The organism is Sphingobacterium sp. InxBP1, assembly GCF_026191775.1.
GTDB classification, from domain to species: Bacteria; Bacteroidota; Bacteroidia; order Sphingobacteriales; family Sphingobacteriaceae; genus Sphingobacterium; species Sphingobacterium thalpophilum.
Genome location: NZ_JAINDX010000047.1, coordinates 461,372 through 519,042, shown reverse-complemented (window position 1 = coordinate 519,042; position 57,671 = coordinate 461,372). Strand labels below are relative to the sequence as shown.

The window sequence follows — 57,671 nt, the reverse complement described above, 5'->3', positions numbered from 1 at the left end:
ATGGAGGGTATGAAAACCGCCCATGGAAAGTCCTGCAATGGCGGTGTAATCTTTCCCCTTTTTCACACGGTAATTACTGTTAATAAAATCCAACACATCTCCAAAACTCTTTTCCATTTGGCCGTCCATAGTGTGTGGCAGGGCCATCGTCGGTTTATAAAATCCTTTATCCGATTGTCCGGGTGCAGCTTGCTGAAAAACATTACCGTTGGTCATGACAACTATCATTGGCTCGGCTTTTCCTTGGGCAATGAGATTGTCCATGATTTGTGATGCTCTCCCTAGATCCATCCATGCTTCTTCATCTCCTCCCATGCCATGCAACAGATAGAGAACAGGGTAATCTTTTCCACTCGTTTCATATCCTGCAGGTGTATAAACCGTCATTCTTCTTTTCATTTTATTGCCGGGAGAGTCATACCAACGCTTGGCGACGGTACCGTGCGGCACGTTGTTTACCGAATAGTTGTCCGCCTTCCCACCGCCCACAATAAAGACGTTGAAAATGGAGCTTACATCCCGAATGAGGTATACGTTGTTGGGATCGGTAGTTTTAACGCCATCGATAATTACATTATAACTATACAACTCCGAAGGCAGCGGAGGGCTGGTCAGCGTCCAGATGCTATCTTTCCCTTTGGTCATCGTTTTGGGGATAATATTCCACCCTTCTCGGGGCATCCAGTCCCCGGAGAGCTCTACCTTTTGGGCATTGGGAGCAAAGACCCTAAATGTCACTGAGTTGTCTTTGTGGATTTCCGGTGAAATGATTTCTTGCGGATTAAAAAGCGCCTGCTGTGCCAAGAGTGGCAACTGAATCAAAAGAAATAAAACGATAAAAAGGTTTTTCATGCGTCGGAAGTTTTATGTGTTGAAATAGTAAACAAGTTCCTTTTTCTAAAATAATCATTTTTGTTCATTCTATTTCTTTTTTCCTCCTATTTAAATGTCCTTGGCTACCCGAACCCTTAGTATACCAAAAACAGCTTATTGATTGGTTGAAGATGAGATAAATCGGAATGAGAAGGTGAAGGTTTGAGTTACACAATAAACAAAAAATCCGCTAAATAATAGCGAATAATAAATGAACCCACGCGAATACTAAACGGCCAAAATCAAATCGTTTCTTGTCCTTATTTTCATACCAAATAATTAAAATATGCCCTCAGCGGTATATATGGTTAAACTAAAAACTTTAAAAAATGAAAAAATTAATGATGAGCTTGGTAGCGGTAGCTGCGCTAACCACTACAGCCTTTGCCGGTACAGAAGCAAAAGACACCAAAGAAAATGCTAATGCAAAAACAGCCACTTACGACCTGGCCAAAACCAAAGCGGAGGTTAAAGTTGCAGAAAAAAAGGAGTCCAAAGACATGCTAACAAAATGTGTTTACGTGCTACATGTTTACAATAGCAGCGGCCAGGTGGTAAACACCTATACATCGGAGACCTATGTAGAAAATTCATGCACAGGATTCTTCGGAACCTGCAAACTGATGTACAGACATATGCTTGCCAATAACGAGCTGTAGTCTGAGCAGTAAATGTTATTCGAATACAATTTTAAAAATTTAAGCGAGGCTCAGGCCTCGCTTTCTTCAATCCAACGATCATGTACAGATATTCTCTATTCTTTGTATTCTTATTGGCCATGACCGTTACGTATGGCCAAAAACTAAAAGCGGTGTACGAATACCTGCCATCACCTATGGCTACTTTTCGGGAGGAGGTTTATTTTCAGGACGGCGTGAAGACTGCTGTTCGCGATTCGCTGCCACTGCCCAAACCTCAAGCTGCCGACAACAGCGACGAGGATGAGCTGAGCGGCAGCATGTCCCTTACGCTGGATATGGGCAAAGTCTACCGGAACATCGTTATCCAAAAAAACAATGTACCTCAATTGCTCGAAACCTGCTCACTCAAAGGCAGCAACTACCTGATCAGCGATGAGTTTCCGCCCCTCGTCTGGAACACCAGCTATAAGGATGTAGATACCTTGGGCAAGCATATATGCCACAAAGCTACAGCCGCCTACCGTGGGACTACACTGGTCGCCTACTATACCAACGATATTCCGGTACCTGCTGGGCCTTACAAATTTGGTGGTCTGCCCGGCCTTATCGTCATGCTATACAACGAAGGGGCCAACCCCAATTATTGGCTACTCAAAGAAATTGAGTACCCCTACACTGGCGATGTGCCTGTCAACGAAAAATACATACAGTCGCTGCCCAAGCTCAGCCTGGAGAGCTACATAAAAAAAGTAGATCTTGAAACCGAAGAGCGAATGCGCATGATGATGAGCAAAATGCCTGTGATGGAAGGTGTAACCGTAGAACGCCAAAAAGTTCGTGGCAGTGTCGAGCAGGTATATGAGTGGGAAAAAAATTAAGCGTATTGCTGGTTGGCTTGGTCTATGCCTACTGCCCTTATTTGCAGGGGCACAGGTCAATATACATGGTAGGGTTACGGTCAAGGGTGAAGCGCTGCGTGGTGTGCGCATCGATCTGCGCCTTGCGGCAGATTCGCAGATGCTGGCCTACACCTTTAGCAACGCCGAGGGAAATTACCATCTGCAAACCGTGCAACGTGGAAAATTCATACTGCAGTTCAAAGCGCTTAGCTATGAGCCGCTTAGCCTGGCCATTGAACCCGTGCGAGCTGATACGCTTATCGATGTGCACATGCAGGCCGGTGGTGTGCAGCGCTTACAGGAAGTGCTTGTACATGCCAAGCAGCCCTACCGAAATGGCCGGGACACTATCGAACTAGCGGTAAAGTCTTTTTTGCAGGGTGATGAGCGCAACGTCGAAGACCTGCTACGCAAAATTCCCGGAATCAACGTGGGCAGCGATGGCAGCATCAAGATCGGCAACAAAGAGGTGGAAAAGGTCATGGTAGAGGGCGATGACTTTTTTGAAAAGGGCTACCGCCTGCTTACGCAAAATATGAGCGTGCAACCGCTGGAGAAAATTCAGGTACTGCAGCGCTATTCCAATAACAAACAACTGAAAGGCATCGAAAACTCCGATAAGGTCGCTCTTAATCTGCAACTGAAAGCGGATAGCAAAAGCCAATGGCTGGGCTCGGTTGGGCTGCAGGGCTCACCAATTGGTGCCAAATATTACCAGGCCAGCGCCAACCTCATGAATTTTGGCAAGCGCAACAAATATTACCTGCTGGCCAGCGCCAACAATAATGGCTACGATGCTGTAAGCAGCATCAACCACCTGATTCAGTCCGGCTCGGCCAACGAACCCGGTCAAATCGGTCAAGACGTAAGTACACCGACACTTATTGACAATACGCCCAACCTGCCAGGTTTCGACTATCGACGCACGAATTTCAACAATGACAAGCTCATCTCATTAAATACCATTTTGAATCCTACGTCGGCAATCAAAATCAAATGGCTGGGCTTTGCCAACCCCACAAAAAAGTCGTTTTATCGCAATACGGTGCAGGAGTACAATCTACCAGACATTCGGTTTACCACCACTGAAGACTATGCTTTTGCCCGTAAAATCGACAATTATTTCACCAAACTGGAACTGCAGTACGAACCCGCCACTCATACCACACTTAGCTACACCGGTACACTGGGCTCGCTGAACACCAATGAGGTGGGCAAGCTGCTTTTTAATAATACCGCCAGCCTAGAAACCACCAAAAACAAAGGCTACCTAACTAATCACAACCTGACGTTCAGCCGTAAACTGTCGCCACGCAAAGCCCTGGTCAGCTCGATACGTTTTATCAGCCAGCAGTCGCCGGTTGATTACAGCATCAATCCATACTATTATGAAGATCTTTTTGGTCCTGACCCAGTGAGTGAGGTGCAACAGCATATTGACAACAACCTGCGTTATCTGGGGGCGACCACACATTATGTAAGACGGCAACAGAATGGCGATTTCTTCGAGCTGGGATTGAGTTCAACCTATCAACAGCAGGAACTCAACAGCCAGTTGCGGCTACTCCCCAGCCCCGAAGCAGAGCAGAAGACGGTGGTGTACCCCCCGAAATTTGCCAACGATATGAGCCTACGTCTGTTTCAGACGAACCTTGTTTCGAAATACACGGTAAAGCGCCGCGCCTGGGAGGTGACGCCACGTTTGCAAGTGGGCGCGTTATACAGCAGGCTGATTAACTTTGAGGTTCAAAAACACAAAAACGACCTATTACTCTCGCCGGGCGTGTCAGGCAAATGGGCCGTGCACCGTAAGGGGCGACTGGAAGCCGATTTGTTTTTTCAGCAGCAGAACGCCAAACTCACCGACCTGATACCCAACTATTACACCACAGGTGTGCGCAATTTTATAAAGGGAATGGATAACTTAGCGACGCTGAGCAGTTCGGGTGGATCGCTCCTCTATACCTATGGCAATATGACCGACCGCTTTTTTGCCAACCTGCAAATCGGGCATCAGATCCTGTTGGACTATATTGGAACGGAAAGCGACCTTAACCCCAATTTTAACCTCGTGCAACAGCTTTTGCTGAAAAATAAAACGATGACTTCTGCGAAAGCGGAGCTGAACTATTTTCTGAAACCTTTCAACGGAAATGTACGCTTGGATATCGGCTTCAACACCGTGGATTATGAAAACTTGGTCGTCGGCCTGGGTCGCAGGCAAATCCGCACAGACCGTTACGACTGTGGGCTTTCGTTCAGAAGCTCCTGGAAATCCAGCTTCAACATATATACAGGGTATAGCTTGCAGACCAGCAGCTACCGCATGGAAGGTGTGACAAACAGCTTGACAAATAGACAGGCTTTTTTGAATCTCTTTTTGCGCTGTAACGACAATCTGCAGATCAGCCTCAAAAACGAATCTTATCGCTTTGGCGCCATGCCCGACCAAAAAAAACAAAGGTACTACTTTTCGGATTTTTCGCTGTTTTATGACCTCAAAAAATACCGGACCCGTTTTGATATAACGGCCAAAAATATCTTGAACACCCGTTCTTTCAGAAACACGCTGCTCACAGACATCTCGCGTTCCACCACGGAGTACAGGCTCCTGCCCCGGTACATAAGCTTTGGCGTAGATTATAATTTCTAAGGGCCTTTTCAACAAAAATAATAGCACATCGAAGGACTTCCAAAAAAAAGCATGCTTTGGTAAGCTAAAATGGGCGTGAGACCAATAAATAAATGTTATTTTTAACCATAGTAATCGCAGTGTTCAGAATGGGAACGAAACTGATAAACGAAAAGAATTACTCCCGCACTGAACACTAAACTTTTGGATAATTATGGATTTATCAAGGAGAGCACAAATCATTTTAGCTAAATTACAGGACCACAATACCAAGCTTGGCGATATACGGATCATTGCAAAAGATTTAAAAAAAGACCATGAGTTAGCCATGGAACTTTGGACGTCCGACTTCTTTTTTGCTCAGCAATTGGCCATCTTAATTATGGACAAGAAACGTCTAAGCGAAGATGTTATTGACAAACTGATCAACGACGTGAATCGACATAACGAGAAGGAGAAGCTCCAACTAATTGATTGGTTAATGGCCAACCAGCTCACCAAAGACAAAAAGACGATCGCTTTGATTGAACTGTGGAAAGACAGCCCCAATTCACTTAAAAGGCGAATTTATTGGTATTATCAGGCGCGCTTACGCTGGATGGGCAAACCACAACCAGGTAGTGAAATGTTGTTATCAACTATTGAAAAACAAATTGAAAATGAAGAGCCTCATGTACAATGGGCAATGAATTTTACAGCAGGCTGGATTGGCGTATACGAAAAAAACTATCGAAATCGCTGCATCGCTCTCGGAGAAAAAACAGGTTTGTATAAAGGTAAAATGGTGTCAAAAGGCTGCACCCCGGAATATTTACCCGAGTTTATCGCGATTGAAAGTAGCAAAAGGAATTTATAACCTTTTGACGTAAAAAGGCCACATCTCACGACGTGGCTTTACACTAAACTTATAAACATATGATTCACTAGTGGCCAGTCTTCGGCTGTGCTGACCGGCCACTAGTCGTTGTGTTCTATCTGTAACCGTTGATCGAACGCGATACCTTCCAACTATCACCTTCACGTACCAAAGTAACTAAGTCAGTCTTGGTGAAATTTTCAAATTTCATAATCACTTTAGCCACCATAAAATCAGTTGACTCTTCAATGATATCCGTACTCACTTTGCAGTTCAGTTTCTCTCCTTTTTGTCTTTTAAAGAATTTCACCATCGCATCACGGTGATGAGTAGTGGCGTTGGCTTTGTGCCTGAAATCTCCGATAAACAGCTGCTCAACACCTGCTGACTCACCTGCGGTAGTGACCGCAATATAGTGCTCAAGGGCAAAGTCTGCTGTGGACAGATTGACGTTTGCTTTAACTGATTTTGTACCGGGACCCTCAGCGGCCATAGCGAATGTGGATACTGCGATCAGGGCTGCTGCTGCGAATGTTTTTACTAGCGTTGTCATAATGTCTTTATTTTATTGTATTAGTACTATTCTTATTTGTTGATTCAAAACTACAACACAAACAGCCCCTGGCCCATGGGCTTTAGACCAACGGGCAGGAAAACTCGGTGAATGGACAGAATTGGTAGGTGAAGTTGAGTAATGTACTTATTTGGAGTTTTCGATGTATTTTGCAAGTAGAATATTTTACCTTTTCAAAGTAAAATCAGGAGCAATTTGGGGTGCTATATTATGCCATGCAGCGTTTAACCTGAGCATGATCTATTGTATATTTTATCTGTTGTGAAATAATTAGTGTATTGCTGACTTAAAAAAATGAAAAAAAATCATTTCGATAAAACTATTTCCAAACTGCAGCTGTTCTTACAATAGAATGAAGCAAATAGCTGCCTTTCGCAAGAAAGGACCGACATAAAAATTGGCGTCGTACAGTAAAAATCCAATAGTTTTTAAAAGCATTGGATGACGAAACATAAAAGAGGAAACGATAGGAAACAAACAAATTACTGTACAGAACAACGCTAAGAGAAAGGGTCTGATAAATATCAGGCCCTTTTGACGTAAAAAAGCCACGCCCTCACGACGTGGCTTTACACTAAACTTATAAACATATGATTCTTTCGCATGTTATTTATAGGAATGGATTGACTTGGACGCCTTCCAGCTTCCGTCTTCATAGACCAGCGTCACAAGGTCTGTCATACTGAAGTGTTCAAATGTCAGTACAATTTTCGCAATCATATAATCCGCCGATTTTTCCACGATCTTGATATTCACTTGGCAGTTCAGGATTTCTCCGTTTCGTTTTTTTAAAGACTTAACCAGGACATTACGTCCATAGGTCTGCACATGGGATGCTTGAATTGTCTGCTTAAAATCCACGGCAAACAACTGCTCCACGCCCGCAGATTCTCCCTTTGTTGTCACCGCGATATAATGGCCAAGTGCAAAGTCTGCAGTGGACAGATTAACGCTTACTTTCTCGGATTTAGTCTCGGGAACTCCGGCCATAACGAATGTGGATATGGTAATTAGCGTTGTAGCTGCTAATGTCTTTATAAGTGCTTTCATAACGATTTTATTTTATATTGTGTTAGTTTATTTAATCCTACTTGTTGATTCAAAGCTACAACACAAACAGCCCCTGGCCTATGGGCTTTAGACCAGCGGCAGAAAAAATCGGTGAACAGTAGGAATAGGTAGGTGAAGCGTTCCTGTTTTCGAGGGCAAATGAGATTCTAAACGGCCTTACCGCAAAAAATTCAAATATTTAAAAGGGACCATTCGGAAATAAATTACTAATTTTAAAATGGAGCGCCGATAGTGGTGGCAGATGAGGGTACCAATTATAAAGCCGAAAACAACTTTACCAGTTCTATCACCACGGATACCAAGGAAGAAGCCAATCGTAAAACTTAAAAATAGTACTGCTATGAAAACCGCAAAAAGAATTTTAATTGGTTTGGCAATCTTAATCGCCATTCCTCTCATCGTAGCTTTGTTTGTAAAGAAAGACTACGCAGTTCAACGTGAAGTTATTGTCAAAAAGCCTAAACAAGAGGTGTTTAATTACATTAAATTCTTAAGAAATCAAGACAATTACAGCAAGTGGAACAAGATAGACCCGACCATGAAAAAGACCTACAAAGGAACGGACGGAACGGTTGGTTTTGTATCACATTGGGAGAGCGACAAAAAAGAAGTGGGTTGGGGTGAACAAGAAATTAAGAAGATCATCGAAGGCGAACGTATTGACGTTGAGCTTCGTTTTATTAAACCATTTGAGGCAACAGAGCCTGCTTATATGACAACGACATCGGTAAACGGGGATCAGACAAAAGTTACTTGGGGGTTTAGCGGGCACATGAATTACCCGATGAATATAATGTTGCTGTTTATGGATATGGAAAAAATGATTGGCGGAGACCTAGAAACAGGGCTACGCGATTTGAAAACAATTTTGGAACAGCAATAAATCGTATGAAAGCAGTTGGCGAAACCGTAAAAGAAATTTTGGATAACATTCCACATGAAAGAGCCGACGCATTTAAACGATTGCATGAGGTGATCGTGGAAAATATGCCCACAGGCTTTGAAGCAGGTATCAGTTATGGTGGTTTGGGTTATGTTGTTCCACATTCTATTTATCCGGCAGGATATCATTGCAAGCCAAGTGAACCATTGCCTTTCGCAGGAATTGCTTCTCAGAAAAATTCGATCAACTTTTACCACATGGGTATTTACGCCATGCCACAACTTCTGCAATGGTTTGTGGGGGAATATCCCAAGCATTGCAAACAAAAGTTGGATATGGGGAAAAGTTGTATTCGCTTTAAAAAGACAGATGACATTCCTTATAAATTGATTGGCGAGCTCATGAAAAGGGTGAGTGTGAAGGAGTGGATCGATACTTATGAACGGACTTATAAAAGATAAGAAGCGCACCGCTTACAACATCGGAAGGTGACGGATACAAAGGATGGAATAAGCGCCACAGCTGTGTTCAACGGAAAGCGCTAAGAGAAAGGTTCTGATGGACATCAGGCCCTTTTGACGTAAAAAACCACGTCTCACGACGTGGCCATTAAACCAAACTTATAACATATGATACACTATTGACCAGTTCTTGGCAGGAGCGAACTGACCATAAATAACTACTTGTAAGCGTGTACCGAATTCGACACCTTCCAGCTATCGCCTTCGCGTACCAAAGTCACCAGGTCGGTCTTGGTGAAGTCCTCGAAATTCAATGTCACTTTAGCAATCATATAGTCTGCTGTCTCTTCGATAATATCGGTACTCACTTTACAGTTCAGCTTCACTCCTTTTTGTTTTTTAAAGAATTTAACGACGGCATTGCGGCTGTTGGTTGTTGCATTAGACTTCTGGCTAAAATCTGCGGCAAACAACTGCTCTACGCCTGCAGACTCCCCTGCAGTAGTGACCGCAACATAGTGGTCAAGCGCAAAGTCTGCTGTAGATAGATTGACATCTGCTTTTGTATTTTTGGAACCGGGGTCTTCAGCGGCCATAGTGAATGTAGATACGACGATTAAGGCTGCTGTTGCGAATGTTTTTACTAGAGTTTTCATAATTTCTTTATTTTTTGTTAGTTGTTTTCATCTAAATAATTTGTTCCTTATCGGTGATGAATCTATCATGACCATCTCTATCTATGCTCATGATGGTTGTTCTTATTTGTTGATCCAAAACTACTATTCAATAGGCATCTGGTCCATGGGCTTTAGGTCAATGAACCGAAAAACTCGGTGAATGACCGAAATAAACAGATGATAAAGAATATAGTATGCATCTTATCAGCTGCGTGCCAAACATTATACCAGTTGGCAGAATGAGCTCATTATAGGACTCCATTCGCTTTAAAGGCCTATTCGGTACCGTTATTTAAAATATGGGGGTGTGCGCATGCGGACAATTTTAAAACATGTTGTTCGCGTTCGAACACTGTATCAGCAATAACACGATATAAAAGAAATGCTCAAAAGGATTAGCATAAAAATTGGCGTCGTACAGTAAATCCAATAGTCTTTAAAACTTTGGATGACGAAACATGAAAGAGGGAACGCAATAAAGACTCTCAAAAAAATTTTTCTATCGACCCCTACCAAATCTAAAATCACGTCTATTACAAGGTATGATAGAAGATGATTTTTTAATACTCGTTCAAAAGTTAAACGATAATTCGATCAGTAAGGATGAACTGATCTCACTGGAGGCCATACTCCGTGACAGGAGAAATTCACAAGATCTCTTACTGAGAGTACATAAATTATTCGATGAACTTACTAACGACAATATTAACTTGCCTGATAATCCCAATAAGGATAAAATAAAAGATCAATTATTGGCGTCCATCGCAACGGAAACAAAAGGTAAATCTAAAAGTTCACGATGGACAAAGAGCATAGTCAAGGTGGCAGCAATGGCACTCATAGCTCTTCTTTCTGTACTATACTTCTATACATCGTTAAGAAAAAGTAATACAGAGATACAATGGACGACAATACGGACCAATTATGGTGAACGCAAAAAAGTGAGGTTAAGTGATTCAACGACCGTCATTCTAAATGGGAACAGTACGTTGACATATCCCCTCGAATATGCAAGCAATATAAGGGTTGTACGACTTAAGGGCGAAGCTTTTTTTGAGGTCAGTAACAATCCTGCTAAACCATTTTTTGTGATCGCAAGAAACTTCACAACACAAGTGGTCGGCACAGCCTTTAATATCGATAGTGATATAGAGCGTTTGGTGGAAGTCAATTCTGGTAAAGTAAATGTATACCGTATAGATGAAAATGATCTTATTCATGTATTAGCGAACCCAACTAATGAGCCACAATCGGGGATGCAGCGACTTTTTGGAAAAATAAAATCCAGTCTTTCCCTTTCTGCTGGAGACAAAGGTCAACTGGAAAGCAACGATTGGCATAAGTCACCTATAATGGAAAAACTAATCAGTTCGGATAGCAAGATCACGCTGATAAAGGGTGAGCGTGCAAAACTTACAGCGATCAACAAATGGGATAAAGCCACACATAATAACATGATGTGGTTTAACAATGAAACTGTTCATATCAATGAACCGCTGATCCAAATCGCCCAAAAGGTCTATCGCATCTATGGTGATTCCATCGCTGTAGATCCGTCGCTTGCTGACACCAAAATTTCGATAACATTCAAGAATAAAGATAAGTTACAGGTAATAAAAACTTTAGCGGAGCTGAGCAACGCTAATTTGACATTCGATAAGAATAAAAAGATATGGAATATTAAAGCTACCAATTAAAAAATTAAGCCAGAACTGCTAGGCAATTCTGGCAAATGATCTAGATGCTATCAAATGGCCTGAGAAACTACTGATATCATCTCATCCTTAACAAAGTATTAACCTTATTAATTATTGCAAAGATGCAAAAAAAAAGACATTGTTGTCAAAATCATAACCTTAAACAGTTTATGCGTATCTCTACTGTATTATCAGGATTTTTAATGACATCAGCTATCGTTTGTGCGAGCACAAAGAGCTATGGACAAAAAGAGTTGAATAATGCTGTTTCCGTAAATTTCAAGAACATCAGCCTTCAAGAAGCGCTCGAACAACTTCAGACCAAATATCATATCCCTTTAGCGTATAACAATCAGGACAGCTTTTTGAAAGTCAAAATAAATTATAGAGGTGCGAAGCCCGCTAAGCAGGTCTTAAAAGAAATACTCGAACCTTACCACCTTACCTATGAAGTAAGACATGACTTTGTAAGAATCTTGAAAACAACAAGTCCGGCTGCCGCAATTAATTACGTTCAGAAAGATATTATAGGCACAGTAACAAATACCAAAGGTGAGACATTGGCTGGTGTTTCCATCACTTTGAAAGACAAACCCAATGTAGGAACTACGACCGATATCCATGGCAAATTTATCCTGGCTGCGCCAACCGGCAGTGTGCTGGTCTTCCAAAGCATGGGCTACAAAAAAATTGAGATTACAGTCAATGGCCAGGGTCCACTACAAGTTAGCCTCGAACCTACGGAGGCCGGATTGGATGAAGTGGTGGTCGTGGGATTCGGAACACAGAAAAAAATATCAGTCGTGGGGGCCCAGTCTACCGTGACGGCAAAGGATCTTCAGGTGCCTGTCGCCAACCTAACAAATGCATTGGCGGGAAGAATCGCCGGTGTAGTTTCTGTACAAAGAACCGGGGAGCCGGGGTTTGATGATTCCAGCATCTGGATTCGGGGGATTTCCACTTTCAGCCAAGGTTTAAGCGAACCGCTGGTACTCGTGGATGGTACGCCTCGAAAAATGTCTAATGTAGATCCGGAAGATATTGAAAGCTTCACCGTTTTAAAAGATGCAGCCGCAACTGCAGTGTATGGTGTCCGCGGAGCGAATGGCGTGGTGATTATAAAAACGAAATCAGGAATTCCTGGAAAACCTAAGTTCAATGTTCGTTATTATGAAGGCCTCACTCAAATGACCAAATTACCAGAGTTTGCAGATGGTATCACCTATATGCAAATGTCTAACGAAGCCTTGACGAATCGAGGCGCTGCACCAATATACAGTGAAGAAAAAATCCAGAAAACGGCTAGCGGTGAGGATCCTTACCTATACCCCAACGTCGACTGGATGGGCGCACTATTTAACAAATTTGGTCATCAGCGCCGGGGAAACATGAACATAAGCGGAGGCTCTGATATGTCTAATTATTATGTTGGTGTCAGCTATTTTGACGAAGTGGGACTTTATAAACAAGATAAATCGGTGAACTATAATCAGCAGGTAGGCTATAAACGATATAATTTAACCTCCAACTTAACTGTAAAACCATCCACACTTACCAAAATTGAATTGGGGGTCCAAGGCTATCTTGCAAATGCAAACTATCCAGCTTCAAGCCAAGGCACTATATTCGAAAACGCATGGTTGATGACTCCAGTGATTCACCCGGTCATGTTTGAAAATGGTACTGTGCCTGATCAACGGGCAGGCTCCTTAATGAACCCTTATGCTCATCTCACTCAAACCGGTTATGCCAACCAATGGCGCAACCAGCTATTCTCCAACTTGCGTGCTACGCAAGAGCTCCCGTTTATAACAAAAGGATTATCCGCGACGGCAATGTTCTCATTTGATGTCTACAACTATACGAGTATGAGACGAACTAAACGTCCAGACTCTTTTTTGGCAACAGGAAGGGATGAAAATGGTGTCATGCAATACGATCAGACCTATGTTGGAGAACGCTTTTTGAGCTTTTCGAGAAACAGTGAGGGAGAAAGAACAATATACTTGGAGGGCGCTCTAAACTATAAGCGTGATTTTGGCAAGCACTCAACCTCTGCCATGGTACTATACAACAAAAGCGACAGATTAAACTCGCAAGCAAGTACGCTTATCACCTCCCTCCCGTATCGGTTTTTGGGCGTATCAGGACGTACAACATATAGTTATGACAACCGTTACTTTATGGAAGCGAATTTTGGCTACAACGGTTCGGAAAACTTTGCCCCTAATAATCGATTTGGATTCTTCCCCTCATTTGGACTTGCGTGGGTACTGAGTGAAGAGAAATTTTTCTCGACATTGAAAGATAACATCTCACTCGCTAAAATACGGTTCTCACATGGCAAGGTAGGCAATAGTAAAATCTTAATATCCAATGATGAGCTTCGCTTTGCTTATATTTCTACCATTAAAGATGACGCTGGAGGGTATAATTTCGGAAAAAATAGCCAGACAAAATTTGACAAAGGTGTAAATATAGGCGAGTACGGCGTCAACGTTACCTGGGAGACCTCCATCAAAAGCAACTTGGGTCTAGATCTCCAAACAAAAAACAATGAGGTGAATCTTCAGCTCGACTTTTTCAAAGAGCGTAGAAGTGGTATATTCCTCAGACGGGGCAATGTACCTAGTTATGTAGGGCTGCAATCTGCACCGTCAGGAAACTTAGGAATAATCGATAATAAGGGAATTGATGGATCATTGACATGGAATAAAAGGTTTGGTGATTTTAGTTTTCAACTACTTGGCAATATTACTTATAACAGAAATAAGGTTATTGAAAATGATCAGCCCAATCCTTTATATCCTTGGCAAGATGATCGGGGCAGAAAACTGGGATTGAGAAAAGGATATATCGCGCTGGGTTTATTTGAGTCTGATGACGATATCAATAATGGTCCATTGCACCCGGGGCTTGTAAAGCCGGGAGACATCAAATTCCAGGATGTGAATGGTGATGGTAAAATAGATGATTTTGACAAGGTGCCTATCGGCTACGGAACAATCCCTGAATTAGTGTATGGACTTGGTTTTTCATTTACTTACAAAAACTGGTCCTTGTCGACTTTGTTCCAAGGTGTAGGAAATGTCGATGTCATGATGACTGGAGAAGGTTTAAACCCGTTTTCTGTATCAATGAGCCGTGGAAACTTACTGAGTAACATCGAAGATCGATGGACCATTGATAATCCCCGCCAAGATGCTTTTTATCCTCGACTGTCAGACGGAAGTCCCAACAGTAACTTCGTACCAAGTACCTGGTGGCTCAAAAACGGTCGATATGTACGTTTGAAAGATGTACAATTAAGTTATCAGCTTCCCAAACATGTCGTTAAACATGCCAAACTGGATGCCGCCAGTATCTTTTTTTCGGGATACAATCTGTTCACCTGGAGCCCTTTCAAATTCTGGGATGTGGAACTCGGTGACGGAAAAGGGTCTAAATACCCGAATATCAAAACTTATTCCTTGGGCCTAAATATCAACTTCTAATTCAACCAAAATGAAACAAGTATTTAAAAATAGTATATATAGCGCGATCATAACTGCTCTGTTGACATTTCATGTATCATGCAGCAAAGACTATCTAGATCAGGTCCCCGACGACCGACTTTCCCTAGAGGAGGTATTTAACAGACGGGATCTTTCAGAAAAATGGCTGGCAAATACCTATAGTTACATCCGCGATGAGGCTCACCGCACCAATGACACCCCCTGGGATGTCCTTTCAGACGACAATGACGTATCACAAAGGAATAACCCATTTCGGGTAAATCTTGGAAACTGGAATGCTTCCTCAAATTATTGGAATTTTTGGGAGCACTATTACAAAGGTATTCGAACTGCGACGACTTTTATCAATAATATCGAAGGCAATAAGCAGATCCTGGAGGATCGGGAAGGGCAAAATTTCATCAAGAGAAGAAAAGCCGAAGCCCGCTTTCTACGCGCATTTTTCTACGCAGAATTACTCAAGCAGTATGGACCTGTTATTTTGCTTGGCGATCAGGAGATAGACCCAGATCTCCCGCTTACCGATCCGGCTATGCAGATCCCAAGAAGTTCATACGATGAATGCGTGAATTATATCGTATCAGAATTGGATCAAGCTGAAGCTGATCTGGATATAGAACATTACTATTCTGGAGATAATGTGCTTGAAAATGATATGGGTCGTGCAAGCAAAGTGCTTTGCCGGGCGATTAAAAGCAAACTCCTTCTGTATGCCGCTAGTCCTCTTTTTAATGGTAACCCAGACTTTAACGGTGTTCGGAATAACGATGGCAAAGCGCTGTTTAATCCGACACACGATAATAACAAATGGAAAAAAGCCGCTGATGCAGCGAAAGCAGTCATAGACTACGCAGAATCCTCAGGTAAGCTGGGATTATACAAGAAAACAAAAAGTGATGGTTCAATAGATGGCTTTCTCTCCTACAGAGATGTATTCTTGGATTCTTGGAATATTGAATGGATACTAGCGCGAAATTCGAACAACCTCGGTAGTTACCAAAGATCTTGTACACCGCGATTGGCCAGTGGATATGCGTCTATGGGTCCTACCCAACAGCTGATCGACACGTACAGAATGTCCAACGGAGAATCTCCAATCACTGGTTATGCAAGTGATGGAAGCCCTAAGATAAATACAGCAAGCGGATATACAGAATCTGGTTTCAGCACCTTCACTGCTCCAGGTGCAACACGGTCAAAATCAACCTTCAACATGTACATCAATCGAGAACCGCGCTTTTATGCCGCCATAACTTACAGTGGTAGCGACTGGATAAATACAACATCGAGCCTCGGCGTACGCGAAATACAACTTTACTACACTGGCGAATCAGGTAAAGGAGGTTCACATGATTATTCGGAAACCGGTTACTTATTTCGAAAAAACGTATCACCAACATACCACCCCACCCAAAACAATGTAGCACGTTCATTGGTAATGATGCGTTATGCTGAAATCCTACTCAATTATGTCGAGGCTCTTAATGAATATAGCCCCGGACATGCGGATATACTAAAGTATTTAAACCAAATTCGCTTAAGAGGAGGAATACCACCTCTTAGCACAGGGCTTACCCAAGCCGAAATGAGACAGCAGATAAGAACAGAAAGACGGATAGAACTTACAATGGAGCATCTGCGTTATTTCGATACTCGCCGCTGGAAAATCGCTGAACAAACAGATGGCGGTCCATTTTATGGAATGAATGTAGAAGCGGGAACTTCTAATGCGGACATGGCATTTTTTAAGCGAACAAAATTCGAAACTCGGGTTTTCCGTAAGAGCTTTTATCTATTTCCAATACCTCAAACAGAGATTCAACGTAATATCAATTTAGTCCAAAATCCGGGCTGGTAACTATTAAACAAAATGAAAAAATCCAATAAAATCCTATATATAAATCGCTGGCGATACGGCAGCATAATCTTATACATGACTTTAATATCTTTATTCCAAGCATGTAAAGAACCGGAGTTAAACATAGAAAACGCTAAACAATATGGAAATGTCTATCTACCATCTGCTGCCAATGGTGCAATCCTCCAATCATACAATATAAAAGACGAATGGGTCGAAACCCCTATCGGCGCAGGATATGGTGGATTGGAAGAACTTTCACAGAAAGTCAGCATCGAACTGTTTGTCGATGCGAGCAAAGTGGCCGAATACAATAACCAAAATAACAGCAGCTATGAGCTACCGCCTAGCGGAAGTTATGCGCTTGAAAATCCAACGGTACAAATTGACCGAAATTTCGGAGGCAGCAATTCGGCAAAACTTCGGATAAATGCGATAAAATTGGGCGGCACAAAAGCCTATCTCATTCCTATAAGTATTAAGAGTGTGTCACCAGAATTACCGATTACAAAAGGATTAGAGACGACGTACTTTATTGTAAATGGTGTATATGAAAGCAACCCCTTCCCCTCCATCCCATTAGCGGGCTGGAAAATAATCGACTTCTCAGACGATGATTATGATGCTATCGGAGGAAGGGCACCCTATTGTATCGACGGGGATAAAGCCACATGTTGGCTTTCCACATATAGACGAGTAAACGGTTGGCGTCCGACACATCCTCACCATGTGACAATTGCCATGGCTAATGAACATCCGCTTCATGGCGTAAAACTATACGGCAGAACAGGTGCTAACAACGCTTACCTGTTTCCTAAGACTGTGCAAATCGAAACCAGCATAGACGGCCAGAACTGGAGCAGTGCGGGAATTTTTATCATCGCAGCCTCTTCTGATGAAACGGCAGCGACCATGTATTTTGAGAAAAGTACTAACGCCAAATATTTTAAAGTTACAGTACTTAACAGCGCCGGCAATGGCGACACCACTGCTATTGCAGAACTTGAGGCTTTTTAATTCATCACTTAAAACTGCTCCGCTAAAGGTTGGAGCAGTTTTGTTAAAATATTCGTCCAATGAGATATTATATACTGTCGTGCTTGACAATAATCTGCTTTGCATGCAGCAAAAGTCCATCCGATCTTCCGTCACCTGGACCAGAAAAAAAGGAAACCACAGTAAAAGTGATGACCTACAATATTTATGGAGCCCGAAATGGCGGGATCCCCGATCTAAACTTGATCGCAGACGTCATAAAACGTGCTGACCCTGACCTTCTGGCATTGCAGGAGGTTGACAAATTTACAGACCGGAATAAAAGCAATGGCGATATTGCTAAGGAGCTTGCCTCGTTAACTGGAATGGACTATTTTTTTGCCAAAGCTATCAATGTACAGAACGGTGAATATGGAGATGCGATACTGAGCAAATTGCCTATCAAAGAACGGGCAGCCTATAATCTGGAAGTAGATCCTGCATTAGGAGGAGAGCGCAGATCGGTTGCAAGAATCCTGGTTGAAAAAAATAACAAAGCATTTTATTTCGTCAGCACCCATTTTGATCATTTAAGTGACGAGAGAAACAGACTCAAACAAGCAGCTGACTTTGTAACATTAGCAAAATCTTTTGACAAACCTGTTATTGTGGGAGCTGATTTTAATTGTCTTCCTAATTCCAATCCCATGAATATCTTGCGTAAATACTTTTCAGTCGGCTGTTTAAATGGGAACTGTAATCAATTCACTTTTCCAACTACTGGTGCAAACCGAACAATAGACTATTTGCTGTATGCACCTATTGATGCTATCAGTCCGCAAGCATATGCTGTATACACCTGGGCAAATAAGGAGTCAGACCATTTCCCAGTAATTGCTACGTTTAAAATCAACTAATTTTTACTGAAATCATGAACTGTCTAGTATGGATCAGATCATAAGACTTTAAGAAAGTAAGATTAGGATTAATTTGGCAGACAAAACACTTTGATAGTGATTGCAGGATCTCAACGGCCTACAGTATAGATAAAAAGAAGCGCATAGATTATACCATGGTCCTTGGCAATATATTCGCGAATTGTCTTCAGTGCCAAGGACATATGTTCTTTTACAGTGTTGGGTGAAATTTTCAAATGGTCGGCAATTTCCTTATAACTCAGTCCTTCCTCTCTAGACATGATAAAAATACGCTTGCGCTGCGGCGGCAATTGATCGATAGCCAGCTCATAGATCCTATTGTATTCATTGCTTTCTAGAGAATAATCAGCAGGTGGAGAATTATCGAAAGGCTGATTGGTATTTGCAGTTTCAAGGATAGCTTCAGCAGCCCTCATTTTTTCCTTCAGATGCTTGAATATGATATTTCTTGAAATTCGATAAAGGTAAGCTTGTAAAGACAGGTTGTTTTTGATATTGGATCTGTATTTCCACAGATTAAGAAACGCATCGTGAATAATGTCGTCGATTGTATCTGCATCTTGAATAAACCTTTTGACAAAGTGATATATTCCTTTATTGTACTTCTCATAAGCTTCCATAAAGGCGTAATGATCCCCTTCTCTGAGCCGTACATTGAGTAAAAATATTTCTTTCGTATCACTCATGGTTTTTCTTAGTCAATCGCAAAAATATTCAACTTATATTAAACAGGCATTAAGCACGTTTTAAAGAATTAAAAATTTGTGGTTCATAAATTGATTACCCAAATATAAACTAAAGTGTTGACTAAATCAAATGGAGGATAATCTTCTCAACAAGCTATACAACTCCCTTCGACTGCCGTGCCAATCATCCACGAAAAAATAGATTATTCAGCTGAAAGGATTAACATAAAATTGCGCAGTACAGTAGATCCAATCGTCTTTAAAACTTTGAATGACGAAACATGAAAGAGGAAACGATAGGAAATAAACAAATTACTGTACAAAAAACAACAGCCACCAATGATGAGTTGGTGGCTGTTTGATGATGGCCGCTGGGCACTTTTTATTGGACTTGTACATCCAATAATTTCAACCACCCACTGCTGGTGAGATCACCATTGACCGCAAGCTTTATTCCCGGCTGATCACCATTTGTCGTATCTACAATAGCTACGGCCCAGGTATATTTTCCTGCGGGTACACCCAGGTTAACTTTCAGTTCGTATGATATGGGATTATTTTTGAGCCAGGTGGAGGGCTCACCATTGTCATCCACAAAAACTTTTTTCACATTATTCGCTTCATCCAATAAGGCAAAAGCTACTTTATATTTATAGTTCCATTGGGGGATATTATTCGGGAAATAACCCCAGCCCATATTTCTCCAACGATGGGTAATGGTCGTTTCTGTTCCGGCGTTCACTTTTTCCGGTAAATATACCCGGTCGGGATATAAACGATAGCCCCCTTCGGAAATGAAACGCTGACACAAAGAGAAAGATTTGGTAAACCAGCTTTCAATCTCGCCGATGCGGAAATCCATCATATTTACCCCTGCCTCTAGGGAAGCATCAAATTCACCCTGCCTCACATCTTCGGGATGGCCCTCTCTGTATTTTCCGCTCGGATCGATCCAATAACGGTGCGTGCCTGTTGTGATCCAGCCGCCCTCCATGATAATCGGACGTTTAAAATTCCAGGCTTTGGCAAAATTTTTCTCCCAACTTTGGTAATAAGCCGTCATTCCAAAAGCGTCCTGACGCAAGCTGTAGCCTTTGTTAATCATTTTAGTCAACAGCTTCTCGGAGTTGGGGTTTGGTGCTCCGTCTCCTGCAGGATCGCCGACTACACGATGGTAATTGATCAGTAAAGGCACCTTGGTAAAGTTTTTTGTATAAACATCGGAAATCCAGTCGATGACTTCTTCTTTGATGACTTCAATATTCTGGCCAGAAGGGTGATCTAAGTCCTCATAAATGACACTGTGTCCCTCTCCCCATAGCCCGAGTCCATACGCGTCAATAAACGAAGTTTTATTTAGATCGTTAAAGTCCTTTGCCAGCTCTTCTATCAGCTTTGCGTAATACTTCCTAAAAATAGGGTCTTGTAATACGGGTGTTTTTCTGTCAGGGTATGATGTATTGGCAATATAATACTTAGCGCCTGCATCAAACACAAACTGTGGCGTATTTGCCCCTTGGTCCCGACCATCAACGACGATGCGGAAAGCAATCGGCAATCCTTTCTCTTGTGCACCCTTGATCATTTTGTATAAGGCTGTACCCGGATCTCTCCAGGCATACACACCATCTGCAGGATTAAAGGTGCGCCAGCTGGTACGAATATAGCAGGCAGACGCATAATCAATGGCTTTGACGGTCTTACCCAAATCCGGCACATAAAACTGCGTGTCCCAATAGGATGGCGTGCCGGACGCAGAAGCGTACATGACCCAGCCGTTTAACGGGTTGCGAAAAATGGAACTTCTGTTGTAACTGGGTTTCACCAAGGTGCCCTGTATGTCCTTTTCTTGGTCAGTATCGCTTTTCTTACAGGCAACCGCTAAAAGACACAACACGACAGCGATTGTTTTAAGACAGGCTATTTTATATTTTATATTCTTCACTTTTAGAAATGTTAAAGTTAATTTATGCTCTTTTTTACACCATCAGTTCACTCATCGCTTTAAGGCCAGGATCGTCATATTTCTTAAATCAAAAATCAGCACATTGGTCGTGGCCGGAATGGTGAAATACGAATTTCGGTTTGCGCTGGCAGTGCCGCCCCCCAATTCAGCTACTTTGCCCAACGTAAGCGACAAGGTCTGGGCTGCACCGGCAGATGTAAGCGGAGCACTGAAAGCGTAAGCTAGATTTTTATTGTTACTATTATCTCCGGTTACGATAAACTTGGTCGTGCCGACTTTCCCCCCAGTATAGACCAGCACCTGCGGATCGGCCAGACTGACCGTACAATCCATTTTTAACGGTGTACCCCAGCCATTAATACTGCCATGCATCCATAGATCGGTGACGGTGGTCGTATACGGAGCGTCTCCTGTCCATGTCACTGTCTTTGGTGCAAGCGCTGTCGCTGGCGAATAGATGGTTGCCGTGGCCTTCTGCATGTTGACCACAACACGGTACTGCCCCGCAGTTTCTATTTTCCAGGAGAATACATTTTCTCTCATCTTGATGCCGACAGGGTTTCCATCCTGGAGCACATCGCTTCCATCTGTGGCCACGACGTAATTGGTCTCGCCGTTAAATTCCACCGGAATCTCCAGTTCTCCCGGCTGCAAGTTCAACACATACGCATACTGATCGAGGTTTTCCAACGTTTTTGGCATCTCAACGCGGCTTACCCCCACGGCACTGCCGCCCAAAAACACTTTGTCGGCATCAAACACTACGGTTTTAATCGGAGTAACAGCCACTCTGACCGTTCTAACTTCTGGTGCTTCAAAGCTGCCCCCACCTTCCCACTGCGCGACAACCCTAAACTCGAGCGTAAAGCTTTTATTTGTAGGTATACCCCATTTTTCGTTGGCCCAGTTCTGCAGCTGCTCGGAAGTGAAGCTCCTGCTGAATACGTTATCGTCTTCATAATTAAATATAGCTGTACCGGTACCAAAATTGTTGCCCACCACATCTAAAGCGGTGGTGTAACTTATCAGATGATCATCGGACTGTGTGCGTGCCGGCGTCCAGCTAAAGGTGACAATATCTTTGTTAAGATGATCCCCGTCCAGGGCAATGCTATCTGACGAAGCCTGAAGCGTCATCGTTTCCTCTACTTTTGGTATATCCTGAACTCCCTTCTTGCAGGACGACAGGCAGAAGACAAAGCTTACAAAAAGTAGGGTTTTATATATATGTTTGATTATTTTCATCTGTTTATTAGTTTACTGACGGTTATCCATTATGCTGGTAGCGTTATTGAGCGCCTAACCAACCCTGACTGTATTTCGTGATCAGATGTCGAAGCTGCCCAAAATGGCTATTGCTTTTTTTGAACAGCTTCCTGAGCTGATTTAATTGTAACCAGGATTTTGAGGGAATGGTGCTCCTGTATTTGCATCCCGGATTACCTGTGGAATCGGCCACAAGACGTTATTGTCCGTGATCTTATCCTTAATTGCATTATTGTACTTTTTGACACGTTCCACCAATTTATTGGTACGCACCAGTGTAAACCTTCGGCTTTCTTCTCCCACCAGTTCACGGATACGCTCATCGAGTAAGAAATCCATATTCATTTGTGCGGCAGTTATCTCCGAAGTTCCGGCTCTTTTCCGTACCTCGTTTACGGCCTGCGCTGCTTTGTCAGGCATATTTTGCCCTAGATAAGCTTCGGCAAGCAATAAATAGGTTTCGGCCAGACGGAACTTCATACGGTCTTTGTAACTGCCCGTCAAGCTTAAATTTTCTGGACGGCCATAAAAGAATTTTGTGATCGCCGGAAACAGTGTTTTTGTCGTAAACCAGGTCTGTTCGGTAATATTTGCTTTTTTGCCATAAAGTGAAGTCTCGTTGGCGTTATTGTAATACCAGTTGCGTTTGATATTGTAGCCCGAATTACGCATATCATTGGCTTCGAAAATACCGGCTACATTGCCTGTGGCATTGGTACCATTGGTACCTACCCACCATTTCATGGGCACCAGCTGTGCAATACCTCTGCCGCCCAAGGTATCGGCCAGCACAAACCCTGTGATCGACGAGTAGTTAGGTATCCAGGCTCTACGGGTCCAGTCATCAGAATTGGTTCCGCCACCAATGGTATTAAACTGAAATTGCAATACCCATATACTTTCTTTGTTGCCGCTTTTTCTATTCTGGTTATTTTCGAGAAACAGGTCACTAAATACGTCGCCGGGCTTGGATCCATTCACGCCATATCTATTTTTCATAAGATTGTAATAACCACTATTGATTACTGCCAACGCTGCCTTTTCCGCTTCCGCAGGATTGCCCTGCAACAGGTAGATTTCGCTTAAGAGATGGCTTGCTGCCCATTTGGTCAGTTTCCCTTCCTTCACCGCATCGGGATTTTCGGGTAAATTATCTACAGCAAACTTTAGATCTTCGACCATATGGCCGATCACCTCGGCTTTGGGTGTGCGGGTAAAATTAAGCTGAAAATCATACAAAATTGTCTCGACATAGGGCACATCGCCGTAGAGGTAGACCAAGGTACGGTAAGCGTATGCCCTAAAAAAACGTGCTTCTGCCTGAAAACGTGCTTTGTCGGACGGGCTATCCCAGTTGGTATTCTTTTCGGAATAGACCAACATAAGATTGGCCGATGATATCAAATTGTAAGCCCAATTCCAATAAGTACCCACAAACCGCTCAGAGGCAGTCAGAGTAAGGTTGGCAAAAGCGGTCAACGAACCGTCGCTATTAATGGCATCGGCTATATCTGTGGCCACCTGCAGCGCTTCGTATGGACAAGCACCATTGTGGATAAAAGCTCCACCTTCACCATAGGTATTATACTCTGAACGGGTCAGGGCATATAAACCCGCGCTCCCCACTTCGAAACCATAGGTGCTGGTATAGGTGTTGGATGGTGCCAATTCAGTTTTCAAATTTTCATCCAGATAATTCTTACAGCCGCCCAATGATAACAATACGATAAGCGCCAAACTTGTTGTAATAATATTTTTCATTTTCATGTCGTATTAAATTAGAAGTTTACATTTAGGCCAAACATATAGGAACGGGCCGTAGGGTAAGAGGCCATCCAGGTGTTGTCGTAGTTTAGCACTTCTCTGATATTGGAAAAAGTGTTCAGATTGTTGACACTGGCATTGATGTCAATACCGCTTACGCCTACTTTTTTGGCTATATTGTGCGGCAACTTGTAGCCAAACGTAATGTTTTTCACCTGCACATAATTCACTTTTTTGTAATAGCCATGCCCCAATGGGTTGAGATAACCCGGCGAAACGATCGTAGCATGCGGATTTTCGGGTGTCCAATAGTTGGCATCATGTACATAATTGGTAATTCCGAAAGTCCAGGACCCCAGATTGGCCATATGGTCATCGCGCCATACGCCAAAAACTCCTGTCACCAAAGCCGATGCATAAAAGTTTTTGTACGACAGCCTGTTGGCCAAAGACGCGGTATAGCGCGGATTTTTGGATCCTATCACTACCCGGTCGCTGGGCTCAATCTTATTATTACCATCGCGGTCGTAGAGTTTGGCTGCTCCGGGTGCTGCACCTTCAACCGGAATGGTTTCTCCATTTTGCCAAACACCGATCATCTTATAATCGTAAAATACCCTTAATGGCTTACCGATAAACCAGTTGTTGGCAACATCATCAATGCCATCGCCTCTCAATTCCACGATCTTGTCTCTGTTTAATGAAAACACGGCTGTAGAATTCCACTGAAAGTTTTCGCCTTTAATATTTGTTGAATTTAAGGTTACCTCAAGGCCTTTATTCTGCGTTGCTCCAATATTGTCCCAGATTCTATTGTATCCGTTCATGATAGGAACAGTACGGGTCATCAACAGATCTCTGGTCTTGGAAAGATAGGCGTCGATGGTTCCGCTCAATCTGTTTTTAAACAGCTGAAAATCCAGACCAAGGTTGGTCGAGTAGGTCGTCTCCCATTTCAGATTGGGATTGCCGACACCATCTCCCGCTAAGTAGGCTGTGGTGACGGCCGTTCCGTCATCGCCCCAGATATATTTCACATTGGAATATAGGCGATCCAAAGTCCTGTACGGCGTAATCGCCTGATTACCGTTGGCCCCGTAAGAAAGGCGCACCTTCAGCATATCCAGCCATTTTACCTTATCTTTCAGGAAGTCCTCCTCCCCAATTTGCCAAGCTGCTGCAGCGACAGGAAAAAACGCGTACTTATTGTTGATACCAAACACCGAAGCGCCATCGGTACGTCCAGTTAAAGTCAATAGGTACTTACCTTTGTAACCGTAGTTGATTCTGCCCATATACGACAACATAGCTGTTTCGGACAATGAAGCACTATTGGAAACAAGACGGCTTGCCGATCCTATCATAAAGTACTCGGTATCATCAGTGACAAATCCTGCTCCGCTCTGGCCTGTGGACCAACTCTTGGTTTTTTGCATACTGAACAAACCAGTCACGTCCAAACGGTGATCGCCTAGCTGACGTTCGTATTTGAGCAGGTTCTCCCAGGTATAATCATTATAATTAGAATTGTTGATGGACGCACTGCCCCCAGCCTGGGTACCTTGGTCCCTACCTTCGAAGGTATCACGCCCGTAATAGGTACCCGTAAACCCGTTGCGATAATTATAGCCAAAGTTTGACCGTAACGATAGACCTTCTATCGGCAATAAAATGTTGGCATATCCTGAAAGGAAGAAATTGTTGTTGTACCTATCTTGTATACCATTGACGTTGCGCATAGGGTTTACGATTAAGGAGTACTCCATCGGTTCGGGCACATAATTTCCGGATTCGTCTTTATAACTGCCATAGGGGCTTTGTTTAATGGCATGTTCCAGATTTGGCGTGATTCCGCCATCGCTTTTTCGGGTATATTGCAAGCCGACGCCGGTGGTCAGCCATTTGTTGAACGTCTGATCTACATTGGTTGTAATATTCAGTCGCGACAAACGGGAGTTGTAGACGACGCCTTCCTGATCCAGCGCGGCCAGCGCGGCCATATATTTCGTATTTTCGGTACCTCCGGAAATACTTAGCTGATGATCCATGGTGAAAGCTTTCCTGAAGACGTAGTCCTGCCAGTTGTGGGTAATACCTTTGGCATAGTTGCCGCGCTCTGTTACACTAATGATATCGCCGGCGATAGGATCCAGCAAGGCGCCTGTATATCCCTGTCTGATACGGGCGATATCCTGCTGAAAGCGGATATACTCATTCGGTCCCATTACATTGATCTGTTGCATAGGTTCGGCCATACCGGCGGTACCTTTATAGTTCACCTGAGCTTTGCCGAGGGCTCCTCGCTTGGTTTGTATGAGGATCACCCCGTTTGATGCACGTGAACCATAAATCGCCGCGGCAGAGGCGTCCTTCAAGATAGAGAGGCTTTCGACGTTATTGGGATCGATGTCTGCCAAGGAACCGCTATAGGGAATCCCATCCAGAATAATCAATGGGCTGTTATTTGCGGATAAGGAGTTTTCACCGCGTATCAGCAACGTTTGTGATGCGCCGGGGGCTGCTTCGGCGGTCGTAATGGAGAAGCCGGCCACCTGACCTACTAAGCGGTCCATCAGGTTGGGTGTGGAAACCATGCCGAGCTGTTCTTTTCCGACGACGGCCAGCCCTCCTGTCAGATCCTTTTTTTTGGCGGTACCATAACCTATCACCACGACCTGGTCCAGCACCTTGTTTCCGGTCATTTTAACGTTCATTATTCCTGATGGATTGACCTTCGCTTCCTGGTTATCGAAACCCACATAAGTAAACACTAAGGTAGCGGCTGCTGGTGCCTGGAGGACATAAAGACCACTTGCATCTGTCTGCACAGTATTCTTGGCACCTTTGACCGTTACCGAAACTCCCATCAACCCTTCTCCTGCTTCATCGGTAACTTTTCCCTTAACTGTAATTTGATCTTTTGTCTGCGTATAACCGTAATTTGTGGCCACGAACAATATGGCGACAATCATTAACCAGCTGTTGAGCCTGATATGTAATTCTTTTATCATTGATTTATATTGGTTAGTTTGAAAATTCACATTGTCGTTCTTTACTTTCCCTTCCCGTAAAGACAATAAGCTTGAAATGGTTTTCCTTCAATAGGTTTGCATTTTTTTGGTTTAACTTCGTTTTTAGACAATATCCGGTAACGTAAAAGCCTGCTCCGTGGCAAGGGCAGGTCCATAAAGTTTTGGTTATCCCTCCTTCAGGTATTCACCCGGTCATAACTATTTTCCATATCCATGTTTGTTTTTTTTAATTGGTTAACACAAAACTAAAGTCATGACTGGTTAATGGGGTTCGTTTTTGTACGAAAATGGTTCGATTTTGTACATAAGACAAAAACATGCGTTTTCTGCCCTACAAGGCAGATAAAGTGTGTTTTTTTATACTCGATTTGGGGATTTATACCTAGACTTAGGCTGCCGCTATGCGGGATTGCACAACGGCAGCAGCCTAAGTCAGCGGCGCAGGTGCTCTATTTTCTGCTCCCGCCGGCGGCGACTTTTTTCTTAAACTCGGAAGGACTCACTTCAAACTGTTTTTTGAAACATACACTGAAGTATTTCGCATTGTTAAAGCCGGTCTGATAGGCAACCTCTGCCACGGTCAGATCTGATTTCTCCAATAGATAGGCACTTCTTTTCAAACGCATATTCAAAATAAACTCTTTGATGGACATGCCCACGATATCATGTATCTTTTGGTAGAGTATGGTCCTGCCTACATTCATATCGGACACAAAGTCTTCGACAGAATAATTGGCATTATCAATATTTTCCTCGATGACCTTGATAGCCTTAATTAGTAGCTCCTCGTCCATGGAGGTCACGGTAACCTTTGAAGGGTCTACCTGAAAATGCTTACTATATTTTTCTTTCAGTTCTTGCTGGGTTCTTAGGATAGTTTCGGTTTGCTGCAATAGATAATCGACATTAAACGGTTTATCTATAAAGACGTTAGCACCGTATTCTAATGCTTTTATTTTATTCTGGTTATCGTCTCCTGTCCCGGATATCATAATAATGGGAATATGGCTGGTCTTAAAATTTTGCCTTAAGCTCCGGCAAACGTCCAGGCCATTACGGTTTGGCATAATCAGGTCAGTAATGATCAATTGCGGATAGATCTTCTCGGCTTTGGTCAAGCCCTCAGTGCCGTCGCTGGCCGTATATACGTTGTATTTTTCACCCAGCCTTTGCTCCAGGTAAGCGCGCAACTGTGGGTCATCTTCGATGAGCAGGATATTGTCTGTCTTTTTGATATTCATAAAGCCTTTTTCGGGTTCTGCCGTATCCTGCATAATGATATCGTCAATTTCGGAAACGGTATAATCGTACACATTTGACTGCATATCCCCCGATCCGGTTTGTTTCTTCAAGGGCAATGATATGGTAAACGAAATTTTATCGGCTTTGTTGACCATCCATATTTTTCCGCCCAGCACATCCACCAGTTCTTTTACAATGGCAAGACCGAGCCCGGAACTTTCTTCAAAAGTAGGTCTTTGGGACGACAGGCGGTTGAAAGAGGTAAACAATGTGGCAATCTGTGCTTCGGAAAAGCCGTCTCCGGTGTTTAAGACTTCGACCGAAATGTATTCTGTCTCCTGTAGATCCGCCGATGAAAACCGCAATTTTTCTTCTTCGGTCGCAGAATAGATGCGTACCCCCACATAGCCGTTGTCTGGCGTATATTTGAGTGCATTGGAAAACAGGTTGGTCAGGATCTTTTCGATGATGTCATAATCAAACGCCACATATAAACTGTCTTTATGTGCGGCAAGGTTGGTCTCGATACCTTTTTTATTGGCATATAGTTCAAAAAGACCGAAGATATCCCTTACAAAATTGATAAAATCACCAGCCTGTGGATTGAGCGTAATTTTTTGGCTTTCAATTTCTCGAAAACGCAGCAGCTGGCTGATCATCCGCTGTATCCTGGATACATTTTTCTCGATCAGATCCATATATCCCACTGCAGCATCGTTGTTGACTACGGTCTCCTTAAGTTGTTTGAGCGGCTGCAACACCAGCGTTAACGGTGTTTTTAAATCGTGCGAGATATTGGTAAAGAAATCCGTTCGGGCCTGGTTCAGTTCCCGCATATTCTGTTCCTTTAAACTCTCCAGTGCGAGTCTTTCTTTGAATACTTTTTTATTGGTGTAATATCGGGTAATGAAAAACAGCAGGGCTAGAGCCAGGGCCACATAAAAACAATAGGCCCACCATGACAGGAAGAATGGAGGATCAACGTGGATATATAGCCTTGATATCTGGTCGCCCCACAATCCATCGTTGTTGGAGGCCTTGATCTCGAATGTATAATCGCCGCCCGGAAGATTGAGAAACTGTACGGATTTTTGATTGGCGTGACTAATCTGCCATTCGTCGCCGAGTCCCAGCATGCGGTATGCAAATTGGTTTTTATCGGCCGATAGATAGCTGTTGGCCGAAAACCTGATTTCTACATTGGACTGACTGCTCGAAAGCCTTATCTGTTCTTTTTGGTTGGATAGGCTGCCGATATCTTTTGACAAAACGGATGGTTCGTCGCGCGGTGTCACCAGCTTATTGTTCACTAAAAATGCTGTGAAAAACACCCTAGGACGCTGCAGATTTTTATTAAGGTATGCCGGGTCGAAAAGCACAAAACCGTTGGTGCCACCAAACAGCATTTCGCCCTTTGATGTTTTGTAGGCCGCATGGATATAGAATGAGCCAATGTTATTTTCCTGATAAAATCTGGCTTTTTCAAATTTATTTCCCTTCTGATCGAAATAATAAAGGCCTTCGCTGGTACTCAACCAAACGTTTTTGGTATTGTTATCCTCCAGTATGCCAAATACCATCTTCGCCGGAAAACCGTTGGCAGCACTGTAGTTGGTGTAGGTGCCGTCTTTCCTGAGCACATTGACACCTTTTCCCAGGGTTCCGAGCCAGACGTCGCCACCAGAGGTAAGGGCGTAGCTGCACAGATAGTTAGCAGAATAGGCGGTGTCTTTTACCATATAGCGCTTTAATACTTTTAAGCTGCGGGTATCCACCACAAAAAAGCCCTGATGGCTGATCAGACAAAGCTGATTTTGTTCATTAAGGTACAGTGATTCAACCTCCAGATTTAATTTTTCGCCATGCACACCGACAACTTTTACCATCTCTATGCCACCTCGCGGTTGTTTTCGATATATAAACGGTTTATCAGGATCTGTCATCCACCATGTACCTGTATTGTCCTGTACAAAATCGTACACAGTCAACGGTTGCTGGCTTTCGGGAGAAAGGAAATTGAAGCTGCTGAACCTATTGTTGTCCGGGTCATAGATAACGATTCCTCCATTATAAGCTGATATGAACAAGTGCCTGTCTGTTGCGTCAAACTTAAGGCGTTTGATCATATTCGCATTTGACGAGATGCCCTGCGATCTTAGAGGCCGGCTAAATTGATCGTTTTTTCTATTCCAATAATTGAGGTTGCCACCTTCTGTACCGATCCATATATTTCCCAAATGATCTTCCTGAAAACTACTCACTATAGGATGATTAAGTCCACCGGGACTGGGATTAAAATAGCGCACCCTTGCGTCATAGAGAGAGCAGTAGGCGATTTTGCCACCATAGGTGCCTATCCACGCCCCTTGGTCGGGGTCCCCATAAATCGTCCAGATCGAGTTGTTGGGCAATGAAAAAGCATCATTGAGATTCATCTGCAAAAAGCTGCTACTGCGGTTATCTGGGCTATAAAGGAAAAGGCCGGCCTGCGTAGCCACCCATATGACCCCTGTTGGGTCCAAGTATAGCTTTTTAGACAAAACGGACTGATTTTGCGCGACAATCACCGGGATTTTCTGTTTTAACGTTCCTGTCAAATCGGTTACATGAATACCGCCCCGCTGCGTTAAAAAATAAAGCAACCCGCGGAACTCAAGGATATCGTTTACCTGATTTGAACCGCCAAAATCCGCGAAGCGGGATACACGTTTTTTGGTCATTTCGACTTTGTTTACAATGGCTCCCTGCGTTAAAAAAACGTGACCTTTTGCACTCAATATGGTATGAAAAGACTTGTCGGTGGGCAATGGGAAGCCTTCAGAATGTCCATTTTGTGGATCATAGCTCAACACCTTGTCGTCAGAGAGCATATAAAGTTTGCCGTCGCTATTTAAACAGAAAGAGCGGATCTTCCCGGGTACGGCGACATCAAAAGAAAAGCGTTCGTAATTGAACTTTAATAAACCATAGCCCGAAGCTAAAAATAGGTTTCCATTTTTGTCTCGGATCAACGAACCATACCCCCATTTCTGCATTGGCTTAATGGCCGAAACGATATCATTTAACTGATAAAAACTATTGCCATCGTACATGAAAAGCGCATCCGGGCCAGTGTACCAAATCCGGCCAAGGCTATCTTTTGCGATACTTTGGATACCTCCATAATAGGAAGTTTCGGGCATAAGATGAAATCTGTATCGCGAGACGTCGATAGCGAGAACATATTGCCAGAAAAAAGTGATGACACAAATTAGCAGACCGAATTTTTTCATTTAACCGATGCTTTAAAAACTATTTAAATTACCGCCGCCGATTTCTCCGTGCTAAAAGGGAAATCAAAGGCCGCCATACATTCGCACTATATCCAGGTTTGCTGTCTGAAAACGGTATGCAAACGGCTGGTCTTTTTCATTGCCTGAAAATACTATAATAACCTTAAAAATAAACTGTCGCGGCTATTTTTTCCAGATATCCTAACGCCCTTGGGCTATTTAAAGACAGGCGCTGTGGATAGACTTATGGTTTTTTGCTGATTGTTTTTCAGTTCGAAGATAACGACTTCGTTTTTGCCGGGGATCAAATCTTCCGAAGAGATCGATAGCGACTTCTGTTTCTCTTCTTCCCAGTACGAACCTAAATAGCGGCGATTTAACCACACCTCTCCCATTCCCCACCCAGTCATATCCAGATAGATATTGTCGGGTTGGTTGACCTCAAATTGTCCCCGGTAAAAACCGGGGGTATCATCCGCTGTTCGCTGTTCAAAAACCAGATCCTGTATTGGGCAGTCACGCACATTTAGCGGTATCATTTTCCAATTCCTGACTTCGTTTCCCGCTAATGTAACGGCGCCAAACAAACCTTTGGCATTATCCGTAATTTCGGGGCCATAGGTTATCCTTCCAATGTTCTCTACATACAACTGAAGCTGGTGTCTGCCCGGCAGTGCTTGTATCTTCAGCCTTTTTTTGGTATCCGTGATGGTGCCCTGCAGCTTGCCATCTATGTATACTGCTGCATAATCGCGTACGTTTTCCAATTCCAGCTCTTCCTCCCCCGTGCTGGTCTCTATCCCGGCCTGATAAAGCACATAGCCAGATTCTACGTCCAGGTCGTTCATGGATAATACATTTTCGGACTCAATAGCCTTTTTATATACCTGTGAGAGCTGTGCTTTCTCTTGTAAGATCACTTCCTGCGCAGTCAGTGTCTGGCCCAAGAACAGCAGCAGGCCCGATAGGATTATTCTCTGCATCTCTTATATCTTTCTTAATTTGTTAAAAATGACTGGATAAAAGTTTCGTCCAAAGGCACCTGTGGTGAAAACTTATCACTTTTCACGTAATTGTCGATACTGTACAACAATTGTTGTGTGGCCGGCCGCTTAGCGATGTCCGTCTTGGTATCTAATGCCAGCACCAATAATTTTCCACCGTTCACTCTGGCTTCGAAGCCAATACCTAACTTTTGGTTGCTATCATAACTATCGATTACCTGTATAAATGGACGCAGCTTCTGTGGCGTATTTTGCATTTCGATCACTTTTGCATGATTAAGGATATCCCACCATTGCCAATCGGTATGGTATGAAGTGTTGAAATTCTTGAACATGCCCTGCTCGTGATGAATCAGGTTGCCAATGGTCATGGGTGCCCAGGCAAACATGATGGGGTTCCAGAAATGATTGTGAAACATCGACTTCCGTCCCTTTACGTGATCGGGCGATGGATAAAGCACGACTGTCTTTCCCTGAGCGAGCTGTTTTCTGGCCGCCTCATCATAAACACTGCTGTATAGCACCTGATCGGTGGACCGCATCAAATTCTGATGAGCCGGATATACCCAGATGTCCCAGCTATTTTTAATGCTATCATTGATGGCGAGATGTACGGTAACCTTTTGGCTGCTTATATTTTTCAAGGGTATCTCAAAGTCGCCGGCTGGCGATACCTGCTCATTGGCAATGGTCTGCCTTTTCAGGTTTCCTTTTTTCAGCACTTTGCCGCTGGTATCGGTCAACCACCATTTAATTTTGGCATTTTTAAGAGCGGAATTGCTAAAATTATACACCTCGGCTTTGGCCTTAAAAGTTTCGGTATCGAAATAGCTGCTTTTGGCATAACGCAGCAGAACAACCGTCGGGGCACAGAACTCCCTGAATTTTTGGGCAGTAACGAGGCCTTTGGAATCCCAAAAAGGATCAAAGATACCCACAGGTGCATAACCCTGCCCCGGAAAATCGTTCAACGACAAAAGCTGGAAGCCTGCAGACTTGCCAGAACGTAGCAGCGCTTCGATCACGGCCTTGTACTCGAGTACCGTCAGTGCGCCCGATGCCCTGTAAAAATCCTTCGCTTGGTCAAGCATGCCATTTTTTTGGAGCAGCTCCCTGAACACTTCAAAATTGCGCGCTTCGACGGGACTGTTTTCATACTTTGTAATCTCATCAAAATTGGGGTAAATACATCGCTGCCCCGATTCGTGCGAAAGTACAGGCACATCTACATCAGATTCTATATTCTTATCCCAGTCGGTATTGGGCAGACCTTCGTATACTTTTACCGGTCCTTTGTTGGTCTGCTGTGACACGTAATACTGGTCTGATTTTACCCGCGTTCTGGCCGTAGAGCCGCTATATAAATGGCGTGGGTCTGCTTTTCTGCCCGCGGCAGTCAGCTCTTCGATAAAGTCGAAGTTGCCGGTGATTTCATTGCCATTGCAATACAAAACAAAGGAGGGATGATTGCCGTACTCTTTTAAGATGGCTTTCATCTCTCTACGGAAGAAGTTGTACCGTGCTTCGTCAGGTTCTGCATCTTTGCCCCACATAGGCATCTCCACCTCAAAATAAATTCCGTGTTTATCGGCCATGCGAAAAGCTGCGGCCGGTGGACACCAGGAATGGAAGCGCAGATGGTTCATCCCGTACTCTTTTAGCAGCAGCATAATACGCTCCCATGAGGTATCGTCCAATGGAGCATGTCCGGTTTTTGGGAACACCGCATTTTCGACATTGCCCCTTAGATGGATAGGACGGTTATTGAGCAATACGTGATTTTTCCCTTGTTTTACCTCACGCATACCGAATGTGACCGTCTTTTCGTGCTGATAGGTCTTGCTGCCGTCGGATGTCCTCAGCTGGCAGGTAATCCGGTAAAGGTTTGGGTTAAACTCATCCCACAATTTGATATTTTTGCCCAGCTGGATATTGGCCTCCACAAAGGTGACCGAATCCGTACTGGACACGACAACCTGGTCTTGGAGACTATAGTTGGTTCCAGCAATAGTGAAAGAAGCCTCACCTTTTACCTGTTTGTTGATATCGTTATTTATCTGTAATCTCACTCGTATGGATTGATCCGTTATGTTGGGATACACCTGGAGGTCTTCCAGATAGACGGGGTCTATGGCCATCAGCTTCATATCGCCCAAAATACCGTTCCAGTTGATCTGTGTGAATTCGGTATGTGCATGGTCCCACTTGTGGGTATTGTACTGAAACCTGTTGTCGATACATACCGTGATACGATGCCTTTTTCCGGGTTTTACAAAAGAGGTAAGGTCGTGGTCGTGCGGCACGCTCACATAATCGATGCTGCTCACTTGTTTGGTATCGACATAAATCGAACTTAACCAGTGCGTGCGCTCAAAATACATACGTATCTTTTTGCCCTTCCATGCGGCGGGTATCTCGATATCGCGCTGGTACCACGCTGGCCCCATGTATTCATATTTTCTGGTTAAACGGTCAATATATCGGTACGGATTTTTATACCCGATCTGATAGTCATCGGTGATCCCCGGAAGTTTGATCGTTTCTTGTAAAACGTGGTTATAGCGTGGGGAAAGCGAGCCGCGGCGGAAATCCATCACATCGGTCTGGAAACCCCAGGTGCCCGATAAATCGATGACGTCTTGAGCTTTTGACCAGCTGGCCAAGGCTAAAATCCCTATTAAGCATATTGTTTTTAAGTGTTTATATAAGTTCATTGTATGTTCGTTTAGATGTTATTTCCATTTTTTACCCTTTCGGTCGTGCTATGTTGCGTATCAACGTACCCACAATGACGACTAGAGCAGCGTTGTTGCAAGGGTCTACAAGCAGGTCCATACCTCCAGTATACGAGCGGAGAATTTATTTACCATCATAATATGCTTTCATTAAAAACCAGGCCTTCTTGCGGTATCCCTGATCCGATATTAAGCCTTTGCGGTTCCAGCCTTCCTGATTGGTGGGATGAAAACGGAAAGGCGAACGGAAGTCAAAAAGTACCCAGGGAGAGGTGCCACGCAAGTTTGGAATATGCTTAAACATCTCGAGATTGTTTTTGTACAGGGTGGCCTGATAATCTTCGCTCCATGAACTTACGACATCCGCATCACCAGTTTTGCCATACAGTGCTTCACCTCCAAATTCAGAAATGATCAAAGGTTGCCCTTTGGCCACTTCCCAGTTGGCTTTATCTGGAGCAACAGGCCAAGGATGGTACCAGCCCATATATTTATTAACGGCCACTACATCCAATTCTTTAATAAAGGGATCGTCCATTACAAACATTTGCCTTTCTTTATCGAAACGCACCAGATCAAAGGCCGCGGTAATGAGCCTGGTGGTATCCATGCTTCGACAGGTGGCTATCAAATGTCTGATAAACGCATTTCTGGACTCGGAAGGCTGTGTTTCGTTTGCTACGCCCCAAAACGTCAGCGCACAGCGGTTTTTGTCGCGAGCGACCATTTCACGCATCATCTTAGCGGCTTTTTCTTTCGTCGCCCCATTCTCAAAATCGATACCCTGCCATACCGGGATTTCCTCCCATAACAAGAATCCCATTTTTTCAGCCATTCTGACGATATGTTCATTTTGTGGATAGTGCGCCAACCGGATCATGTTACAGCCCAGGGCTTTCGCTTCTGAAAGTAACATCGCTGCATCTGCCTGTGAAAAAGCGCGTCCCCTCCGCTGTGGTATTTCCTCATGAAAGGAGATGGATTTCAAGAAAATAGACTGGCCGTTCAAATAGACGTCCTCTCCTTTGACCCAAACATTGCGAAAACCGATCTCCTCTTCTATCTGATCATCCGGACTCGAAATCTTCACCTGATAAAGTGTTGGTGCAGATGGTGACCAACGCTTAATTTTCTGCGATACAAATGCCGTCTTTATTTCCCCATAGGCATCGGTCATCAGGGTCTGTTTTAGTTGTAGTCCTGGAATTTCGATCGTCACGGGAATATTTGCCTTCTTTTCTGAAAGTTTGACACTGGCGTTGATTTTATCCGCTCCAGTTTTATCAAGTTGGATAAAATAATCGTCGATAAACACGCTAGGGGTGCGGATCAGGAACACATCACGGGTGATCCCACCATAATTCCACCAGTCAAAGGCCATTGCCGGAATGGCGTCTACCCGCCGGGTATTATTCACCTCGACAGCCAAAAAGTTATTTTTTTCTTTAACAGCATCTGTAATCTCTACCTGAAAAGGTGTAAACCCGCCTTCATGCTGGGCGATTTCCTGACCGTTGAGATAGATACGGCAACGGTAGCTCACGGCACCAAAATATAGAAACAGTCTGCCACCGCTGTCTTTCGCCACATCAAATCTGCGGGCATACCAAATGGTTCCTTCGTAGTATTTAAGTTCGGGCATCTGACTGTTCCAGTCTGACGGAACGTTTAACCGAAGGCCGTTCTCGAAAGCATATTCATAAAAGTCGGTTTTGCTTTCCGGCTTTTTGTTCAGGTAGATTTTGTTCTTTTTGCCCTGATCATATAGATCTACAATGGCGTCCCATTTTCCATTTAGTGATTGTACACGTCTACCGTACACGTTGGTCATGGTCTGCTGTGCACAGAGGTCCGCAACCATCAGGCTAAAAAATAGGGTTAATACGAAATGAAGATTGTTAAGCTTTATCATAATGTGTGTTTATCTCTGAATAATATTGATGCAATGAGCGTGTACAGCTAATATCAAGCGCTCATTTGACAATTTCGTACCGGTAGAGGACAAAGTCATTGATCTTAGGCAGTGTTACGTCCACTGTTCCGCTTCTGCTGACCGTCGTACGGATGGCTTTGCCATTCCCAAACAGGGGTGTACAATTTATTTTTGTTCCGGCAGGCAGCCAGGTTTTTACTGAACCGACAGCTTCCGGTGTATTTTCCCTGTAGAAGATGAAGTAACCAGTCTTGCCTTTTATGGACTGAAACCCCGTCCAGGACCTGCCGGAAGGTTCATCGCCGATGGGTAAAATGGTCCCCGAATGGAAATCGTGCTGGATCTCCTGATAGGCGCTGATTAGATGTTTAATGTGCAGCGCCTCCTCGGGCAAACCGGTACCTTCGAACCATGCCAGAGGCTGCGCCGCCATCGTTGTGGCGAAGAGATACTCAAATGCGTGTTTTTTGGGCGCGAAGATATCATCGCCGTATTTATCCTGATTTCGCCATTTATTCAAAAATTCCACCTGGAGTCTTTCTGGCGGAACATATTTAGCCAGTTGCCATAGATTCCTGAGCGTCCAGTAGGGATAATAATTCTGCCAGTCGGTATAACGGTTTTCGAGGAAAATATTTCCATATTCGTTGAAGGTAAAGTAGCCTGTCCTCCGGCCTGCCGTGGCATCTAAGTTGAATACGACCTGGTGGTCGGTCTTCTCCAACACGGTATCGAACAGCCTGCGCAGGTTGACCTCCGATTGCTTGGTCGGGATGGCCAAACCATCTATTTTGAAGGTACGGATGCCATATTCTTTATACAGTTGGATGAGCGCGCCAGCATCTTTTTCCCAGTCGGCATAGTCGTTTTGTACACTTGGATTAAACCAGAGGCAGATTTCCACGCCTAACTCTTTCCCTCGTTTTACGACAGGAGACAAGCCCCTCGGATATTTGACGGGGTCGGGTTTCCAGTAATTGGGATTATCCCAGATATTCTTGAAGGAACCTTTCGCGACGGCCGAATTTGGGCTTTTACCCACCTGCCAGCCATCATCTATCTGAAAATGGGAGATACCCATTGCCGCCGCTTTCTCCACTTCGAGCAAACTAAATCGCTCGTTTACTTTAGCATCCTGGCTTCTGTCACCCCAGGTATTCATCATGACCATCTCATCACGCTGTGGCAACATTCTACGGATGTTCTTTTGGTAGCTCCTGAGCGCCGTTAGCTGTTGCAATTCGCCGCCGCTATACACACCGATCACGCAACTATAGGCTTTTGTCCATACATTGTCTTTAATATCTCTCGCTGTCAGCCCCAATCCACTCACCGCAAAATGAGAAAATTCGGTCGTAAAATCGTACCCCTGATAGGCCAACTGTACACTGGATGTGGGCGCTTCCTTCAAGAAGAAAAAGCCTTTATTATTTTCGTTATTGTGGGCGACAAGCAGATTGCCCCTGTATGTGGATTTACGGTAGGGAATAATATTTCTTTCCTGAATCAGGTTGTTGTTCCAGTCGGTAACGTCAAAAAACTCCACAATTTTGGTCTGCCAGTGAAAACCATCCAATTTGATCTGGTCCAATACAGCCACCATGTGCCCAGCTTCCATATCCTCCGTAGACTCGATATTCTTTCGGTCTGCCATATTTCCCGCTTTATCGTCCTGAATGGATGCTATATTGCCTTTTAGATAGATATCGCAGGCAATTACAGGGCTATTTGGGTAAATACGGTATGCTTTCTTTATATGTAGTTTTCCAAGCGAATAATTAATTTCGGCAATTAAATAAGTAGGGTGGATGGCCGTTTCCCCGACCTCGTAAGAAGTATATGAAGAGTTCGTCGCTGGGGTTACAAGTTCCTTTGAAACCTGAAAATCGGGTGTCTTCAACCTGTTCAACCACATCTGGCCCGAAGACTTATCCAGCAGGCTGTGGGTAATCATATTACCACCGTTCCAAACGAACTTTCTTTCAATCAATGAATTACCGATTACCAGTGTATCTTTATCGAAACGGCTGTAAGAACCGTGTTGGGCGTTGACAGTGATGAACAGCGAAAAAAACAATAGAATCGAAAGTATATGTTTCATAAACTGAATTGGTTTGTGCTAATTGCAGGGCATTGAAGGGAATAACGTTTCAGTTATTTTACCCGCAACGCCGACAGTTTGGTCCAGCCTTGAGCCGTAGCTTTTTGATCGAGGGCTAGCTGAATAGCGGGTTTATTATCCTTGGTGGTATCAACAATGGCTACTGCCCAAGTATAATTTCCGGCAGGCACAGCTATTTGTGCGCGGAGCTCATAACGCATTGGAGAGCCTTTCAACCACTGCGACGGATCACTATCCTGATCCACAAAAACCTGTTTCACATTGTCTTTGGCATCTAACACCGCAAAAGCCACTTTATATTTGAAATTCCATTGCGGGATGTTATTAGGGAAATATCCCCAGCCCATATTCTGCCAACGGTGTGCAATACGGGCTATCGCACCCGATTTAATGCGTTTGGGTAAGCTGATTTGATCCGGAAACAAGCGGTAGCCACCTTCTGTGTTAAAACGCTGAACTAACTCAAAGGATTTAAACCATGATTCGGTTTCGCCTCCAGCCCTAAAATCCATCATATTTACATGGGCTTCTGCTGACATCTCAAATTCTCCTTTTCTTACATCCTCGTCATGCCCTTCCCGATATTTTCCACTAGGATCTTTCCAGTAGCGATGTTTACCCGGAGCGACAATCCAGCCGCCCTCCATAATAATAGGACGCTTAAAATTCCATTTACGGGCAAAATCTTTTTCCCAATCTTGGTAATAACCAGTCATACCGAACGCATCCTGGCGCAGACTATACCCCTTATCAATGACTTTATCCAGTAATCTTTCGCTATTCGGGTTAACCCCTCCCCAGCTTTGTGGATGGCCGACCAACCGGTGATAATTGATGACTAAGGGAATCTTTGTAAAGGTTTTGGCGTACAAATCGGTTACCCAGTCCATGGTTTCTTCTTTTAATGTCTCGGTAGTTTCCGGGCTTGCTTTCTTGGGATCTTCATAGACTACATAATGCGCTTCGCCCCATTTTCCCAGGCCATAGGCATCGATAAACGAAGTTTTATCGGGATCATTAAATGTGTTGGCCAGGGCGGCGATAAATTTGCCATAATATTTTCTGAATATTGGATCCTGAGGGTATGGGGTTTGTCTATCAGGATGTTTTTGATCTTCCAAATAGTAGCTTGCTCCTGCATCGAATACAAATTTAGGCGTATTTTGACCTTGGTCACGCCCATCCACCACAATCCGAAGTGCAATAGGCAGTCCCCGTTTTTGGGCTCCCTTGATGAGATTTCCGATTTTAGAATCAGGATTGTCCCAAGCGTACACACCATCCTCCGGATTCAGCGAAGACCAGCTTGTGCGTACATAGCAAGCAGAAGCATAATCAATGACTTTTACTTTTTTTCCGAGTGCCGGCACAAAATACTCCGTATCCCAATAGGTTTCATCCGCATTACGCGGAGCATACATTACCCATCCGTTCAATGGATTACGCAACACAGAATTTCCGTCGTATTTTGGCTTCAATAAGATTTCATCTGAAGTGTTCCCCCCGTCTTGTTTCCTGTTTTTTTGAGCGAGGGACGGCAATGCAAAAACGCAAAGCACGAATAAAATAAGTTTAGTTACCCTTTTTAAAATCATTTGTCTGTTCATTGATTCGTATGTAAAAAAGCCTTTAGCGATGACCATGAGTCGACCTTAATACCTATAATTAAATCCTTACCCGCGGTTTGGACAGTAGACAAAAATACTTACAGAGGAAAATGGCTATGGTATTGATTTGTTCAGAAATGGTTCGTTTTTGTACAAAAAATAAGTGAAGCAGCATATAGGGATATTTATGCTTCTTGAGGTTATGCTTATCCCTTGCATTATATGTACATAATGAGCGAGACGATGACCTAAAACAATTGTCCTCATTATCGTCTTTTTTGTATATTTGAAATATAACCATACGAAAGAGATAATGATATCGTAACTTTCGTTTAACAGACAGGTAAACTTAAGGCCCTTACTTTAGAATTTTAAAACCGACCATTTGCTACTATGAAAGCTGAGGACATCATATGGACTTCTGATGATTTCGATCGATTTCAGGCGGGCGACAGTATAATATTCGAAAAGGTTTACAATTGTTACTATAAAACACTTTTGAGCAAGGTTTTCAAATTCTGTAGCCAACTTGAAGATGCTGAGGAAATCGTGCAAGAGACATTTATCCGATTGTATCAGCACCGTCAAGCTCTTTCTGAACCTGCGGCCATATTTCCTTTTCTATTTACTGCCTCCAAGCATCTCACCATTACTTTTTTCAGAAAAAAAGTAGTAAAAGCGAAATATCTCGAAAGTCTTGGAAAGGACTGGACTGACGTTTCGATAAGCTTTCAGCAACAAATGGAAAACTACGACATACAGCAGCTTATCATGAACGTCCTGGAGGAGCTGCCTGCACAACAAAAGCTGATCTTCATCAAAAATAAGATTGACAATCACTCTTATCAGGAAATTTCGGATTTATATGGCCTAAAGAAAAATACGGTTCGCAATCACATCGCATTGGCAAGTAAATTTGTTCGTTTTAAGCTTGAAAAATTGTTATTCATACTTTTTTTAATAAAATCGTTCTTTTGATTGGTACTTTGTCCGAAGTTGAGCGTGTATGGAATTAGAAGCGCTTAATTATGGAAGGGAAAGCTCAATTAAAAGATCTGATCGAACGGTTCAATCTGGGTCGCTGCAGCAAAGAAGAACTGGAGCTGCTCAGCAAACTGCTGGAATCTCGGGATAGTGCTCCGGAGCTGGATACCTACTGGAATGAGCCCGAAGAAAATCAAATCTTGCCGTCAGCCCACTACTCGAATAGCCGTTTCGATCAATATATCCGAAATCGGCAACAAACAAAGGAGAGAAAAATACGGTCACATAGGTTAAAGATGATTGCAGGTTTAGCTGCATCGATCGCTGTGTTCGTCTCTATAATAGGGCTATACCTTACACACCGGCAAGACAGCAAAAACCTGAAACAAGCCAACCTCACCGCGACATCCTCACAAACGGCGATCCCTCCGGGTCAGGAAAAAGCTAAAATAATTTTTGAAAATGGGAAATCCATAGATCTTGAAACCCTCCCAACGGGACAGATTGTCCATGTCGGAAAAATTGGGATTCTCAAAGGCAAAGACGGTACCATATCTTATGTCAACACAGATACTGACCGCCCTACCGGCAGTCCAGTCTACAATAAGATAGTCACGCCTCGCGCGGGCGAATATAATCTTATGCTTCCGGACGGTACGCAGGTATGGCTGAATGCCATGACGGCGTTAAGATACCCGATATCCTTTAACAACAAGGCGAGAATAGTCGAGCTTAATGGTGAAGCATACTTCAAGGTCAGCAAACGCCAATCGGGAGGAAAACGGCTTCCTTTTATTGTTAATACCGGCGATCAGCAACTTGAAGTGTTGGGGACGGAGTTTAATATCAATAGCTATTCAAAACATATACAAACGACACTAGTCGAGGGGAGCATCAGTTTGAGAAATAAAAAATCTAGGAAGGCTCCGCTGTTGCTCAAACCAAATCAGATGGCTCAAATGAATCTGGATGATGGTGAATTGGAAGTGAGTGAGGTGGATCCATTCTATATTATCGCATGGAAAAATGGACAGTTTGCTTTTGACAATACGCCCCTCCGGGAAATTATGGAATCTCTCGGAAGATGGTACGATGTAGATATCGTCTATCAGTCGGACCTCAGTGGCATCCGCTTTTCGGGCACTGTATCCCGCTTTGAGCAGCTGGATAAACTATTGAAATTTCTGGAACTATCGGGTGATGTACACTTTACGCTAAAAGGAAGGAGGGTGATCGTGATGAAGTAATTTTATTCTCTATCGCCTTGCATGAAATCAGGAGCGCTGGTCCCGCCCCTGATCCTGTGTCTTGCGACAAACGATTGTAGTTAAATCCATTGTAAAATTTAAACAACCGATTACAAATGTATAAAAAAATTCGGCTCAATTCTCTATTTGACAGGGGATGTGCGCATGCTTTTAAACCAATTTCCATGAAATTGTCCTTAGCTATACCACTTTTATTTGTGGCTTCATTGCAAGCTAGATCCAATTCATTTGGGCAGAGTATCACCTTGGACAGAAAAAACGTCAAGATTCAGGTGGTATTGAAAGAAATCCAGAAACAGAGCGGTTATAGTATCCTCTATAACTCCGCACTGATCCCAAGACAAAAAATTGATGTCCATATTGTCAATGAAAATGTGGACCGGGCACTCCACAAAGTCCTTTCGGTCTTTGATATTGATTTTAATGTGGTGGACAAGAATATAATCCTTGTACCCCGTAGATCAAGAAAACCGAAAATCGACTCAAAGAATGAGGCTGTAACACAACAGAGAATAATCTCTGGAACGGTAGTGGATGATAAAAACACGCCACTGTCCAGAGTCTCCATTACGGATAAGGCAACTGGCATTCAGACCTTGTCAGATGACAACGGCCGTTTTCAGTTCAACATAGGTACTGAAAAAGCAACATTGGTTTTTTCGGTGCTGGGATTCCAGCGTAAGGAGGTTTACGTGGATAGCGAGAAGCCGCTACACATACAGCTGATACCTGCCCTGACAGCCATAGATGAAGTCGTGGTGGTAGGTTACGGCCAACAGAAAAAAGCGAACCTGACTGGTGCCGTGGACAAAATCTCTTCGGACAGGCTCGAGCGGTTCAAGACCACCAGTCTGGGTGAATCCCTAGCAGGACAAGTACCCAACCTCAATATCAATTTTGCCGACGGCAAACCAGGCCGTGGAGCGTCATTCAACATCCGCGGAACGACATCGATCAACGGCGGTTCGCCGCTGGTGTTACTCGACGGCGTTCCCATTTCGTCGTTTGAGCTCAACAACATTAGTCCACAGACAATAGATAACATTTCTTTTCTGAAAGACGCATCGTCTGCGGCCATCTATGGCGCCCGTGCGGCCTACGGCGTTATTCTTGTCACGACAAAGGAAGGCAAAGAAGGCAAAACGGAAGTATCTTATAACAACAACTTTAAATGGGGCAAGGCGACCAAAATACCTAAGGTATATACGGGCACCGATTACCTCGAAATCCAAGAGAAAGAGTTTAACGGAAATATCGGACAAACGTATTACACCTCTCCTCAGGTCCAATATCCGTATGATGTAGTCAACGACCCCTCGTTGCCGCTATATGACCTCAAAACCATAGGTGGCAAGGCAACTTTACTGCTGGGTGGTCCTGTCATCAACTATTACGACGACTGGTTTAGAGACTACAGCCCAAGCCAAAATCATAACCTGAGTGTCCGCGGTGGAGGGAGCAAGCTGAAGTTTTACCTCTCAGGAGACTACAACAAACAAGAAGGAAGCCTCAAATTTAAGCCGGACCAGATCAACCGATACAACCTGCGCAACAACAACACCTTCGCACTTTCTGACAAGGTAAGTATCTTCACCAAATCCGCGCTAACTATACGCAACGACAATGTTCCTAACACATATCTGTATGGATTCAGCTCCAACCCCTGGCGATTTATCGACAACACCAATCCGCTGATGCCCGAGACGATCATGATCGACGGAAAAGCTATCCCCACAGATATTGGTTTTTACAGGCAGTTTATCGAAAAGCAGTCGGACGACCACCTCAATACCAAAAGCTTTTTAAACTCGGTTGGTACGGATGCCAGGCTTCTCAATAATGACCTTAAGCTTCACGCTGACTTTTCTTACCTCTATTATCAATGGTACCGCAACAGATGGTGGGACAATACGGGCCCTTACCTCTCCCATTCTTTCAATAACCGGAACGTAGTGCTGGCCTCATATGCCGACGCTGGCCCGCCAAAAGTGTATAAGAGCAATTCACAAAGCGATCTATACAACATCAATGCTTACGCCAACTACCAGAAAGCATTAGGCAAACACAAAATTGACCTCACGGCAGGTATGACCTTTGAATCGTACCGTTATCATTATGAAACGGTCGAACATCAGAACCCAATAGTGGGCCTCGATGAACATGCGATAAACTTAGCTACCGGTCTATTTCAGGGAAGTGACGACGACGACAAATACGCAAACAGAAGCTTCTTCCTGCGTGCAAATTACAATTTTAACGAAAAATATCTGCTTGAAATCAACGGTATGCACAATACGACCTCTAAATTCAGAAAGGAAAACCGGGGTGCATTTTTTGGTTCGATATCGGGTGGATGGCGCATCTCGGAGGAAGCATTTTTTGCTCCGTTGAAGAATAAAGTAAACAACTTAAAACTGCGCGGTTCGTTCGGTTCATTGGGCAACCAAAATATTGGATCTTTTGATTATCTATCCATCATGACGATGACAAGATCTCCTTTTTTGCTCGATGGCGAACAGTATACCTACACATCGGTACCTGCACCCAAGTCCGAAAATTTTACCTGGGAGACGAGCAAAAGTGTAGATGTAGGTCTTGATGCCAACTTTTTTAACAGCAGGCTTGAGCTGGTCGCAGACTGGTACCAGCGCAACACCAACAACATGCTTGCACCGTACCACTCCCTCCCTTCGGTATTCGGAGCCACGGTGCCCAAAGAAAATATTGCTTCGCTCCGCAATCGGGGTTGGGAATTGAGCCTCGCCTGGAACGACAGAATCGGGGCAGCCAATCCACTGGAGTATGGTGTTAGATTCAATATTTCGGATTATAAGGCTGTTATTACGGATTATTATAATCCAACGAATTATCTCGGTGACCTATACATCGGCAAAGAAATGGGCGAAATCTGGGGACTGAATACCCTCGGATTTTTTCAAAGCGATGAGGAAGCGAAAAACTCTCCGCTCCTAAAGACGAGCAGTTACAAACAATTTGCTTCCAAGGGTACTATAAAATTTGAGGACAGCAACCATGATGGCGAAATTAGTAAGGGTGCATGGACATTAAACGATCCGGGCGACTACCGGGTTATCGGTAACTCTACTCCCCGATATCAGTATGGTATCAATCTCAATTTGCGCTACCGGGGCTTTGACATGGCGGCATTCTTCAAAGGTGTCGGAAAGCGCGATATTTATCCGAGTGCCGAAACAGCCAATTTCTGGAGTTCATACAACCGTAAGTATCAGGTGCTGCTGGAACATGTCGTTCAGGATCGATGGACAGAAGAGAACCCCAATGCCTATTTTCCAAAACCGCAAGGCTATATTGCACTGGGAGAAAATGATCTGGGTGTAGCACAGACACGTTATCTGCAGAATGCAGCCTTCTTAAGATGGAGCAATCTGATCGTCGGCTATACCTTCCCGAAGAAAACATGGAACAACAAGATCAACAACCTACGGGTGTATCTGGCTGCGACAAACCTCATGGAATGGACCAAACTGCATCATACCTTGGATCCGGAAGGTCTGGAAAAAGATCCGGATGCTAACACCGCCAGCGTCGGGATGGGAACTGCTTACCCTATTCAACGAACTTTCTCCTTTGGCTTGGAACTTGGCTTTTAATTAATAACAACCTCATGAAAAAGATTACATATTATTCGATATATACCGCAGTGTTGCTTATGACTGCTGCCTGCAGCAAAGAGTTTGACCTGCGTCCCGACACACAGGTAGCGGAGTCTCCTTCTTTATATAAGACGGATGCTGGCCTGGCAACGTTTGCCAACGGCTTTTACAACAACCTGGACCCCAATGTCATCAAGGACGATAAGTATAGCGATAACATGGAGCACATAACTACCCCACCTGCCATGCGTTCCTCAAACTACACAGTACCAACGGCGCTCGGTAGCGGTGGATGGAGCTGGTCACAGCTGAGAAACATTAATTATTTTATACAAAACGTAAATGCCTATACCGAAGACCAGGAATTGAAAAGGAAATATCTCGCTATTGCCCGTGTATTTAGAGCTCAATTTTATTTTCAAAAGGTAAAAACCTTCGGTGATGTGCCCTGGTACTCGGCCCCATTGAAGACCAGCGATACCGAACAGCTGTATAAAGGTAGAGATGCACGCGTACTCGTCATGGACAGTGTCCTAAGCGACCTAAATTTTGCAGTCGAAAATCTGCCTGCCTCGAAAAGTAAAAATAGAATGACCAAATGGACAGCACTTGCCTTAAAATCGAGAATTGCTCTTTTTGAGGGTACCTACCGAAAATACCACGCTGAGGCCAAGCTGCCCAATGCGGACCAGTGGATTGAAGAATCCTTGAAGGCCTCAAAAGCGCTTATGGATAGTAAACTGTATAGTGTCATCTCATCTGGAGCCACTGATAAAGATTATGCAGCGCTCTTTCAAGCTGCTGCCGCAAACACGGATGAAGTCATCCTCGCCCGCTCATCGACACAGAATTTCATCTATTACACGCCAGAATTCACCTCTACATCAAATGGTAATTTTGGTGCGACCTTTTCGTTGATCGCCGATTATGCGAAGATCGATGGCAGCTCGTATTTCCAGAGCAATAATGGGGATATTTTCAAAAAGAGTTATTTTGAGGAGTTTGAGAACAGGGATCTGCGCTTGAAACAGAGCATTGTACACCCGGGTTATGTCCGAATAGGAACCACAAATGTCGCCGTCAACGACTTCGCAGAAAACAGGACCGGCTACCAGGTGACCAAACGGGTCGGGGCTCCCATTGAAGACCAAGGTAGTGACAGCAGAGACGTCATCCTGATCCGCTATCCGGAGATTCTATTAAACTATGCCGAAGCGCGCGCAATATTGCAGCAGCTGACACAGGAAGACCTGGACCTCACGCTTAATGTTTTGCGTCGCCGCGCAGGAATCGAAAGCAGATTGACATTACCATTAAAGACGGATCAAAACCAGCTGGGCCGCTATAAAAGAACGCAGGACCCCAATATACTTGAAATATGCCGCGAGCGGCGCGTCGAACTGGCTTTTGAAGGGTTCAGGAGAGATGACCTGATCCGCTGGAATGAAGGACACCTGTTCCGAGCGGACTATCACGGTATCTACATCAGAGGATTTAATGAATATATTGACCTAGACAATGATGGAAAGTTTGACCTCTATGTGATGCGTCCTACCGACAATCCGCCAGCCAACAAAATTTCGGGTGTGCAGTACTTTAAATTATCAAACATCAATGGGCTGAGCGATGGAAATTCGGGGCGCATCATGCCGTACAACCTTCCGCGCAAACCGTTTGAACCCTGGGAATATCTAAACCCTATACCACTGGAAGAACTAACGTTGAATACTAATCTTAAACAAAACGAAGGATGGAACCAAGTAAAATAATTCATACAACATTGCTTTGGATAGCACTTACTTTTGCCTTCGCCGGTAAGGCTCAGCAACAGTTATCGCACATCCCAAAGGGGCACTGGGTAGCCTGTGGCGATGACAAAGTATTGATCATCGATCCGGCAATTGGCTCTGATAGCTCTGCAATAGTCTGGAAATGGGCATTCGGAGAAAGTGCCCACCAGATACCAGGGGAATATAGCAGTTATTTTAAATCCATTGATGAGTGCAAGCCAGTGTTTGACAATAAAAAGATCCTGATCACTTCATCGTCGGGAGCGACTTGCCTATTGAACATCGCTGACAAAAAAATAGAGTTTTACGCCAAAACACCGATGGCTCACTCTGCTGACGTATTGCCCGGCAAGCTTGTAGCGGTAGCGAATTCAACACACCCCAAGGGAAACTCGTTGGAGCTCTACCGCTTGGACCAAGCTGAAAAACCAATCTACAAGGATACCTTATATTCGGGACATGGCGTGGTCTGGAACGACAGGCTCCAGCAGTTATTCGTATTAGGATACGAAGACCTGCGGACTTATCAATTGGCAGCTGACAAAAACAGCTTAACGCTCACCAGTACCATAAAAATCCCGGGAAAGGGAGGTCATGACCTTTCTTATGTAGATGGTAACCGTCTCTTGCTTACTTATACGGATGGTGTCGTCCTTTTTTCAATCAAGGACAAAAAATTTGAGCCTTTCGCACCGTTAGCTAATGTTCATCATGTGAAATCGCTCAACTGGAATCCGAAAACCAATAGGCTGGTATATACCAAGGCTGAAGAAAGCTGGTGGACCTTCAACATTTATGCGACCAATCCAGACCAAAAAGTAAATATACCGACCCTGAAACTTTACAAAATACGCGTTTGTCGATAATCCGGATCATTGCCATCTTAACGGATACTGAGCGGGTTTATATGCTAATACCATATAAACCCGCTCCTCCATTATTTATACGCCATCGGGCGTTCAACTAGCAATTGTTAAGATCTCTTCCTTACAACAGAGACGGCCCCGTGACGGAATCCACCCTTTATTTGTCGCTTTTGCACAGCATGTGGCTCAGGAATCTCTGCCATCTTTGTGATGTAAAACTCAAATAAATCAGTTATGAAAAATATTCTTAAAACCGTCAACGTATTGAAATCACTTATCTTTATTATCGTTATGACAACTGTATCTCAATTACAAGGCCAACAGGCCAAACCTTCTGACAGTGGCTATGCAGCTGTCAACGGCATCAACTTATATTATGAGGTCTATGGCTCAGGAAAGCCCATCGTATTATTACATGGTGCTTTTATGACCATCGGCTCCAATTGGGGGCAACTTATACCTGAACTGGCAAAAACCAGAAAAGTAATTGCCATTGAATTGCAAGGCCATGGTCATTCGCCTTTTTCGGAGCGAAAATTTGACCATGCTATACTGGCAACGGACGTGGCCGGAGTGTTGGACCGACTGAAAATTGACAATGCCGATATCGTCGGATATAGCTTTGGAGGCGCAGTGGCTTATCAATTCGCCATTCAATATCCAAAACGGTTAAACAATTTGGTGATCATCTCCGCCACTTATAAAAGCAATGGCTGGATGTCCGAGGTTAACCATGCCTTCAAGAATATGAAACCAGAATTTTTTGTGGGCAGCCCCATGCAAAAAGCGTATAATGCTGTTGCGCCGGATAAAACAAAATGGACAGCATTTTTAACACAGATGATTGCTTTGGCTCAGCATCCTTTTGATTTTGGCGATACAAACATTTCGAAGATATCTTCACCTGTATTAATCATCGCTGGAGACAATGATGGTCTGGATAAGATTGAACTGGTTAAAACTTACCAGTTATTGGGAGGCGCAGTAGTAGGTGATTTTGGGCAAATGCCAAAATCTCAGCTGGCCATCATTCCGGGGCAGGGACACGTCAGTCTAATGAGTCAGACACAGACGATTTTAGGGTACATGAATGGGTTTTTAAAATAAATATTATGTTAGCGGTCTGTCTCCGGTAGACTTGGGGCGCGGTCAGCTGCTGAAAAGACGGCCGCGCATAACCGAACAATTAGCTTCAATGCATTCGGGAAAAAGAATAAAATGAACAGGACAGTACAGGATACTTAATTGAAATAAATTACGGAATATCGTAGGTGACGTTATACCTGAACGCAAATTGCTAACCAGATAAACTGCATATGGTAACTCTCCTTCAAAAATCCATCATCCTTGGGCTTCTATTGGTCATTCATTTAACAACATATGCGCTAAAATTAAGCGTCCATGATCTCAAAGTAGAGCATCTAAAAAACCCACTGGCCATAGAAACCCCGGTGCCGCGATTTAGCTGGAAACTACTTTCGGATGAGAAAAACACGTTGCAAACGGGATATGAAATTCGTGTAGCACAAAACAGGTCTTCTTTGCTTGCAGGCAAAGATCTGGTATGGAAAGCTGATGTGAATGGAGATCAATCGGTCCTGGTTGAATATGCTGGTTCACCTTTGCAGTCGAAGCAAATCTATTACTGGCAGGTCAGGGTGAAAGATAATCATGGAAACCGGTCTGCCTGGTCAGCACCGGCTAGCTTTAGGATGGGTATCAAACCCAATGAATGGTCAGCAAAGTGGATTAAGGTGGCAGGAAGGGACAGCAGTGCCTGTAGCCCCTTTTTTCGGAAAGAATTTTCCCTGCGAAAAAAGGTGAAGTCGGCTTTGATGTATGCTACAGCCAAGGGGCTTTATGAAGCTAGCCTAAATGGTCAACGCGTAAGCGACACGTATTTTGCTCCCGGATGGACGAGTTACCGCCATCACCTGCAGTATCAGGTCTATGATGTTACAGCCTCCGTCAGATCCGGTGCGAATGTATTGGGTGCATACCTCGGTGACGGCTGGTATAAAGGTAGGATAGGATTTGCGGGCCAGCGCAATTTTTATGGAGATACGCGTGCGCTGCTATTACAGCTGGAGGTAGAGTATGTGGATGGTACGAAGGAAACAATTACGACGGACGAGAGCTGGACATATGCTTACGGCCCCATCATGGCTTCGGACATTTACGACGGCGAAACGTATGACGCGCGGAGGGAGATCGAAGGCTGGAACATGGTGGGATTCAACGACAGTGACAAGTGGAGAGCAGTGGAAACAGTGGACAATGGCTCAGAAAAGCTGGTTTCCATGAGTGGCCCCGCTGTCAGGAAACATGAGCAGTTTAAAGCAATTAAAATCTTTAAAACACCGGCCGGAGAGACCGTGGTAGACTTCGGCCAAAATCTGGTTGGCTGGGTAATGCTTAAAGCTCAAGGCCCTGCCGGAACAAAGATCACGCTTAGCCATGCTGAGGTGCTTACGAAGGAGGGGAATTTTTATACCGCCAACCTCCGCTCGGCAAAAGCCCAGGTATCCTATGTGCTCAAAGGTGGTCCGAAGCAGCTGTTTGAGCCTCATTTTACCTTCCAGGGTTTCAGATATGTCCGGGTAGAGGGCTTTCCAGGACAATTGACACCTGATGATCTGACGGCGGTTGCCCTATATTCGGATATGGAGACAACCGGAAAATTTACAACCTCCAACAACTTGATCAACCAATTACAGCATAATATCCAATGGGGTCAGAAAGGCAACTTTTTGGATGTGCCAACAGATTGTCCACAACGGGACGAACGTTTGGGCTGGACTGGAGATGCCCAAGCTTTCGCCAATACGGCAGCATTTAACATGGATGTGATGGCATTTTTCACAAAATGGCTGAAAGATCTAAAAGCTGATCAGCTACCCGACGGACGGATTCCCTTTGTCATTCCACATGTGCTCGGTCGTAATGACGCCGCTTCTGCCGGTTGGGCCGACGTCGCTACAATCATTCCGTGGGACATGTATGTCGCCTATGGGGACCGGAGGATACTCGAAACCCAATATGAGAGCATGAAAAAATGGGTTGATTATATTTCATCTGTAGCAAAGGACAACCTCTGGAATTCGGGGTTTCACTTTGGAGACTGGCTTTTTTACCGTCCAAATGACGATAACGACGGAAGGTCAGCCGTTACTGATAAATATCTTATCGCACAGACATTTTACGCACACTCTACCCAATTGCTGATCAATGCAGCACAAGTTTTGGGGAAGGTGGATGACGCTACAAGATACAGCGCTTTGCTGGAAAAAATTAAAGCGGCTTTCATAAAAGAATACATGACACCTTCTGGCCGTCTGGTTTCAAGTACCCAGACAGCCTACGTATTGGCACTGCAATTTGATATGTTGCCCGAAACGCTTAGGCAAGCATGTGCCGACCGCCTGGTCGCCAATATACGCGACTATGGCACGCATTTGACTACAGGATTTTTGGGAACCCCTTACTTATGTCATGTACTTACGAGATTTGGACATGATCAGGTCGCTTATGAGCTGTTGATGCAGGAAAGTTATCCCTCATGGCTGTATCCGGTTAAAATGGGAGCCACCACCATTTGGGAGAGGTGGGATGGAATCAAGCCGGATGGTTCTTTTCAAACACCCGACATGAATTCTTACAACCACTATGCTTACGGCGCCATAGGAGACTGGATGTATAGAACGATCGGTGGGATAAACTCACGTGCCGACACTCCGGGATACAAATCGATGGTAATCGCTCCTAGGCCTGGAGGGAAGCTTACCAGCGCAACTACAGAGTTAGAGACAGCCTATGGTGCCGTCAAAACATCATGGACCATTGAAAACGCGGTCCTGCAGCTAGAGGTAACGATCCCGCCAAATACGCGTGCACGCATCGTTTTACCGGATAAAACAGAGGAAATTGGATCGGGCAGCTATCATTTTGAATGCCCGCTCCTCGGCAGCAAACATCGCTCTAAGGAGCGCTAAAATTTGCTTTCTTCCGCAGGGCCCCTAGCCAAGGGGCTTTAGACAAATGGTCTGGAAACCTCGGTAAATAACGGTAATATATGGTGAAGTACTGACTGTAGGAAATCACCTGAATTGTGTGAGACATGCGAACGGCCTAAATTTATGCAATGCTACCCACTATTAAATCAATTGCTTTACGTATATCAATTTCCCAGACTCCGGCTTCATTCTGTTCAAAATCAGATCTCCAGAGATAATACCCTTCCCCTAAATCGTAATGAGCCTCACCTTCGACATGTATTACACTTTCTAAAAAGGAATCTTCTGCAATTGGTAAATGTTCAATACAATCGCCAATATAGATCCCGCGAGTATCTGTGATGTATAAACCGTCAATTCTTACATGTACGATATTTCCATAATTGCTATCCTTCTCCACCGCCAACACAGTTACCCTTGAATTAGACTCTCCTTTTCTACTGTGATAAGACCAAACTTGGCCTGAATTGATTTCCTTCATTTTCCTGTTTGTTAACTGACCAATCGGTACTTCTTAAATACACCGTTCCAGCCCAATGAATACGACGGCAGAAGCCTTTGATTAGCAAAGGAGAATCTACTCTGACCATCTGACAGGGCCCGAAGTCAATGTATAAAAAATTTATTGATTTAAAAACTATTTCAATCATCGTCCTTACTTCCGAATCAGCTAGCATTCGCTGGATGGGAAGCCAGAAAAAAGCGATGTAACTTCCCGAATGAAATCCGGTCAGATGTTTACTGTGCTGATCGAAGCTAACAATGTATGACTTAACCTCCGGTACTGAAATCTACAGGTAATGGATACCCCTTACCTTGTAAATCTGCAATGGGTACAACAAGCTCACTCTGCCCTACTATAGACTGCGTAACCTTACCTTTTTTGGCACGTTGATCTTTTGTTGCCTCTCGTTTTTTGCTGTCAGGTGCACTGGCCGCGTTTTTATCAATTTTTACTCCTGCAATAATATTTCCATGGGCATCACGGTTCATCTCGTCCAAAGCTCGTGTTAGATTTGCTTTCTCGTCATCATTCAACTTTTCGTATTTGATACCATACGAATCGAGCACCCGTGTGGCATTCTGAAGGGTATTGGTCCCACGCTCGTAAACGTCTCTATAGATATGTAATCCTCCATCTTGCGCGACAATCGTTTCATATCGAAGTTCGACAAGTACCGGCGAGGCAAGCTTTACGGTTTGGGTTTTTGTATCTTCCTTCTCATATTTAAGGATTTTGTCCGCAGAGATGGGTGTTCCCGCTATTTGAGATAAGAACTTGGTAAAGTCCTGTACCTGATCGTTAGTTAATCCTACACAGCCGTGCGAAGCAAAAGCGCCTAACTTTTCTGGGTTCTTACCCCCGTGAATCAATGAAGGCAGGCCAATCGGAATCTTAATTGGCCCCAAAGGGTTCAATTCACTTCCTGCTGGTACCTTTTCTCCGGCAGTTACCTTACCTTTTACCCAAGGCTCGTCAGGAGGCGTCCATGTAGGATTAAAAATAATATTTACAGCCTTCCTTACCCCCGTAGGCAATGGAAATTCAGGATAACCAATTCCTATTCTGTACGTCTTTATCAGTTTCCCTTTTTCAAATACATCCATCCGAAAGGCGGGGGCATTAACGATAATACGTGAATCTTGCGGAACATGATTGGGAGCTAAGGGCAACGAATTTTCTGGGTCGGTATACCGTTTCGCCATAAAGGCGAAAAACTGTCCTGCTTTTTCTGCACCCAAGATCCTAACAACCTCGGTTGTGGCCTGCTTGATCGCTTGATTGAAAGATCTAGCACTCTGAGCATTATCTTCATCGAGATTCTCCACTGCTGTATTCGCTGCAAGTTTTAGCTCGCTGATCTGCTCATTGCTGATCTGAAGAGTATCTTTTAATTCACTGCTAAATTTTTCTTCATAAAAAAGAGCGTTTAACAAAGGAAGTGTAAAGTCCGTATTTTCGGCACGTTCGATAATGGTTGACTCATCCCGATCTTTCTGGTTTCGATTTCTGTTATTACACCCCAGCACCAATAGCACCAATAAAACAAAGCTGCCCAGGTAAATTCCGGCTATAAACTCTTTCGAAGTAAATTTGACGTTATTTCTCATATACTCAATCAACAATTTTACTTTTGAAATAGTTTGAAAAATGTCTTCATAGCCTACAAGTAGGTCTTAATGAACTGCAACGGTTAAAAAGTCCTGGTGTTCCTTATCAACGAATCTCATTGTCTGCGGGCCTTACTCAAGATCAATACAAGGTCACTTTTGCCTCAGCTGCCTTTAATAACGGCGAACTCAATCGCACAGTGATGGCATCTCCCGGCTGTCCATCCGATTTAATATATGCAATCAATCTGCCATGATAAACACGCTGCTTATTGTCTGTATAATCACCCATATCTTGATTGTTTCCGGCTTCCAATCCAAGCAGATGTCCCGGGCCTGAAAGTTCACAGGTCACCTCATTGTCGGAAAGAATAACCGGATTGCCGTCTTCATCGATCACCTGTACTTCTATCTGAGCAACACCATGCTTCGCATCTGCCTGCAGGGACGACGAATTAAGCACACGCAACGCATATGGCCGTTTGCTAGTCTGAATACGATACCTGCTGATTATAGAACCATCGGTACTCATTCCGACCACTTCCAATGCACCCGGAGCATAAGGTATATCCCATGAGATTATACCTTGTTGGTTGTTATAAGGTTTTTCCTCTCCGACGATCTTTCCGTTCAGTTCTAAACGCACCTTGGCGGTGTTGGTATAACATACTACACGAATGCTCTGTCCTAAATCATAATTCCATATCGGCCATGCATCCATAGATGGAGCCTCATCGGTTTTATTGCTCCGTTCAGCCTCCAGTGCAGACCAAACATCCGTGCTTTGCGATCTTGATTTTATAGGATAGGTTCCCAAATAGGTGACCGGCCTCCCGGACCACAAAGCTTGACGGAAATATCCCCTCGGTTTTATAAATCCTGCAAAATCCAGCAATCCGGAATAAAAGCCTCTAGATGGCCAACGTCCTGATTCGCCAAGGTAATCAATACCTGTCCATAAAAATTGACCAAAGATATGTTCGTTATTTTTAACTGCCTTCCATGCATCGAAATCATGACGGTTTTCGCTACCATAAATGACTCTTTGCGGGTATTGTTTGTGATCCTGTTGATATCGGCTTTCCGTATAATTATACCCCGCAATATCCAACGTTCCGGGGTAGGCTGTCTCATTGGACATCGCTACTCCGGCCAGCCCAGCGGTAACAGGCCTGCTCGGATCATGTGCTCTGACGACAGAAGCCAATTTCTGGGCAATATGTCCCAACCGCATCGCATCAGGAGCGTTTTTTTGGTACCCACCGAAAATCGGTTGTGTAAACCCTCCCCCTTGGTTGCCGTCCAGTACAGGATGAGAATATGGATCATTGGGATAATCAACTTCATTACCTATACTCCATGCGAAGATGGATATATGGTTACGATCGCGCTTGACCATATCTTCCAAATCACGTTCACCCCATTCCGCAAAAAAATCATACGAACCTTGATACCCGGGGGTTCCATGATTCCAGCCCGTCAACCATTTGCGTTTGGGATATTCCCATTCATCAAAGGCTTCATTCAGAACAAGCAGCCCCACTTCATCACATAAGTCATAAAAAGTAGAGGCCTGGGGATTATGGCTTGTGCGTACAGCATTTACCCCGATTTCTTTAAGTTTCAACAAACGCCGGCGCCAGACATCAGCATACATCTCAGCACCCAAAACGCCGGCGTCATGATGGAGGCAGACACCTTTGACTTTCATCCATTTTCCGTTTAGGGCAAACCCTCTGTCTGCATCGAAAGTCAACGTCCGGAATCCTGTTTTAAAAATAGACTGGTCAACAATTTGATTTCCGATGCAAATCGTACTCCGTA

36 protein-coding genes (2 of these 36 running past the window's edge) are annotated in these 57,671 nt (G+C 44.0%); 18 read left to right on the top strand and 18 right to left on the bottom strand.

Going from position 1 to position 57,671, the window contains the following annotated elements; all coding sequences use genetic code 11:
* A protein-coding gene (locus K7A41_RS17765; protein WP_265714748.1) for an esterase crosses the window boundary here: on the bottom strand, nt 1–852 show its 5' portion. It extends 318 nt beyond the left edge of the window; 852 of the gene's 1,170 nt are visible here — the first part of the coding sequence; its start codon is at nt 850–852; its stop codon lies beyond the left edge, outside the window.
* 350 nt (nt 853–1,202) lie between these two features.
* On the opposite strand from K7A41_RS17765, the gene K7A41_RS17760 reads away from it, so the two are divergent.
* The 4 genes from K7A41_RS17760 (at nt 1,203) to K7A41_RS17745 (ending at nt 5,901) form a co-directional block, all read left to right on the top strand.
* Nucleotides 1,203–1,532, top strand: coding sequence for a hypothetical protein (locus K7A41_RS17760; RefSeq protein ID WP_028072213.1), 330 nt, complete (start codon nt 1,203–1,205; stop codon nt 1,530–1,532).
* A gap of 80 nt (nt 1,533–1,612) precedes the next feature.
* Nucleotides 1,613–2,392 carry a GLPGLI family protein gene (locus K7A41_RS17755; protein ID WP_265714747.1) on the top strand — a complete coding sequence of 260 codons (780 nt, stop codon included), beginning with the start codon at nt 1,613–1,615 and terminating at the stop codon, nt 2,390–2,392.
* Nucleotides 2,373–5,066 carry a hypothetical protein gene (locus tag K7A41_RS17750; RefSeq protein ID WP_265714746.1) on the top strand — a complete coding sequence of 898 codons (2,694 nt, stop codon included), beginning with the start codon at nt 2,373–2,375 and terminating at the stop codon, nt 5,064–5,066. The genes K7A41_RS17755 and K7A41_RS17750 overlap by 20 nt, the downstream gene beginning before the upstream one ends.
* A gap of 193 nt (nt 5,067–5,259) precedes the next feature.
* Nucleotides 5,260–5,901: a DNA alkylation repair protein gene (locus K7A41_RS17745; protein ID WP_265714745.1), complete on the top strand. Its 642-nt coding sequence runs from the start codon at nt 5,260–5,262 to the stop codon at nt 5,899–5,901.
* A 115-nt stretch (nt 5,902–6,016) separates the two neighbouring features.
* Here the strand turns inward: K7A41_RS17745 and K7A41_RS17740 are convergent, their stop codons facing one another.
* Together K7A41_RS17740 and K7A41_RS17735 are read right to left on the bottom strand one after the other, a co-directional pair.
* Nucleotides 6,017–6,454: a nuclear transport factor 2 family protein gene (locus K7A41_RS17740; protein ID WP_265714744.1), complete on the bottom strand. Its 438-nt coding sequence runs from the start codon at nt 6,452–6,454 to the stop codon at nt 6,017–6,019.
* 627 nt (nt 6,455–7,081) lie between these two features.
* Complete coding sequence (locus K7A41_RS17735) at nt 7,082–7,525, bottom strand: nuclear transport factor 2 family protein (RefSeq protein WP_265714743.1); 444 nt, start codon at nt 7,523–7,525, stop codon at nt 7,082–7,084.
* A 361-nt stretch (nt 7,526–7,886) separates the two neighbouring features.
* Between K7A41_RS17735 and K7A41_RS17730 the strand changes: the two genes are divergently transcribed.
* Together K7A41_RS17730 and K7A41_RS17725 are read left to right on the top strand one after the other, a co-directional pair.
* A complete protein-coding gene (locus K7A41_RS17730; protein WP_265714742.1) occupies nt 7,887–8,429 on the top strand; it encodes an SRPBCC family protein in 543 nt (180 codons plus the stop codon).
* Nucleotides 8,430–8,434: 5 nt separating this feature from the next.
* Nucleotides 8,435–8,890 (top strand): DUF1801 domain-containing protein, encoded by a 456-nt coding sequence (locus K7A41_RS17725; protein ID WP_265714741.1) that lies wholly within the window; start codon nt 8,435–8,437, stop codon nt 8,888–8,890.
* Between the two features lie 218 nt (nt 8,891–9,108).
* Here K7A41_RS17725 and K7A41_RS17720 read toward each other — a convergent pair whose 3' ends face one another.
* A complete protein-coding gene (locus tag K7A41_RS17720) occupies nt 9,109–9,546 on the bottom strand; it encodes a nuclear transport factor 2 family protein (RefSeq protein WP_265714740.1) in 438 nt (145 codons plus the stop codon).
* A 563-nt stretch (nt 9,547–10,109) separates the two neighbouring features.
* Between K7A41_RS17720 and K7A41_RS17715 the strand changes: the two genes are divergently transcribed.
* The 5 genes from K7A41_RS17715 (at nt 10,110) to K7A41_RS17695 (ending at nt 18,529) form a co-directional block, all read left to right on the top strand.
* Nucleotides 10,110–11,264 carry a FecR family protein gene (locus K7A41_RS17715; protein ID WP_265714739.1) on the top strand — a complete coding sequence of 385 codons (1,155 nt, stop codon included), beginning with the start codon at nt 10,110–10,112 and terminating at the stop codon, nt 11,262–11,264.
* A gap of 122 nt (nt 11,265–11,386) precedes the next feature.
* Nucleotides 11,387–14,758, top strand: coding sequence for a SusC/RagA family TonB-linked outer membrane protein (locus K7A41_RS17710; RefSeq protein ID WP_265714738.1), 3,372 nt, complete (start codon nt 11,387–11,389; stop codon nt 14,756–14,758).
* 10 nt (nt 14,759–14,768) lie between these two features.
* Complete coding sequence (locus K7A41_RS17705) at nt 14,769–16,637, top strand: RagB/SusD family nutrient uptake outer membrane protein (protein WP_265714737.1); 1,869 nt, start codon at nt 14,769–14,771, stop codon at nt 16,635–16,637.
* Between the two features lie 75 nt (nt 16,638–16,712).
* The gene (locus K7A41_RS17700; RefSeq protein WP_265714736.1) at nt 16,713–17,654 is read left to right on the top strand and encodes a BT_3987 domain-containing protein; all 942 of its coding nucleotides are present in this window, start codon (nt 16,713–16,715) and stop codon (nt 17,652–17,654) included.
* A gap of 59 nt (nt 17,655–17,713) precedes the next feature.
* On the top strand, nt 17,714–18,529 hold the full coding sequence (locus K7A41_RS17695) for an endonuclease/exonuclease/phosphatase family protein (RefSeq protein WP_265714735.1): 816 nt from the start codon (nt 17,714–17,716) through the stop codon (nt 18,527–18,529).
* A 110-nt stretch (nt 18,530–18,639) separates the two neighbouring features.
* Here the strand turns inward: K7A41_RS17695 and K7A41_RS17690 are convergent, their stop codons facing one another.
* From K7A41_RS17690 to K7A41_RS17640, 11 genes are all read right to left on the bottom strand, one after another.
* Nucleotides 18,640–19,236 (bottom strand): RNA polymerase sigma-70 factor, encoded by a 597-nt coding sequence (locus K7A41_RS17690; protein ID WP_265714734.1) that lies wholly within the window; start codon nt 19,234–19,236, stop codon nt 18,640–18,642.
* 382 nt (nt 19,237–19,618) lie between these two features.
* Entirely contained in the window at nt 19,619–21,181 is a 1,563-nt protein-coding gene (locus K7A41_RS17685) for a DUF4832 domain-containing protein (RefSeq protein WP_265714733.1), read from the bottom strand.
* 51 nt (nt 21,182–21,232) lie between these two features.
* Entirely contained in the window at nt 21,233–22,447 is a 1,215-nt protein-coding gene (locus tag K7A41_RS17680; RefSeq protein ID WP_265714732.1) for a SusE domain-containing protein, read from the bottom strand.
* Nucleotides 22,448–22,588: 141 nt separating this feature from the next.
* Entirely contained in the window at nt 22,589–24,229 is a 1,641-nt protein-coding gene (locus K7A41_RS17675) for a RagB/SusD family nutrient uptake outer membrane protein (protein ID WP_265714731.1), read from the bottom strand.
* Nucleotides 24,230–24,246: 17 nt separating this feature from the next.
* Nucleotides 24,247–27,243 carry a SusC/RagA family TonB-linked outer membrane protein gene (locus tag K7A41_RS17670; protein ID WP_265714730.1) on the bottom strand — a complete coding sequence of 999 codons (2,997 nt, stop codon included), beginning with the start codon at nt 27,241–27,243 and terminating at the stop codon, nt 24,247–24,249.
* A 470-nt stretch (nt 27,244–27,713) separates the two neighbouring features.
* On the bottom strand, nt 27,714–31,778 hold the full coding sequence (locus tag K7A41_RS17665) for a response regulator (protein WP_265714729.1): 4,065 nt from the start codon (nt 31,776–31,778) through the stop codon (nt 27,714–27,716).
* Between the two features lie 215 nt (nt 31,779–31,993).
* On the bottom strand, nt 31,994–32,761 hold the full coding sequence (locus tag K7A41_RS17660; RefSeq protein WP_265714728.1) for a hypothetical protein: 768 nt from the start codon (nt 32,759–32,761) through the stop codon (nt 31,994–31,996).
* 14 nt (nt 32,762–32,775) lie between these two features.
* Nucleotides 32,776–35,496, bottom strand: coding sequence for a sugar-binding domain-containing protein (locus K7A41_RS17655; RefSeq protein WP_265714727.1), 2,721 nt, complete (start codon nt 35,494–35,496; stop codon nt 32,776–32,778).
* A gap of 145 nt (nt 35,497–35,641) precedes the next feature.
* Nucleotides 35,642–37,429: a glycoside hydrolase family 2 protein gene (locus K7A41_RS17650; RefSeq protein WP_265714726.1), complete on the bottom strand. Its 1,788-nt coding sequence runs from the start codon at nt 37,427–37,429 to the stop codon at nt 35,642–35,644.
* 61 nt (nt 37,430–37,490) lie between these two features.
* Entirely contained in the window at nt 37,491–39,551 is a 2,061-nt protein-coding gene (locus K7A41_RS17645; RefSeq protein WP_265714725.1) for an alpha-galactosidase, read from the bottom strand.
* A 53-nt stretch (nt 39,552–39,604) separates the two neighbouring features.
* On the bottom strand, nt 39,605–41,179 hold the full coding sequence (locus K7A41_RS17640) for a DUF4832 domain-containing protein (RefSeq protein WP_265714724.1): 1,575 nt from the start codon (nt 41,177–41,179) through the stop codon (nt 39,605–39,607).
* 393 nt (nt 41,180–41,572) lie between these two features.
* On the opposite strand from K7A41_RS17640, the gene K7A41_RS17635 reads away from it, so the two are divergent.
* The 7 genes from K7A41_RS17635 to K7A41_RS17605 all read left to right on the top strand — a co-directional run bounded on the left by K7A41_RS17635 (nt 41,573) and on the right by K7A41_RS17605 (nt 53,714).
* Nucleotides 41,573–42,157, top strand: a complete 585-nt coding sequence (locus tag K7A41_RS17635) for an RNA polymerase sigma factor (RefSeq protein WP_265714723.1) — start codon at nt 41,573–41,575, stop codon at nt 42,155–42,157.
* 50 nt (nt 42,158–42,207) lie between these two features.
* Nucleotides 42,208–43,410 carry a FecR family protein gene (locus K7A41_RS17630; protein WP_265714722.1) on the top strand — a complete coding sequence of 401 codons (1,203 nt, stop codon included), beginning with the start codon at nt 42,208–42,210 and terminating at the stop codon, nt 43,408–43,410.
* Between the two features lie 185 nt (nt 43,411–43,595).
* Nucleotides 43,596–47,063 (top strand): SusC/RagA family TonB-linked outer membrane protein, encoded by a 3,468-nt coding sequence (locus K7A41_RS17625; RefSeq protein WP_265714721.1) that lies wholly within the window; start codon nt 43,596–43,598, stop codon nt 47,061–47,063.
* A gap of 14 nt (nt 47,064–47,077) precedes the next feature.
* Complete coding sequence (locus tag K7A41_RS17620; RefSeq protein ID WP_265714720.1) at nt 47,078–48,835, top strand: RagB/SusD family nutrient uptake outer membrane protein; 1,758 nt, start codon at nt 47,078–47,080, stop codon at nt 48,833–48,835.
* The gene (locus K7A41_RS17615) at nt 48,817–49,722 is read left to right on the top strand and encodes a DUF6528 family protein (RefSeq protein ID WP_265714719.1); all 906 of its coding nucleotides are present in this window, start codon (nt 48,817–48,819) and stop codon (nt 49,720–49,722) included. Before K7A41_RS17620 ends, K7A41_RS17615 begins: the two co-directional genes overlap by 19 nt.
* A gap of 234 nt (nt 49,723–49,956) precedes the next feature.
* Entirely contained in the window at nt 49,957–50,829 is an 873-nt protein-coding gene (locus tag K7A41_RS17610) for an alpha/beta fold hydrolase (RefSeq protein ID WP_265714718.1), read from the top strand.
* A 209-nt stretch (nt 50,830–51,038) separates the two neighbouring features.
* Complete coding sequence (locus tag K7A41_RS17605; protein ID WP_265714717.1) at nt 51,039–53,714, top strand: alpha-L-rhamnosidase; 2,676 nt, start codon at nt 51,039–51,041, stop codon at nt 53,712–53,714.
* A gap of 142 nt (nt 53,715–53,856) precedes the next feature.
* Here K7A41_RS17605 and K7A41_RS17600 read toward each other — a convergent pair whose 3' ends face one another.
* From K7A41_RS17600 to K7A41_RS17590, 3 genes are all read right to left on the bottom strand, one after another.
* The gene (locus K7A41_RS17600; protein WP_265714716.1) at nt 53,857–54,216 is read right to left on the bottom strand and encodes a hypothetical protein; all 360 of its coding nucleotides are present in this window, start codon (nt 54,214–54,216) and stop codon (nt 53,857–53,859) included.
* A 290-nt stretch (nt 54,217–54,506) separates the two neighbouring features.
* Entirely contained in the window at nt 54,507–55,847 is a 1,341-nt protein-coding gene (locus K7A41_RS17595; RefSeq protein ID WP_265714715.1) for a L,D-transpeptidase, read from the bottom strand.
* A gap of 142 nt (nt 55,848–55,989) precedes the next feature.
* Nucleotides 55,990–57,671: the 3' portion of a sugar-binding domain-containing protein gene (locus tag K7A41_RS17590; RefSeq protein ID WP_265714714.1), read on the bottom strand. It continues 823 nt past the right edge of the window; 1,682 of the gene's 2,505 nt are visible here — the last part of the coding sequence; its start codon lies off the right edge, out of view; its stop codon occupies nt 55,990–55,992.

Bases quoted from the DNA above. Each gene is read 5' to 3' on its own strand.
- K7A41_RS17715 (WP_265714739.1), top strand. From the start codon at position 10,110: ATGATAGAAGATGATTTTTTAATACTCGTTCAAAAGTTAAACGATAAT.
- K7A41_RS17695 (WP_265714735.1), top strand. From the start codon at position 17,714: ATGAGATATTATATACTGTCGTGCTTGACAATAATCTGCTTTGCATGC.
- K7A41_RS17620 (WP_265714720.1), top strand. From the start codon at position 47,078: ATGAAAAAGATTACATATTATTCGATATATACCGCAGTGTTGCTTATG.
- K7A41_RS17655 (WP_265714727.1), bottom strand. From the start codon at position 35,496: ATGAACTTATATAAACACTTAAAAACAATATGCTTAATAGGGATTTTA.
- K7A41_RS17740 (WP_265714744.1), bottom strand. From the start codon at position 6,454: ATGACAACGCTAGTAAAAACATTCGCAGCAGCAGCCCTGATCGCAGTA.
- K7A41_RS17700 (WP_265714736.1), top strand. From the start codon at position 16,713: ATGACTTTAATATCTTTATTCCAAGCATGTAAAGAACCGGAGTTAAAC.
- K7A41_RS17630 (WP_265714722.1), top strand. From the start codon at position 42,208: ATGGAAGGGAAAGCTCAATTAAAAGATCTGATCGAACGGTTCAATCTG.
- K7A41_RS17755 (WP_265714747.1), top strand. From the start codon at position 1,613: ATGTACAGATATTCTCTATTCTTTGTATTCTTATTGGCCATGACCGTT.
- K7A41_RS17595 (WP_265714715.1), bottom strand. From the start codon at position 55,847: ATGAGAAATAACGTCAAATTTACTTCGAAAGAGTTTATAGCCGGAATT.
- K7A41_RS17705 (WP_265714737.1), top strand. From the start codon at position 14,769: ATGAAACAAGTATTTAAAAATAGTATATATAGCGCGATCATAACTGCT.
- K7A41_RS17725 (WP_265714741.1), top strand. From the start codon at position 8,435: ATGAAAGCAGTTGGCGAAACCGTAAAAGAAATTTTGGATAACATTCCA.
- K7A41_RS17735 (WP_265714743.1), bottom strand. From the start codon at position 7,525: ATGAAAGCACTTATAAAGACATTAGCAGCTACAACGCTAATTACCATA.
- K7A41_RS17660 (WP_265714728.1), bottom strand. From the start codon at position 32,761: ATGCAGAGAATAATCCTATCGGGCCTGCTGCTGTTCTTGGGCCAGACA.
- K7A41_RS17605 (WP_265714717.1), top strand. From the start codon at position 51,039: ATGGTAACTCTCCTTCAAAAATCCATCATCCTTGGGCTTCTATTGGTC.
- K7A41_RS17610 (WP_265714718.1), top strand. From the start codon at position 49,957: ATGAAAAATATTCTTAAAACCGTCAACGTATTGAAATCACTTATCTTT.
- K7A41_RS17670 (WP_265714730.1), bottom strand. From the start codon at position 27,243: ATGATAAAAGAATTACATATCAGGCTCAACAGCTGGTTAATGATTGTC.
- K7A41_RS17720 (WP_265714740.1), bottom strand. From the start codon at position 9,546: ATGAAAACTCTAGTAAAAACATTCGCAACAGCAGCCTTAATCGTCGTA.
- K7A41_RS17640 (WP_265714724.1), bottom strand. From the start codon at position 41,179: ATGAACAGACAAATGATTTTAAAAAGGGTAACTAAACTTATTTTATTC.
- K7A41_RS17650 (WP_265714726.1), bottom strand. From the start codon at position 37,429: ATGATAAAGCTTAACAATCTTCATTTCGTATTAACCCTATTTTTTAGC.
- K7A41_RS17675 (WP_265714731.1), bottom strand. From the start codon at position 24,229: ATGAAAAATATTATTACAACAAGTTTGGCGCTTATCGTATTGTTATCA.
- K7A41_RS17665 (WP_265714729.1), bottom strand. From the start codon at position 31,778: ATGAAAAAATTCGGTCTGCTAATTTGTGTCATCACTTTTTTCTGGCAA.
- K7A41_RS17680 (WP_265714732.1), bottom strand. From the start codon at position 22,447: ATGAAAATAATCAAACATATATATAAAACCCTACTTTTTGTAAGCTTT.
- K7A41_RS17745 (WP_265714745.1), top strand. From the start codon at position 5,260: ATGGATTTATCAAGGAGAGCACAAATCATTTTAGCTAAATTACAGGAC.
- K7A41_RS17750 (WP_265714746.1), top strand. From the start codon at position 2,373: ATGAGTGGGAAAAAAATTAAGCGTATTGCTGGTTGGCTTGGTCTATGC.
- K7A41_RS17730 (WP_265714742.1), top strand. From the start codon at position 7,887: ATGAAAACCGCAAAAAGAATTTTAATTGGTTTGGCAATCTTAATCGCC.
- K7A41_RS17600 (WP_265714716.1), bottom strand. From the start codon at position 54,216: ATGAAGGAAATCAATTCAGGCCAAGTTTGGTCTTATCACAGTAGAAAA.
- K7A41_RS17635 (WP_265714723.1), top strand. From the start codon at position 41,573: ATGAAAGCTGAGGACATCATATGGACTTCTGATGATTTCGATCGATTT.
- K7A41_RS17645 (WP_265714725.1), bottom strand. From the start codon at position 39,551: ATGAAACATATACTTTCGATTCTATTGTTTTTTTCGCTGTTCATCACT.
- K7A41_RS17760 (WP_028072213.1), top strand. From the start codon at position 1,203: ATGAAAAAATTAATGATGAGCTTGGTAGCGGTAGCTGCGCTAACCACT.
- K7A41_RS17615 (WP_265714719.1), top strand. From the start codon at position 48,817: ATGGAACCAAGTAAAATAATTCATACAACATTGCTTTGGATAGCACTT.
- K7A41_RS17690 (WP_265714734.1), bottom strand. From the start codon at position 19,236: ATGAGTGATACGAAAGAAATATTTTTACTCAATGTACGGCTCAGAGAA.
- K7A41_RS17710 (WP_265714738.1), top strand. From the start codon at position 11,387: ATGCAAAAAAAAAGACATTGTTGTCAAAATCATAACCTTAAACAGTTT.
- K7A41_RS17625 (WP_265714721.1), top strand. From the start codon at position 43,596: ATGAAATTGTCCTTAGCTATACCACTTTTATTTGTGGCTTCATTGCAA.